Annotated in this window: 55 protein-coding genes (2 of these 55 running past the window's edge); 30 read left to right on the top strand and 25 right to left on the bottom strand. The window is 71.9% G+C overall.

What is annotated here, in order from left to right; all coding sequences use genetic code 11:
* The 4 genes in view from pcaB to AC0HI0_RS21255 are tightly spaced (at most 17 nt apart) and all read left to right on the top strand, a layout consistent with a single transcriptional unit that may run on beyond the window.
* Positions 1 to 791, top strand: partial view of a 3-carboxy-cis,cis-muconate cycloisomerase gene (pcaB, locus tag AC0HI0_RS21270; protein ID WP_480934127.1) — the 3' portion only. It extends 550 nt beyond the left edge of the window; the window shows 791 of its 1,341 coding nt (coding positions 551-1,341); its start codon lies beyond the left edge, outside the window; it ends in the stop codon at positions 789 to 791.
* Positions 788 to 1,543 carry a 3-oxoadipate enol-lactonase gene (pcaD, locus tag AC0HI0_RS21265; protein ID WP_480934126.1) on the top strand — a complete coding sequence of 252 codons (756 nt, stop codon included), beginning with the start codon at positions 788 to 790 and terminating at the stop codon, positions 1,541 to 1,543. The genes pcaB and pcaD overlap by 4 nt, the downstream gene beginning before the upstream one ends.
* Before the next feature lie 17 nt (positions 1,544 to 1,560).
* Entirely contained in the window at positions 1,561 to 1,965 is a 405-nt protein-coding gene (gene pcaC, locus AC0HI0_RS21260; RefSeq protein ID WP_480934352.1) for a 4-carboxymuconolactone decarboxylase, read from the top strand.
* Positions 1,962 to 2,693, top strand: a complete 732-nt coding sequence (locus AC0HI0_RS21255) for an SDR family NAD(P)-dependent oxidoreductase (protein WP_480934125.1) — start codon at positions 1,962 to 1,964, stop codon at positions 2,691 to 2,693. Before pcaC ends, AC0HI0_RS21255 begins: the two co-directional genes overlap by 4 nt.
* Before the next feature lie 331 nt (positions 2,694 to 3,024).
* On the opposite strand, the gene AC0HI0_RS21250 is transcribed toward AC0HI0_RS21255, so the two are convergent.
* A complete protein-coding gene (locus AC0HI0_RS21250; protein WP_480934124.1) occupies positions 3,025 to 4,020 on the bottom strand; it encodes a helix-turn-helix transcriptional regulator in 996 nt (331 codons plus the stop codon).
* 120 nt (positions 4,021 to 4,140) lie between these two features.
* Between AC0HI0_RS21250 and AC0HI0_RS21245 the strand changes: the two genes are divergently transcribed.
* Entirely contained in the window at positions 4,141 to 4,536 is a 396-nt protein-coding gene (locus AC0HI0_RS21245; protein ID WP_480934351.1) for a RidA family protein, read from the top strand.
* Between the two features lie 22 nt (positions 4,537 to 4,558).
* Here AC0HI0_RS21245 and AC0HI0_RS21240 read toward each other — a convergent pair whose 3' ends face one another.
* Both AC0HI0_RS21240 and AC0HI0_RS21235 read right to left on the bottom strand, forming a co-directional pair.
* Positions 4,559 to 5,278, bottom strand: a complete 720-nt coding sequence (locus AC0HI0_RS21240) for an SDR family NAD(P)-dependent oxidoreductase (RefSeq protein ID WP_480934123.1) — start codon at positions 5,276 to 5,278, stop codon at positions 4,559 to 4,561.
* A gap of 2 nt (positions 5,279 to 5,280) precedes the next feature.
* The gene (locus AC0HI0_RS21235; protein ID WP_480934122.1) at positions 5,281 to 5,646 is read right to left on the bottom strand and encodes an MOSC domain-containing protein; all 366 of its coding nucleotides are present in this window, start codon (positions 5,644 to 5,646) and stop codon (positions 5,281 to 5,283) included.
* 256 nt (positions 5,647 to 5,902) lie between these two features.
* On the opposite strand from AC0HI0_RS21235, the gene AC0HI0_RS21230 reads away from it, so the two are divergent.
* Positions 5,903 to 6,139 (top strand): hypothetical protein, encoded by a 237-nt coding sequence (locus tag AC0HI0_RS21230; protein ID WP_480934121.1) that lies wholly within the window; start codon positions 5,903 to 5,905, stop codon positions 6,137 to 6,139.
* A gap of 299 nt (positions 6,140 to 6,438) precedes the next feature.
* Here AC0HI0_RS21230 and AC0HI0_RS21225 read toward each other — a convergent pair whose 3' ends face one another.
* Positions 6,439 to 6,939 (bottom strand): FBP domain-containing protein, encoded by a 501-nt coding sequence (locus AC0HI0_RS21225; protein WP_480934120.1) that lies wholly within the window; start codon positions 6,937 to 6,939, stop codon positions 6,439 to 6,441.
* Between the two features lie 68 nt (positions 6,940 to 7,007).
* On the opposite strand from AC0HI0_RS21225, the gene AC0HI0_RS21220 reads away from it, so the two are divergent.
* The 11 genes from AC0HI0_RS21220 (at position 7,008) to AC0HI0_RS21170 (ending at position 18,280) form a co-directional block, all read left to right on the top strand.
* Positions 7,008 to 7,574, top strand: coding sequence for a TetR/AcrR family transcriptional regulator (locus tag AC0HI0_RS21220; RefSeq protein ID WP_480934119.1), 567 nt, complete (start codon positions 7,008 to 7,010; stop codon positions 7,572 to 7,574).
* Between the two features lie 20 nt (positions 7,575 to 7,594).
* The gene (locus tag AC0HI0_RS21215; RefSeq protein WP_480934118.1) at positions 7,595 to 8,173 is read left to right on the top strand and encodes a hypothetical protein; all 579 of its coding nucleotides are present in this window, start codon (positions 7,595 to 7,597) and stop codon (positions 8,171 to 8,173) included.
* A 392-nt stretch (positions 8,174 to 8,565) separates the two neighbouring features.
* Complete coding sequence (locus AC0HI0_RS21210) at positions 8,566 to 9,894, top strand: lysine N(6)-hydroxylase/L-ornithine N(5)-oxygenase family protein (RefSeq protein WP_480934117.1); 1,329 nt, start codon at positions 8,566 to 8,568, stop codon at positions 9,892 to 9,894.
* A gap of 79 nt (positions 9,895 to 9,973) precedes the next feature.
* Positions 9,974 to 10,978, top strand: coding sequence for an iron-siderophore ABC transporter substrate-binding protein (locus AC0HI0_RS21205; RefSeq protein WP_480934116.1), 1,005 nt, complete (start codon positions 9,974 to 9,976; stop codon positions 10,976 to 10,978).
* Positions 10,979 to 11,168: 190 nt separating this feature from the next.
* Positions 11,169 to 12,170 carry an iron chelate uptake ABC transporter family permease subunit gene (locus AC0HI0_RS21200; protein ID WP_480934115.1) on the top strand — a complete coding sequence of 334 codons (1,002 nt, stop codon included), beginning with the start codon at positions 11,169 to 11,171 and terminating at the stop codon, positions 12,168 to 12,170.
* Entirely contained in the window at positions 12,167 to 13,198 is a 1,032-nt protein-coding gene (locus AC0HI0_RS21195; protein ID WP_480934114.1) for a FecCD family ABC transporter permease, read from the top strand. The genes AC0HI0_RS21200 and AC0HI0_RS21195 overlap by 4 nt, the downstream gene beginning before the upstream one ends.
* Positions 13,195 to 14,001 carry an ABC transporter ATP-binding protein gene (locus AC0HI0_RS21190; RefSeq protein WP_480934113.1) on the top strand — a complete coding sequence of 269 codons (807 nt, stop codon included), beginning with the start codon at positions 13,195 to 13,197 and terminating at the stop codon, positions 13,999 to 14,001. Before AC0HI0_RS21195 ends, AC0HI0_RS21190 begins: the two co-directional genes overlap by 4 nt.
* 152 nt (positions 14,002 to 14,153) lie before the next feature.
* Positions 14,154 to 16,163, top strand: coding sequence for a UvrD-helicase domain-containing protein (locus AC0HI0_RS21185; RefSeq protein ID WP_480934112.1), 2,010 nt, complete (start codon positions 14,154 to 14,156; stop codon positions 16,161 to 16,163).
* 103 nt (positions 16,164 to 16,266) lie between these two features.
* Positions 16,267 to 16,554 (top strand): GNAT family N-acetyltransferase, encoded by a 288-nt coding sequence (locus AC0HI0_RS21180; protein ID WP_480934111.1) that lies wholly within the window; start codon positions 16,267 to 16,269, stop codon positions 16,552 to 16,554.
* 9 nt (positions 16,555 to 16,563) lie between these two features.
* Positions 16,564 to 17,559 (top strand): MBL fold metallo-hydrolase, encoded by a 996-nt coding sequence (locus AC0HI0_RS21175; RefSeq protein WP_480934110.1) that lies wholly within the window; start codon positions 16,564 to 16,566, stop codon positions 17,557 to 17,559.
* A 103-nt stretch (positions 17,560 to 17,662) separates the two neighbouring features.
* Positions 17,663 to 18,280, top strand: a complete 618-nt coding sequence (locus tag AC0HI0_RS21170) for a TetR/AcrR family transcriptional regulator (RefSeq protein ID WP_480934109.1) — start codon at positions 17,663 to 17,665, stop codon at positions 18,278 to 18,280.
* Here the strand turns inward: AC0HI0_RS21170 and AC0HI0_RS21165 are convergent.
* The 3 genes from AC0HI0_RS21165 to AC0HI0_RS21155 are packed head-to-tail and all read right to left on the bottom strand — an operon-like array spanning position 18,277 to position 21,390.
* Positions 18,277 to 18,714, bottom strand: coding sequence for a response regulator (locus tag AC0HI0_RS21165; RefSeq protein ID WP_480934108.1), 438 nt, complete (start codon positions 18,712 to 18,714; stop codon positions 18,277 to 18,279). The genes AC0HI0_RS21170 and AC0HI0_RS21165 overlap by 4 nt on opposite strands.
* Positions 18,707 to 20,197: a sensor histidine kinase gene (locus tag AC0HI0_RS21160; protein ID WP_480934107.1), complete on the bottom strand. Its 1,491-nt coding sequence runs from the start codon at positions 20,195 to 20,197 to the stop codon at positions 18,707 to 18,709. Before AC0HI0_RS21160 ends, AC0HI0_RS21165 begins: the two co-directional genes overlap by 8 nt.
* The gene (locus AC0HI0_RS21155) at positions 20,197 to 21,390 is read right to left on the bottom strand and encodes a PP2C family protein-serine/threonine phosphatase (protein ID WP_480934106.1); all 1,194 of its coding nucleotides are present in this window, start codon (positions 21,388 to 21,390) and stop codon (positions 20,197 to 20,199) included. Before AC0HI0_RS21155 ends, AC0HI0_RS21160 begins: the two co-directional genes overlap by 1 nt.
* A gap of 109 nt (positions 21,391 to 21,499) precedes the next feature.
* On the opposite strand from AC0HI0_RS21155, the gene AC0HI0_RS21150 reads away from it, so the two are divergent.
* Positions 21,500 to 22,201 carry a lysophospholipid acyltransferase family protein gene (locus AC0HI0_RS21150; RefSeq protein ID WP_480934350.1) on the top strand — a complete coding sequence of 234 codons (702 nt, stop codon included), beginning with the start codon at positions 21,500 to 21,502 and terminating at the stop codon, positions 22,199 to 22,201.
* Positions 22,202 to 22,381: 180 nt separating this feature from the next.
* The gene (locus tag AC0HI0_RS21145) at positions 22,382 to 23,455 is read left to right on the top strand and encodes a YeiH family protein (protein ID WP_480934105.1); all 1,074 of its coding nucleotides are present in this window, start codon (positions 22,382 to 22,384) and stop codon (positions 23,453 to 23,455) included.
* Here AC0HI0_RS21145 and AC0HI0_RS21140 read toward each other — a convergent pair.
* From AC0HI0_RS21140 to AC0HI0_RS21105, 8 genes are all read right to left on the bottom strand, one after another.
* Positions 23,429 to 23,881: a YkvA family protein gene (locus AC0HI0_RS21140; protein WP_480934104.1), complete on the bottom strand. Its 453-nt coding sequence runs from the start codon at positions 23,879 to 23,881 to the stop codon at positions 23,429 to 23,431. The two genes, AC0HI0_RS21145 and AC0HI0_RS21140, sit on opposite strands and share 27 nt — an antisense overlap.
* 27 nt (positions 23,882 to 23,908) lie before the next feature.
* Positions 23,909 to 24,634, bottom strand: a complete 726-nt coding sequence (locus AC0HI0_RS21135; RefSeq protein WP_480934103.1) for a D-Ala-D-Ala carboxypeptidase family metallohydrolase — start codon at positions 24,632 to 24,634, stop codon at positions 23,909 to 23,911.
* Between the two features lie 119 nt (positions 24,635 to 24,753).
* Positions 24,754 to 24,906 (bottom strand): hypothetical protein, encoded by a 153-nt coding sequence (locus tag AC0HI0_RS21130; protein WP_480934102.1) that lies wholly within the window; start codon positions 24,904 to 24,906, stop codon positions 24,754 to 24,756.
* Between the two features lie 76 nt (positions 24,907 to 24,982).
* A complete protein-coding gene (locus AC0HI0_RS21125) occupies positions 24,983 to 26,194 on the bottom strand; it encodes a glycosyltransferase family protein (protein WP_480934101.1) in 1,212 nt (403 codons plus the stop codon).
* Entirely contained in the window at positions 26,191 to 27,918 is a 1,728-nt protein-coding gene (locus AC0HI0_RS21120) for an NAD(P)/FAD-dependent oxidoreductase (RefSeq protein WP_480934100.1), read from the bottom strand. The genes AC0HI0_RS21125 and AC0HI0_RS21120 overlap by 4 nt, the downstream gene beginning before the upstream one ends.
* The gene (locus AC0HI0_RS21115) at positions 27,915 to 28,754 is read right to left on the bottom strand and encodes a ferric reductase-like transmembrane domain-containing protein (protein WP_480934099.1); all 840 of its coding nucleotides are present in this window, start codon (positions 28,752 to 28,754) and stop codon (positions 27,915 to 27,917) included. The genes AC0HI0_RS21120 and AC0HI0_RS21115 overlap by 4 nt, the downstream gene beginning before the upstream one ends.
* Positions 28,755 to 28,905: 151 nt before the next feature.
* Positions 28,906 to 29,670 carry a DUF4142 domain-containing protein gene (locus AC0HI0_RS21110; RefSeq protein ID WP_480934098.1) on the bottom strand — a complete coding sequence of 255 codons (765 nt, stop codon included), beginning with the start codon at positions 29,668 to 29,670 and terminating at the stop codon, positions 28,906 to 28,908.
* A gap of 10 nt (positions 29,671 to 29,680) precedes the next feature.
* Positions 29,681 to 30,223, bottom strand: a complete 543-nt coding sequence (locus tag AC0HI0_RS21105; protein ID WP_480934097.1) for a hypothetical protein — start codon at positions 30,221 to 30,223, stop codon at positions 29,681 to 29,683.
* A gap of 177 nt (positions 30,224 to 30,400) precedes the next feature.
* Between AC0HI0_RS21105 and AC0HI0_RS21100 the strand changes: the two genes are divergently transcribed.
* Together AC0HI0_RS21100 and AC0HI0_RS21095 are read left to right on the top strand one after the other, a co-directional pair.
* Positions 30,401 to 30,964, top strand: a complete 564-nt coding sequence (locus AC0HI0_RS21100) for a sigma-70 family RNA polymerase sigma factor (protein ID WP_480934096.1) — start codon at positions 30,401 to 30,403, stop codon at positions 30,962 to 30,964.
* Positions 30,965 to 30,995: 31 nt separating this feature from the next.
* A complete protein-coding gene (locus AC0HI0_RS21095) occupies positions 30,996 to 31,721 on the top strand; it encodes an anti-sigma factor family protein (RefSeq protein WP_480934095.1) in 726 nt (241 codons plus the stop codon).
* Between the two features lie 393 nt (positions 31,722 to 32,114).
* Here AC0HI0_RS21095 and AC0HI0_RS21090 read toward each other — a convergent pair whose 3' ends face one another.
* Positions 32,115 to 32,459: a DUF742 domain-containing protein gene (locus AC0HI0_RS21090; RefSeq protein ID WP_480934094.1), complete on the bottom strand. Its 345-nt coding sequence runs from the start codon at positions 32,457 to 32,459 to the stop codon at positions 32,115 to 32,117.
* Positions 32,460 to 33,277: 818 nt separating this feature from the next.
* On the opposite strand from AC0HI0_RS21090, the gene AC0HI0_RS21085 reads away from it, so the two are divergent.
* Entirely contained in the window at positions 33,278 to 34,033 is a 756-nt protein-coding gene (locus AC0HI0_RS21085; RefSeq protein ID WP_480934093.1) for an ABC transporter ATP-binding protein, read from the top strand.
* Positions 34,033 to 36,570 carry an ABC transporter permease gene (locus AC0HI0_RS21080; protein WP_480934092.1) on the top strand — a complete coding sequence of 846 codons (2,538 nt, stop codon included), beginning with the start codon at positions 34,033 to 34,035 and terminating at the stop codon, positions 36,568 to 36,570. The genes AC0HI0_RS21085 and AC0HI0_RS21080 overlap by 1 nt, the downstream gene beginning before the upstream one ends.
* A 148-nt stretch (positions 36,571 to 36,718) precedes the next feature.
* On the opposite strand, the gene ispG is transcribed toward AC0HI0_RS21080, so the two are convergent.
* The 6 genes from ispG to AC0HI0_RS21050 form a co-directional block, all read right to left on the bottom strand.
* Complete coding sequence (gene ispG, locus AC0HI0_RS21075; protein ID WP_480934091.1) at positions 36,719 to 37,819, bottom strand: flavodoxin-dependent (E)-4-hydroxy-3-methylbut-2-enyl-diphosphate synthase; 1,101 nt, start codon at positions 37,817 to 37,819, stop codon at positions 36,719 to 36,721.
* A complete protein-coding gene (locus tag AC0HI0_RS21070) occupies positions 37,816 to 39,552 on the bottom strand; it encodes a 1-deoxy-D-xylulose-5-phosphate synthase (RefSeq protein WP_480934090.1) in 1,737 nt (578 codons plus the stop codon). Before AC0HI0_RS21070 ends, ispG begins: the two co-directional genes overlap by 4 nt.
* Positions 39,549 to 40,475 carry a 4-hydroxy-3-methylbut-2-enyl diphosphate reductase gene (ispH, locus tag AC0HI0_RS21065; protein WP_480934089.1) on the bottom strand — a complete coding sequence of 309 codons (927 nt, stop codon included), beginning with the start codon at positions 40,473 to 40,475 and terminating at the stop codon, positions 39,549 to 39,551. Before ispH ends, AC0HI0_RS21070 begins: the two co-directional genes overlap by 4 nt.
* 212 nt (positions 40,476 to 40,687) lie before the next feature.
* Positions 40,688 to 41,728 (bottom strand): family 2 encapsulin nanocompartment cargo protein polyprenyl transferase, encoded by a 1,041-nt coding sequence (locus tag AC0HI0_RS21060; protein ID WP_480934088.1) that lies wholly within the window; start codon positions 41,726 to 41,728, stop codon positions 40,688 to 40,690.
* Between the two features lie 167 nt (positions 41,729 to 41,895).
* Positions 41,896 to 43,302: a family 2B encapsulin nanocompartment shell protein gene (locus AC0HI0_RS21055; RefSeq protein WP_480934087.1), complete on the bottom strand. Its 1,407-nt coding sequence runs from the start codon at positions 43,300 to 43,302 to the stop codon at positions 41,896 to 41,898.
* Between the two features lie 75 nt (positions 43,303 to 43,377).
* Complete coding sequence (locus tag AC0HI0_RS21050) at positions 43,378 to 44,784, bottom strand: family 2B encapsulin nanocompartment shell protein (protein ID WP_480934086.1); 1,407 nt, start codon at positions 44,782 to 44,784, stop codon at positions 43,378 to 43,380.
* A gap of 742 nt (positions 44,785 to 45,526) precedes the next feature.
* Here AC0HI0_RS21050 and AC0HI0_RS21045 point away from each other — a divergent pair.
* From AC0HI0_RS21045 to AC0HI0_RS21035, 3 genes are all read left to right on the top strand, one after another.
* Positions 45,527 to 45,943 (top strand): acyl-CoA thioesterase, encoded by a 417-nt coding sequence (locus AC0HI0_RS21045; RefSeq protein WP_480934085.1) that lies wholly within the window; start codon positions 45,527 to 45,529, stop codon positions 45,941 to 45,943.
* A complete protein-coding gene (locus AC0HI0_RS21040; RefSeq protein ID WP_480934084.1) occupies positions 45,940 to 47,064 on the top strand; it encodes a zinc-binding dehydrogenase in 1,125 nt (374 codons plus the stop codon). The genes AC0HI0_RS21045 and AC0HI0_RS21040 overlap by 4 nt, the downstream gene beginning before the upstream one ends.
* A gap of 108 nt (positions 47,065 to 47,172) precedes the next feature.
* Positions 47,173 to 48,021 carry a cyclase family protein gene (locus tag AC0HI0_RS21035; RefSeq protein WP_480934083.1) on the top strand — a complete coding sequence of 283 codons (849 nt, stop codon included), beginning with the start codon at positions 47,173 to 47,175 and terminating at the stop codon, positions 48,019 to 48,021.
* Positions 48,022 to 48,380: 359 nt separating this feature from the next.
* Here the strand turns inward: AC0HI0_RS21035 and AC0HI0_RS21030 are convergent, their stop codons facing one another.
* Positions 48,381 to 49,889 carry a diguanylate cyclase domain-containing protein gene (locus AC0HI0_RS21030; RefSeq protein WP_480934082.1) on the bottom strand — a complete coding sequence of 503 codons (1,509 nt, stop codon included), beginning with the start codon at positions 49,887 to 49,889 and terminating at the stop codon, positions 48,381 to 48,383.
* 59 nt (positions 49,890 to 49,948) lie between these two features.
* Between AC0HI0_RS21030 and AC0HI0_RS21025 the strand changes: the two genes are divergently transcribed.
* The 4 genes from AC0HI0_RS21025 to AC0HI0_RS21010 all read left to right on the top strand — a co-directional run bounded on the left by AC0HI0_RS21025 (position 49,949) and on the right by AC0HI0_RS21010 (position 53,423).
* Positions 49,949 to 50,467 carry a MarR family winged helix-turn-helix transcriptional regulator gene (locus tag AC0HI0_RS21025; protein WP_480934081.1) on the top strand — a complete coding sequence of 173 codons (519 nt, stop codon included), beginning with the start codon at positions 49,949 to 49,951 and terminating at the stop codon, positions 50,465 to 50,467.
* A 271-nt stretch (positions 50,468 to 50,738) separates the two neighbouring features.
* Entirely contained in the window at positions 50,739 to 51,362 is a 624-nt protein-coding gene (locus tag AC0HI0_RS21020) for a DUF4360 domain-containing protein (protein ID WP_480934080.1), read from the top strand.
* Positions 51,363 to 51,441: 79 nt separating this feature from the next.
* The gene (locus tag AC0HI0_RS21015) at positions 51,442 to 52,077 is read left to right on the top strand and encodes a DUF4360 domain-containing protein (protein WP_480934079.1); all 636 of its coding nucleotides are present in this window, start codon (positions 51,442 to 51,444) and stop codon (positions 52,075 to 52,077) included.
* 368 nt (positions 52,078 to 52,445) lie between these two features.
* Positions 52,446 to 53,423, top strand: coding sequence for a hypothetical protein (locus tag AC0HI0_RS21010; protein WP_480934078.1), 978 nt, complete (start codon positions 52,446 to 52,448; stop codon positions 53,421 to 53,423).
* A gap of 229 nt (positions 53,424 to 53,652) precedes the next feature.
* Here the strand turns inward: AC0HI0_RS21010 and AC0HI0_RS21005 are convergent, their stop codons facing one another.
* Both AC0HI0_RS21005 and gltB read right to left on the bottom strand, forming a co-directional pair.
* Positions 53,653 to 55,104, bottom strand: a complete 1,452-nt coding sequence (locus AC0HI0_RS21005) for a glutamate synthase subunit beta (RefSeq protein ID WP_480934077.1) — start codon at positions 55,102 to 55,104, stop codon at positions 53,653 to 53,655.
* Positions 55,097 to 55,963, bottom strand: the 3' portion of a protein-coding gene (gene gltB, locus AC0HI0_RS21000; RefSeq protein WP_480934349.1) for a glutamate synthase large subunit. 3,615 nt of this gene lie beyond the right edge of the window; the window shows 867 of its 4,482 coding nt (coding positions 3,616-4,482); the start codon falls outside the window, past its right edge; its stop codon occupies positions 55,097 to 55,099. Before gltB ends, AC0HI0_RS21005 begins: the two co-directional genes overlap by 8 nt.

Raw genomic sequence — 55,963 nt, 5'->3', positions numbered from 1 at the left:
GGGTGCGGGAACGGCGGCTGGCCGTCCAGTTCGGCGGTGCGGCGGGCACGTTGGCCGCCGTCGACGACCCGGACCTGGTCGACCAGCTCGCCACCCAGCTCGGGCTGGCCGCGCCGCTGATCCCGTGGCACACCGACCGGACCCGGGTGGCGGAGCTGGCGTGCGCGCTGGGCGGCGCGTCCGGGGTGCTGGGCAAGATCGCGCAGGACGTCGTGCTGCTGGCGCAGACCGAGGTCGCGGAGGTCGCCGAGGCCGAGGGCGGCACGTCGTCGGCCATGCCGCACAAGCACAACCCGGTGCGCGCGGTGCTGGTGACGGCGGGCACCCGGCGGGTGCCCGGCCTGGTGTCGACGGTGCTGTCCACGATGGCGCAGGAGCACGAGCGCGCGGCCGGTGCGTGGCACGCCGAGTGGCAGACCGTGACCGAGCTGCTGCGGCTGGTCGGCGGCGCGGTGCACGGGCTGCGCGAGCTGCTGTCCCGGCTGCGCGTCGACCCGGACCGGATGCGGCGCAACCTGGAGCTGACCGGCGGGCTGCTGATGGCGGAGAACGTCGCCGGGCGGCTGGCCGCCCGGATCGGCCGCACCGAGGCCCAGGAGTTGGTCGCCGAGGTGTGCCGGGCCGCCGTGCTCAACGACCGCTCGCTGCGCCAGGCGCTGCTGGCGGACCTGCGGATCGACCTGTCGGAGCGGGAGATCGACGAGGCGCTGGACCCGGCCGGGTACGTCGGCAGCGCGGGCGAGTTCGTGGACCGGGCGCTGGCCGCGCACCGGGGGAAGGCCGAGAGATGAAGCTGCACTACGAGCTGAGCGGACCCGAGGACGCGCCGGTCGTCGTGCTCGGCAACTCGCTGGGCACCACCACCGCGCTGTGGGAGCCGCAACTGCCGGAGCTGGCGCGCGACTTCCGGGTGCTGCGCTACGACCACCGCGGCCACGGCGGCAGCCCCGCCGCCACCGGCCCGTGCCGGATCGACGACCTGGCCGACGACGTGCTGGAGCTGTTGGACGCCTTGGGTTTCCAGCGGGTGTCCTACTGCGGCGTGTCGATGGGCGCGATGGTCGGGATGTGGCTGGCCGGGCACGCGCCGGAGCGGATCGACCGGCTGGTCCTGTGCTGCACCACCGCCACCTACGCCACCGCGCGGCCGTGGGAGCAACGCGCCGCCGCCGTCCGCGCGAACGGCACCGCCTCGATCGCCCCGGCGGTGGTGGCGCGCTGGTTCACCCCGGCGCTGGCCGCGCGCTCGCCGGAGACCGTGGCGCGCTTCGAGCACATGCTGTCCACTGTGGACGACGAGAGTTACGCCGGGTGCTGCGAAGCGTTGGGGGCGCTGGACCTGCGCTCGGTGCTGCCGGTGATCGAAGCGCCGACGGCGGTGATCGCCGGCGCGCGGGACGAGGCCACGCCGCCGGACTGCCTGCGCGCGATCGCCGACGCGATCCCCGGCGCGGAGCTGTCCGTCGTGGCGGACGCCGCCCACCTGGCCAACGTCGAGGCGGCGCGGGCCGTCACCGAGATCCTGCGGGAGCACCTGAAGTGAGCGAGCACGACGAGGGGATGCGGGTGCGCCGGGAGGTGCTCGGCGACGCGCACGTGGACCGCGCGGTCGAGCGCACCGACGAGTTCACCGCCGACTTCCAGGACCTGATCACCCGCTACGCGTGGGGCTCGATCTGGACCCGGCCGGGCCTGGACCGGCGGACCCGGTCCTGCCTCACGCTGGCGATGCTGGCCACCCTCGGGCACGATGCGGAGCTGGCCATGCACGTGCGCGCCGCGCTGCGCAACGGGCTGACCCGCGACGAGATCAAGGAAGTGCTGCTGCAGGTGGCGGTCTACGCGGGCGTGCCCGCCGCCAACCGGGCGTTCGCCATCGCCCAGCCCATCCTCGCCGAACCCGCCCCCGGCGAACCCTCTCCCACCGCACCCTCCACCACCGAGAACCCGGAGCCGCAGCCGTGATCGATTTATCGGGCAAGATCTGCGTCGTCACCGGCGCGGCGAGCGGGATCGGCCGGGCCACCGCCGGGCTGTTCGCCCGGCTGGGCGCCACCGTCGTGGCGACCGACGTCGACGCGGCCGGGCTCGACCGGCTCGCGGCCGAGGTGGACGTCCACCCGGTGCTCGGCGACGTGTCCAAGGACGCCGACGCGCGGGCCATGGTCCAGGCCGCGGTCGACCTCGGCCGGATCGACGTGCTGGTGGCCAACGCGGGCGTGATCCCGCTGCTCGACATCACCGAGGCCACCGAGCGGGACTGGGACGAGGTGATGGCGGTCGACGGCAAGGGCATGTTCCTGACCTGCAAGTACGCCATCGAGGCCGGGGTGCGCTCGATCGTCTGCGTGTCCTCGATCTCCGGGCTGGCCGGGCAGGCCAGGCAGGCCACCTACGGCCCGGCGAAGTTCGTCGCCTCCGGTCTGACCATGCACCTGGCCGTCGAGTGGGCGCACCGGGGCATCCGGGTCAACGCGGTCGCCCCCGGCACCATCCGCACCGGACGGGTGCTGGCGCTGCGCGACGAACCCGGCGGCCCGGAGTACCTCGACGAGATCGCCCAGGCCCACCCGCTGGGCCGGCTGGGCGAGCCGGACGAGGTGGCCAACGCCATCGCGTTCCTCGCCTCCGACCAGGCGTCCTTCATCACCGGGGCGATCCTGCCGGTGGACGGCGGCTACCTGGCCCGCTAACGCGTGTCTCAGATGTGGCGTCCGCCCGGTGCTGTGTGAGCAGGTCGATGCCGCACTCGACTCGGCGGCGTGGGCTGCTTGTGGATCTCCCTGTCGATCGCCGGTGGGCTGGTCGACGGTCGTCTTGATCCGGTGGTGGCGCAGGCAGGCGCGGTTGGCCTGGGAGCTGTGGGCGTTGTCCGCCGGGACCCGGTCCGGCCGTGGAGACCGAAACCTGGAACCGTTCCGCCGCACGCCGCAACGGCCACCGGTCGTCCACGACGGACCGGGCCGGGCGCAGCCTGCCGGTCGGGGTCGGTGGTGCGTCGGCGTGCCTCCCAAGGCCGTGCAGCTAGCCGTCGTCGGGCGGCTCGTCGGGCGCGGTCGCGTAGCGGGCGGCGAGCGCGGCGGCGCGGTTGCGCAGGGCGGTGCGCAACGACTGCGGCGCAAGGGCTTCCGCGTTCGTGGAGAGCTGCCACAGGGCCCACTCGGCGTGCCGGGCGTCCTGGAAGGTCACCTCCATCCGCAGCCGGCCGTCCGGGTCGGTCGCCTCGGCGAGGACGGCCAGCGCGGTGCCCACCAGGTCCTCGCGCCGCGCCGGGTGCACCCGCACCAGCACGGCGACCTGGTCGCCGCCGGCCCGGAACCGGGTGCTGCGCTCCTGCCAGGCCCGGTCCAGGTCGACCCGGTCCGCCCGCTGCGCCGGTTCGGCCAGTTCCTCGGCGGCCAGCACCCGGGACAGCCGGTAGGTGCGGTCCGCGCCGGACCTGGTGGCCAGCAGGTAACCCTGGTCCCGGACGGTGACCAGGCCGATCGGGTCCACCGTGCGCCACCGCGCCTCCTGGCCCGCCGCCGCGTAGTGGATGCGCAGCTTGTGCCCGGCGAACACCGCGCGCCGCACCTCGGCCACGACCCGGTCGGGCACCTCCTCGGCGACCACGCGGCGGGAGAGCAGGTCGGTCTCCGGGTCGATGAGCAGCCGCTCGGCCACGCCGGCCGCGGTCTCGCGGTGCCGCTCGGGCAGCGCGTCGACCACCTTGAGCATGGCGGAGGCGAGCGCCGAGCCGAGCCCGAACGCCTGCGCGCCGCGCCGTGCCCCGGCGATCAGCAGGGCCAGCGCCTCGTCGTGGTTCAGCCCGGTGAGTTCGGTCTGGAAGCCCGGCAGCAGCGCGAACCCGCCGTGCCTGCCGCGTTCGGCGTAGACCGGGACGCCGGCCGCGGACAACGCCTCGATGTCGCGCAGCACGGTGCGGGTGGACACCTCCAGCTCGCGGGCGAGCGTGGCGGCGGACAGTCGGCCGTGCCTGCGCAGCAGCAGCACCAGCGAGACCAACCGGTCGGCGCGCACGGCAGAACTCTACTGGAATACACGACACAGGATGTCGTGATTGCTTGCGAGGCTTCTCCCACGACGGCGGAGGCGATCGGCGCACGTGCCGTCGGTGGATCGAATGGAGCTGAAGTGGCAGTGGAACGCACGGCGGTCAACCCGTGGCAGTGGTCGAAGGAGCTGGGGTACAACCAGGGGGAGATCGTCTCCGAGGCCACCCGGACGCTGTACTGCTCCGGGCAGACCGCGATGAACGGCGACGGCGAGCCGCAGCACGCCGGTGACATGGCGGCGCAACTGGCGCTGAGCCTGGACAACCTGGAGGCGGTGCTCGGCGAGGCGGGCATGTCCCTGGCCGACCTGGTCCGGCTCAACGTCTACACCACCGACGTCGACGTCCTCTTCCAGCACTACGGCGTGCTGGCGGCGCGGTTGGGCGCGGCGGGGGTGGCACCGACGACCACCATGCTCGGGGTGACCCGGCTGGCGATCCCCACCCTGTTGGTGGAGGTCGAGGGGACGGCCGTCGCCTGACGCGACCTCGGCGCGCGCCCGGTCACCACGTCGGGCGCGCGCCGATCCCGCCGTCCACCACCAGGTCGTGGCCGGTGATCCAGGACGCGTACGGCGACGCCAGGAACACGCACGCGTCGCCGACGTCCTCGGGCGTGCCCAACCTCCCCAGCGGCGCGGCGGCCCGCCACCGCTCGACGCCCGCCGGCCAGTCGTCGGCCAGGCCGGGCCGGTCGACCAGGCCCGGCGACACGGTGTTCACCCGCACGCCGAACCGGCCGTACTCCAGCGCCGCCGAGCGGGCGTGCATGATCAACGCCGCCTTCGAGGCGCTGTAGTGGGCGTGCCCGTGCGCCGGGTGCCTGCCCTCGATCGACGCGATGTGCGTGATCGAGCCGCCGGTCCCGCGCATCACCTCGACGGCGGCCTGCGTGCAGGCGAACGCGCTGGTCACGTTCGTGTCCACGACGGCGCGCCACTCGTCGGCGGTCATCGCGTCCAGTTCGCGCACCGGCTGCACCCCGGCGCAGTTCACCACCGCGTCCAGCCGCCCCCGCCAGGCCGCAGCCGCGCGCACCAGCCGCGTGCACTCCGCCGGCGAGGACAGGTCCGCCCGCACGGCCGGCGCACCCTCCACCGACACCTCGCCCCGGTGGTGGTGCGCGACCACGGCCGCGCCCGCCCGCGCGAACCTCCGGGCGATGCCCGCCCCGACGTGCCCGCTCGCGCCGGTCACCAGCACCACCGCGCCGCCCAGGTCCACGGCTAGACCGGGAGCAGCGGGGTGTGCGCGCCCGAGGGCAGTTCCACCAGGACCGGGTCGCCCGGCCGGACCTCGCCGCCGACCAGCACCACGGACATGATCCCGGCCTTGCGCACCACGTTGCCGTCCTCGTCGCGGCCCACCACGTGCTTGAGCAGCCCTTCCCGGAACGCCTCGATCTGCGGGCACGGGTTGCGCAGCCCGGTCACCTCGACCACCGCGTCCGCGCCGAGCCGCAGCCGGGCGCCGGTCGGCAGGCCGAGCAGGTCCACGCCCCGGGTGGTGATGTTCTCGCCCAGCTGACCTGCGGCGACGTCGAATCCGAGGGCGTTGAGCGCGTCGTGCAGCTCGGCGTGCATCAGGTGCACTTGGCGCAGGTTTGGTTGCTCAGGGTCACGAAGAACCCGGGAACGGTGCTTCACCCGCTCGCCGGCGTGGACGTCGCCGTCGATCCCGAGACCGGCCACCAGCCGCACGCCGTCCCGGTTGGGTTTTGTGAATGTGTACTCCGCGCTACGACTCACGGCTACGACTGATCCCATGCAGCCGACCATAATCGGTAAGACTTCGGGCCGTCGCGGCGATAACCGGAGTGTAAAACCCTGCGGACAACGGTGAAAGATCATGGACGACGAATTGACCCATCGGGCGCGCGCGATGCTGCGCGCCATCGCGGCCGGGCGCGCCGAGGTTACCCACAGTCAGGAACCCGACCTTCGGGTGGACGGGTTGCTGTGCTCCGACCAGGCCACGGCCCGCCAACTGGCGCACGCCGGATTGGTCCGACCAGTCGAACTGGACGGTCACGGACAGTGGTCGCCGGCGGAGCTGACTCCGGAAGGCCGAGCGCTGCTCGCGTGACCGGACCTTGACGCTGCGTGCGGCGGGCGGTTGACTGCGTGCCCGGAATCGGTTCGGACCGGTTCCGGACGGCCGCGGTCCGCCGAGCGTCGCCCGGTGCGGGCCGCCCTCGCCGAAGCCGCCCACAGCGCCCGGGTGAGCGAGGCGGCGGTGTCCCGCGTGCTCGCCGGCGAGCCGACGTGGACGCGGCCACCGCGGCGCGGGTGCGGCAGGTCGTCGCCGACGTCGGGTACGTACCCAGCGCGCGTGCCGTCGGTCCGGCCGGGGCCGCGCCCGCACCGTCGGCACGCGCCGGCGGCCTACTCCTGGGCGGTGACCCGGTCGAGGAACGCGGCCAGGTTGGCCGCGGTGCGCTCGATCAGCCGCTCCAGCGGGAGCGACTCGTGGAAGCGCCCGCCCGGACCGGCGTCCTTCTTGCCGCGCAGGTACAGCGAGCACGCCAGGTCGGCGCAGAAGTACGCGCCCACCGAGTTGCCCTGCTGGCCCTGCTTGCCCGCCTTGCGCGCGGTCATCAGGGCGACGCCGTCGCCCAGGTGCGTGGTCAGGCACAGCGAGCACATGCTGCGCCGGACCTGCCCGGCGCGCGGCGCGGCCCGGCGCAGCGCGATGCCCACGAACCCGTCGCCGGACTCGGTGACGAGGTAGTTGCGCTCGGCGGAGGCCGGGTCCTGCCAGCCCAGGAAGTCGAGGTCGTCCCACGGCCGCGCGTCGAGGTCCCGGGGCACGGCCAGGCGCTTGGCCTCGCCCTTGGTGCAGTTGACGAACGACGCGCGGAGGTCGCGTTCGGTGGCCGGTTTCATGACGGGCACGCTAACTTCGGCTAGAGTCCCTAGGCAAATGATTAACACTCCTAGGTAGCGGGGGCCGGATGGCACGCGCGGGGATCACCCCCGAACGCCTGACCCGGGCGGCGGTGGAGCTGGCCGACGAGGTCGGCTTCGCGAACGTCACCGTGTCGGCGCTGGCCCGCCGGTTCGGCGTCAAGGACGCGAGCCTGTACTCGCACATCCGCAGCGCCCACGAACTGCGCTCGCGGGTGGCCGTGCTCGCCCTCGCCGAACTCGCCGACCGCGCGGCCGAGGCGCTGGCCGGCCGGTCGGGCAAGGACGCGCTGGTGGCGTTCGCCGACGCCTACCGCGACTACGCCCGGCAGTACCCCGGCCGGTACGCCGCCGCGCAGTACCGGCTGGACCCCGACGTCGCCGAGGCCAGTGCCGCCCGGCGGCACTCCGACCTGACCCGGGCGGTCCTGCGCGGCTACCGGCTGCCCGAACCCGACCAGACCGACGCCGTGCGGCTGCTGCACAGCACGTTCCACGGGTACGTCGGGCTGGAGGCGGCGGGCGGGTTCGACCACCACCCGCGCGGCGCGGACCTGTCGTGGTCGCGGGCGCTGGACGCGCTGGACGCCGTGCTGAGGAACTGGCCGGCCTGACCGCCTGGCATCCTGCGGGGGTGCCCTACCCCGGTTCCCGCTCCCAGTCGACCGACCTGTGGCTGCTGCCCGAGGACGAAGCGCTCCTCGGCCGCCGGGTCGGCGAGGCCCTACCCGCTGCGGGCTGGCTGTGCAGCCACCCCGGCCCGCCCGGTCTGCACCAGGTGCACCTGCACGCCGAGGCGCGGGAGGCGACCGAGTGCGGCGGGGTCCAGGCGCACCTGCTGCTGCCCGCCGGGGCCGCCCCGCCGGACGGGGTCGAGGTGACCGGCGACCTGGCCACCGACCCGGGACTGCGCCACGCGGCGATCGTGCAGCTGCTGCGCTCCAGCGTCCGCAACGAGGTCTTCGAGTGCGGCCGGCTCGCGGTGCGCTGGTCGGAACCGGACGTGGGACCCGAGGTGCACCAGGTGCTCGTCGAGCAGCGGGCCGCGGTGTGGCGGGCGCTGCGCGCGGCGACCCGGCCCGCCGTCCTGGAGGCCGAGGACGGGCGCACCCTGTCCGGCACGCGGATGGGCGAGGCGGCGCGGGAACTGGTCCTGCGCACCGGAATCCCGTTGACCCGCTACGGCGGCCCGCACTGGCGCCTCGCGCGCTGACTTCCGGTCCACTCAGGACTCCGGCACCAATCTGTCCACAGTGGACTGTGAGTGTCGTCCGCCGTGCCGCCCGGGTCGAGCGGGCGCGACCCGATGCGCCGTTCGGGGGTGTCCGTGACGTGCGTGGTCGTCGCCGCTGCGGGAACCCGGAGCGGGTGTGATCGGGTCGGCGCGGCCGAGGGTCCGCGCGGGTCGCGAAGGGGCTGGGCCACTCGGCGGATCGCGCCCTTGGTTCCCGGTGGGTGCATTCACCCGCGCGACAGCCTTCCGCCGGCCGACAGGTGAGGCTACCCTAACCGTTGGAGAGGTCCGGATCACTCCCACGTGTGCAGGACTTAGGTTAGGGTAACCGAAGTTCGATCACTCCCTGTTGTCGCACCGATGGGACGGTCATGCCACAGCCACCTGTCTTCGACGTCCTCGGCGTCGGCTTCGGGCCGTCGAACCTGGCGCTCGCGATCGCCGTCACCGAGTACAACGCCACCGCGCGCCCCGAAGACGTGGTCACCGCCCACTTCCTGGAGCGCCAGCCCCGGTTCGGCTGGCACCGCGGCATGCTGATCGACGACGCGACCATGCAGGTGTCCTTCCTCAAGGACCTGGTGACGTTGCGCAACCCGAGCAGCTCCTTCAGCTTCCTGAACTACCTGCACGGACAGGGCAGGCTGGTCGACTTCATCAACCACAAGAACCTCTTCCCGCTGCGCGTGGAGTTCCACGACTACTTCGAGTGGGCCGCCGGCAAGGTCGACGACCTGGTGTCCTACGACCACGACGTGGTCTCCGTCGCGCCCGTGGCCGAGGGCGGCGTGGTCACCCACTTCGACGTCACCTCGCGCACCCCCGGCGGCGAGGTGGAGCTGCGGCGCGCCCGCAACCTCGTGCTGGCAACGGGTTTGCGCGCCTGCCTGCCCGAGGGCGTCACCCAGTCCGAGCGGATCTGGCACAACCGCGACTTCCTGCACCGGGTCGAGGCGCTGGCGGACCCGCGCCGGCTGGTCGTGGTGGGCGCGGGGCAGAGCGGCGCGGAGGTGACCGCGTTCCTGCACGAGAAGTTCCGCGACGCCGAGGTGTGCGCGGTGTTCGCCCGCTACGGCTACAGCCCGGCCGACGACAGCCCGTTCGCGAACCGGATCTTCGACCCGGCGGCCGTGGACGACTTCTACACCGCGCCCGAGGACGTCAAGCGGCGCCTGATGGACTACCACGGCAACACGAACTACGCGGTGGTCGACCACGACCTGATCGCCGAGCTGTACCGGCGGGTGTACCGGGAGAAGGTGCTGGGCGCGCAGCGCCTGCGGCTGCTGAACCTGTCCCGGGTCGCGGACCTCGACGAGCACCCCGGCGGGGTGCGGGTGACGGTCGAGTCGCTGAGCGACGGGACGCGCGCCACGATCGACGCGGACGCCGTCGTCTACGCCACCGGCTACCGCGAGGCCGACCCGACGGGCCTGCTGGGCGACCTGGCCGCCCGCTGCCGGCACGACGAGCGCGACCGCCTGCGGGTGGGCCGCGACTACCGCCTGGAGACCGACGCCGACGTGCTCGGCGGCATCTACCTGCAGGGCGGCACGGAGCACACGCACGGCATCTCGTCGTCGCTGCTGTCCAACACGTCGGTGCGGGTGGGGGAGATCCTCCAGTCCGTGCTCGACCGCCGCGAGCCCGCCGTCCCGGCGCAGCCCGCGTACGCCGTCAGCGCGTCCCGGCACGCCTGAGTCCTCCGGGCTCCCGCCCGGCTTTCGGCGCGGTCCGCCGCGCCACCACCACGCACGTCGCTCAAGGGGTAGAACTCGCATGTCCACGAAGTCCAGGCTGTTCGCGGCCGCGGTGGTCGCCGCACTGGCGCTGTCCGCCTGCGCGAGCGGCGACGGCGGCAAGGCCGACGCCGACGCCGCACCCGCCGCCGGCGGCGCGTTCCCGGTGACCGTCGAGCACAAGTACGGCCGCACCGAGGTCAAGGCCGCGCCGGCCAAGGTGGTCACGCTCGGCCTGTCCGACCAGGATCCGGTGCTGGCGCTGGGCGTCAAGCCGGTCGGCGTCGTGGACTGGTTCAAGGAGCGCCCGTACGGCAACTGGCCGTGGACCAAGGACCTGTGGGGCGGCACGCAGCCGGAGATCGTCGGCGAGCGCGACGAGTACAACGTCGAGGCGGTCGCGAAGCTCAAGCCGGACCTGATCGTCGCGGTCTACTCGGGGATGAAGCAGGAGCAGTACGACGTCCTGTCCAAGATCGCCCCGGTGGTCGCCCAGCCCAAGGGCTTCGTCGACTACGGCGCGCCGTGGCAGGAGCAGACCCTGCACATCGGGCGGGCGCTCGGGCAGGAGGCCAAGGCGCGGGAGCTGGTCGACGGGGTCGCCGAGCGGTACGCCGGGCAGAAGGCCGAACACCCCGAGTGGGCCGGCCAGAAGCTCGTCGCGGCCGACAGCTTCAAGCCCGGCCAGTACTCCGCGTTCGCGCCGCACGACCCGAAGTCCATCTTCTTCAAGGAGTTGGGGTTCGACCTGGTGCCCGAGATCGGCCGGCAGGCCGGTGAGCGCAACGTCGCGGAGTTCAGCGAGGAGCGGCTCGACCTGCTCGAAGCCGACCGCCTGGTGTGGCTGATGTTCGACAAGGCGGCGTGGGACCGGGTCAAGGCGGTGCCCGCCTACCAGCGGCTCAAGGTCGTGGCGGACAAGCACGACCTGTTCCTCACCTACCTGGACCCGCCGATCGGCGCGGCGATCTCGTTCAACACCGTGCTGAGCGTGCCCTACGGCATCGACCAGGTCGTGCCGCTGCTCGGCGCGGTCAAGGGCTAGTCCACTGTGGACTCCGCCACGTCGTGCGCCCGGCGGTCGCACGACGTGGCGGTCGGCGTGGGAACCGGTGCGCACGCCCGTCACCCGACGATCCCTCACGTCGCCCCGGCCGCCCGGGGGCGTCGCCAGGTCCGCCTCCACTTTCGACGGGCATTCGGTTAGCCTTGCCTAAACACCAGGGAGGTGGGGGGTGAGCCGGGACGGCGCGCGGGCGACCGCGCTCATCGTGCTGGTCTGGGTGCTGGGACTGGTCTTCCTGCTCAGCCTGTGGATCGGCACCAAGAGCATCCCCTTCGGCGACACCTGGTCCCTGCTCCTGCGCGACGACGGCTCGGCCGACGCCGCCGTCGTCCGCGACTCCCGGCTGCCGCGCGCCGTGCTCGGCGTCCTGGTCGGCCTCGCGCTCGGCCTGGCCGGCGCGCTCATGCAGGCGCTGACCCGCAACCCCCTGGCCGACCCGGGCCTGCTCGGCGTCAACCTCGGCGCGGCGGCGGCGATCGTGACCGCCATCGCGTTCTTCGGCATCACCGCGCCCGCCGGGTACGTGTGGTTCGCGCTCGCCGGAGCCGCCGGCGCGGCCACGGTCGTCTACCTGCTCGGCGCGACCGGCCGGGCCGCCGCCACACCGGACCGGCTGGTGCTCGGCGGCGCGGCGCTCACCGCCGTGCTGTTCGCCTACGTGACCGCGGTCCTGCTGCTCGACGCGCACACCTTCGACTCGTTCCGGCACTGGAACGTCGGCTCGCTGGCCGGCCGCACCGCCGAGATCAACTGGCAGATCTCGCTGCTCGTGGTGCCCGGCGCGCTGATCGCGGGCTCGCTCGCGCGCGGCCTCAACGTGCTGGCGCTCGGCGACCACGCGGGCCGCGCGCTCGGCGCGAGCGTCAACCGCATCCGGGGCTTCGCCATCCTCGCCATCACGGTGCTCGCGGGCTCGGCCACCGCCGCCGCCGGGCCCATCGGGTTCGTCGGCCTCGCCGTGCCGCACGCCGCCCGCGCCCTCGGCGGCACCGACCAGCGCTGGGTGCTGTCCTTCGCCGCCGTCCTCGCGCCGATCGCGCTGCTCGGCGCGGACGTCGTCGGCCGGGTCGTCATCGCCCCGGAGGAGCTGGAGGTCGGCATCGTCACCGCGTTCCTCGGCGCGCCGGTGTTCATCGCGCTGTGCCGGCGCCGGAAGCCGGCGCTGCGGTGATCACCTTCCGACCGCACGGCTCGGTGAGCGTCCGGGTCGGCGAGCGCGGCCTGGTCGCCGGGCTCGGCCTGGTCGCGCTGCTCGCCGCCGCCACCGTCGCCACGATGGTCGGCGGCGAGTTCCCGCTCACCGTCGGCGAGGTGGTCGCCACCCTGGTCGGGCAGGGCGACCGGCTGTCCGAGTTCGTCGTGTTCGACCTGCGGATGCCCCGGCTGCTGACCGGCCTGCTGGTCGGCGCGGGCCTGGCGCTCGCCGGCGCGATCCTGCAGAGCCTGTCCCGCAACCCGTTGGCCAGCCCCGACATCATCGGGTTCACCCAGGGCGCGTCGACCGGCGCGATCGCGGTCATCGTGCTGTTCCAGGGCGGCCTGGCGGCCATCGCCGCGGGCGCGACCGTCGCCGGCGTGCTGACCTCCGCCGCGGTCTACCTGCTGGCCTTTCGCCAAGGCGTGCAGGGGTTCCGGCTGGTGCTGGTCGGCATCGGGGTCAGCGCCCTGATGCTGGCCGCCAACTCCTACCTGATCACCCGGGCCACCCTGGAGGGCGCGCTGGCCGCGCAGGGGTGGCTGGTCGGCAACCTCAACAACCGGGGCTGGGACCACGTCCAGGTCGTCGCCGCCGTGCTCGCCGTGCTGCTGCCCGCGTCGCTGTGGCTGTCCCGGCGGCTGGCGCTGCTGGAGATGGGCGACAGCGCCGCCACCGGCCTGGGCGTCGACGTGGAGCGGACCCGGCTCGCGCTGATCGCGCTGAGCGTCGGGCTGGCCGCCGTCGCGACCGCCGCGGCGGGCCCCATCACGTTCGTGGCGCTGGCCGCGCCGCAACTCGCCCGGCGGCTCACCCGCTCGCCCGGCCCGGGACTGGTGGCCTCGGCGCTCACCGGCGGGCTGCTGCTGGTGGCGAGCGACCTCGCCGTGCAACGGCTGTTCCCGACGACACCGCTCCCGGTCGGCATCGCCACCGGGGCGATCGGCGGTCTGTACCTGATGTGGCTGCTGGCCCATGAGTGGCGAAAGGGGAACGGGCGATGACGACCCGCCTGCACGCGGAGAACCTCACACTGGCCTACGACGAGCGGCTGGTCGCCTCCGCGCTCGACGTGGCGATCCCGGACGGGTCGTTCACCGTCATCGTCGGACCCAACGCGTGCGGCAAGTCCACCGTGCTCAAGGCGTTGGCGCGGATGCTCAAGCCGCGCGCCGGCACCGTCTACCTGGACGGGCAGGCGATCTCCGCCTACCGCTCCAAGGAGGTCGCGCGGCGGCTCGGCCTGCTGCCGCAGACCTCCATCGCACCCGGCGGGATCACCGTCGGCGAGCTGGTCGCGCGCGGCCGGTACCCGCACCAGCGGCTGCTGCGCCAGTGGTCGGTGGAGGACGAGGAGACCACCTCGCGGGCCATGCGGCTGACCGGTGTGCAGGACTTGGCCGACCGGCTGGTGGACGAGCTGTCCGGCGGGCAGCGGCAGCGGGTGTGGCTGGCCATGGTGCTGGCGCAGGAGACCTCGATCCTGCTGCTCGACGAGCCGACCACGTTCCTGGACATCGCGCACCAGGTCGAGGTGCTGGACCTGTGCGCGGACCTGCACGAGGACGGCGGGCACACGCTGGTCGCCGTGCTGCACGACCTGAACCAGGCGTGCCGCTACGCCACCCACCTGATCGCGATGAAGCCCGGCGAGGGCGTCGTCGCGCAGGGCCGGCCCGCCGACATCGTGACCGCGGAGCTGGTGGAGGACGTGTTCGGGCTGCCCTGCCGGGTGATAGCGGACCCGGAGACCGGCACCCCGCTGATCGTGCCGCTGCGCCGCCAGCGGGTCCCGGTGGCCGGCTGAAACCGCGGCGCGCGCACCTGTTCGCCGATTGCCGAAAAAAGGTGGTCGAGCGAATGGGGTCGCGCGCTCGGACGCCCTTGTGATACAAATAGGGGTTACCTCACCCGAAATGGGTGGCAGCGATATAACCCAGTGTATCACAGGGGGCAAGCGTGGCAACAGGGGAATTGTCCACGGAACAAGAAAGAATCTCTTCGCTATACGATCGACTCGATCTGGAACGGGCCGCCGCGAAAGCCGAGCTGGACGCCGCCCTGCTCGACCCGGACGAGCAGCGGTGGCACCGCGAGGTGGCCGTCCGCACGCTGTCCGACCAGGTCAGCCGCCTGAGCGTGGCCGATCGCGGGCTGTGCTTCGGGCGCACCGACCACGCCGACGGGCAGCGCACCTACATCGGCCGGGTCGGTCTGCTCGACCCCGCCGACGACTACCGGCCGCTGCTCACCGACTGGCGCGCGCCGATCGCCCGACCGTTCTACACGGCCACCGGCGCGCACCCGGAAGGACTCGTCCGGAGGCGGCATTTCCGCACCGCCGGGCGAGTGCTGGAAAGCTTCCACGACGACGAACTCCGGTTCGACGGCACGACCCTGCTGGCCGCGTTGAACGCACCCCGCTCGGACACCATGCGGGACATCGTGGCGACCATCCAGGCCGAGCAGGACGAGGTGATCCGGCTCGACCACCGGGGCGTGCTGGTGATCGAGGGCGGCCCCGGCACCGGCAAGACCGCCGTCGCCCTGCACCGCGTCGCCTACCTGCTCTACACCCAGCGGGAACGGCTGTCCCGGCAGGGCGTGCTGGTGGTCGGGCCCAACCCGGGGTTCCTGCGCTACGTCGGCGACGTGCTGCCCTCGCTCGGCGAGACCGACGTGGTGTTCGCCGCGCCGGGCGAGCTGTTCCCCGGCGTGCGGACCACCCGCGAGGACACCCCGGAGCTGCAAGGGCTCAAGGGCGGGCGGTCGGCGGTCCGGCTGGTGGCCGAGGCGGTGGCGGACCGGCAGGAGCTGCCCGACGAGCCGGTGCCGGTCGAGCTGGAGGACGTGACCGTGCTGGTGGACGCGGCGGTGGCGGCCGTCGCGCGCGAGCGGGCGCGCACCGCCGGGCTGCGGCACAACGAGGCCCGCCGGGTGTTCCACGACGCGCTGGCCGACGCGCTGGTCGTGCCCGCGCTGACGCTGATCGGGGAGAGCTGGCCGGAACTCGCCGTCGACGTGCGGCGGGAGCTGGCGGCCAGCGCCGACCTGGCCAAGGTGGTGGACGCCCTGTGGCCGCCGCTGACCCCGCGCACCCTGCTGGCCGACCTGTACGAGGGCCGCTGCTTCGCGCTGGGCTACCCGGAGCTGTACCGCGCCGACGGCCGCGCGTGGACGGTGTCCGACGTGCCGCTGCTGGACGAGGCGGCCGAACTGCTCGGCACGTCGGGCGAGGCGGAGCGGGTCGCCGCGCGGGAACGCGCCCGCGAGGTCGAGTACGCCAGGGGGGTGCTGGAGGTGATCGACACCGACGCGGCCATGCACGAGGAGGAGCTGCGGGCCGTCGACCTGGTCGACGCCGAGTGGCTGGCCGACCGGCACGAGGCGCGCGACCACCGGACGGTCGCCGAGCGCGCCGAGGCGGACCGCGAGTGGACCTACGGCCACGTCGTGGTGGACGAGGCGCAGGAACTGTCCGAAATGGACTGGCGGGTGCTGATGCGGCGCAGCCCCAACCGGTCCATGACCATCGTCGGCGACCTGGCGCAGCGGCAGGCCGAGGCCGGGGCGCGGTCCTGGGACGCGCTGCTCGCGCCCCACGTCCACACCCGGTGGGTGTACCGGCGGCTGACCGTCAACTACCGGACCCCGGCGGCGATCATGCGCTACGCCGCCGAGGCGCTGGCCGAGGTCGACCCGGCGGCCGAGCTGCCGACGTCCGTGCGGCGCGGCGAGCCGCCGGTGGAGATGCTGGTCGACGACCTGGCGGTGGTGTCCCGGCTGGGCGCGGACGCCGGCACGTTCGCGGTGATCTCGGTCGACGGGCCGCTCACGCCGAGGGCGGCCAAGGGGCTGGAGTTCGACACGGTCGTGGTGGTCGAGCCCGAGCGGATGACGGCGGCGGAGCGGTACGTCGCGCTGACCCGGGCCACGCAGCACCTGATCGTGGTGCGCCGCCGGTCCTGACCGACCCGCCCGGCGGCCCGGAGTTCCCGCGCGGAATTCCGGGCCGCCCGGCGGGCGTTGACCACCAGGAGAGCCATCGCGCAGCCTGAAGGGAATCCCGAGAGTGGAATCCGACGTGGACGTGACCGTGTCCGACAACACCGCCGAATCGCGCTTCGAGGTCTTCCTCGACGGCGAGCTGGGCGGGTTCGCCGAGTACGTCCTGGAGCCCGGCCGCATCACCTTCACCCACACGGAGGTGGCGATCGAGGGCAAGGGGCTGGCGAGCAAGCTGGTGAAGCAGGCGCTGCTGGACGTCCGCGAGCGCGGCCTGGCGGTCGTCCCGCAGTGCCCGTTCGTGCGCGGCTACCTGGACAAGCACCCGGAACTCGCCGAGGCTACCGAGAAGTAGTATCCGGGCATGGAGTGGACCGAACCCGGAGTCTTCGAGGTCGCGCCCGGTGTGCACCGGATCCCGCTGCCGCTGCCGAACGACGGACTGCGCAGCGTCAACGTCTACGCGGTCGAAGACGGCTCCGGGCTCGTCCTGGTCGACTCCGGCTGGGCGCTGGCCGAGGCCGAGGCCGCGCTGGAGACCGCCCTGGCCGCGCTCGGCCGCGATTTCGGCGACATCCGGCGGTTCCTGGTCACCCACGTCCACCGCGACCACTACACGATGGCGGTGAGCCTGCGCCGCCGGTTCGGCACCAAGGTCGCGCTCGGCCTCGGCGAGCAGCCGTCGTTGACCAGGGTGCTCGCCCGCTCCCGGGACGAGCGGTTCGCGGACCTCGTCTCCTGGGGCGCGGCCGACCTCGTGCCGCCGTGGCGGGAGGCGTGGGCGGCGGTGCGGGACGAGGAGTTGGACTACGAGGAGCCCGACGAGTGGCTCACCGAGTCCGACCTGGCGCTGGAGAAGCGCGTCCTGCGCGTCCTGCCGACGCCCGGCCACACCAGGGGGCACGTGGTGTTCGTGGACGTGGAGTCGTCGCTGCTGTTCGCGGGCGACCACGTGCTGCCGCACATCACGCCGTCCATCGGGTTCGAACCGGCCCGGCCGCAGCTCCCGCTGGGCGACTACCTGGACTCGCTGCGCCTGGTCCGCTCCTACCCGGACCTGCGCCTGCTGCCCGCGCACGGCCCGGTGACCGACTCCAGCCACGCCCGGGTGGACGAACTCCTCGCCCACCACGAGGACCGCCTGGCCGCGACCTTCGCGGCGGTCGGCTCGGGCACCCGCACCGCCCACGAGACCGCGCGCGGGATCGGCTGGACCCGCCGACAGCGCCGGTTCGACGACCTCGACCTGTTCAACCGGGTGCTGGCGACCGGCGAGACGGCCGCCCACCTGGACGTCCTGGTCCGCCGAGGACTGCTGACCGCGGCGAAGCACGACGGGGTGCTGCACTACTCGGCCTGACCGGACCGCTCGGCCCGCGCCGTCCGGGCGCGAACGTCCCGACTCGAAACTGGACGGTGCAGTACTGGGACTGGTACTGGTCCGTCCAGTACTGTGCCGCCCCATGGAGGAGACGAGATCGGCTCGCAAGCGCCGGGCGATCCTGGACGCCGCCCGCGCGGTCTTCCTGCGCAACGGCTACCAGGGCACCACCATGGACGAGATCGCGGCGCTCGCCGAAGTCTCCAAGCAGACCGTCTACAAGCACTTCGCGGACAAGGAACGGCTGTTCACCGAGATCATCACGGCCGACATCCGGGCCGGCGAGCAGCGGTCGGACGCCGTGCTCGACCGGCTGCCGGAGAGCACCGACCCCGAGGCGGACCTGCGCGAGATCGCCCACCGGCTGGTCACCGTGGTCACCCGGCCGCACCTGGTGCGGATGCGCCGGGTGGTGATCGGCGAGGCCGACCGGTTCCCCGACCTGGCCCGCGCCTGGTACACCTCCGGCCCGGAACGCGGCTACGAGCGCCTGGCGCACCGCTTCGCCCAGCTCGCCGACCAGGGCCGGCTGACCGCCCCGGACCCGCTGCTGGCCGCGCAGCAGTTCGTCTGGCTGGCGCTCGCCGTGCCGCTCAACCGGGCCATGTTCGACCCGGACCCGTTCACCGCCGACGAACTGCACCGGTTCGCCGACGAGGCCGTGCGCACGTTCCTGGCCGCGTTCGGCCCGGACCGCTAGCGGGGCAGCTTCACCACCGTCACGAAGAAGTCGTCGATCTGCCGCACGACCTCGATGAACCGGTCGAAGTCCACCGGCTTGGTGACGTAGGCGTTGGCGTGCAGGTTGTAGCTGCGCAGGATGTCCTCCTCCGCCTCCGAGGTGGTCAGCACCACCACCGGGATGGTCCGCAGGTCCGCGTCCGCCTTCACCTCGGCGAGCACCTCCCGGCCGTCCATCTTCGGCAGGTTGAGGTCGAGCAGGATCAGCCCCGGCCGGGGCGCGTCCGCGTGGACCCCCTCGCGGCGCAGGAACTCCAGTGCCTCGACGCCGTCGCGCACCACGTGCAGCTGGTTGCGGATCTTGTGGTGCTCGAACGCCTCCTGGGTCATCAGCGCGTCGCCCGGGTCGTCCTCGACGAGCAGCACGTCGACCACGTTCAGCGAGTCATTCATCGGAGTCCTCTACTACCGGCAGGGTGAACTTGAAGGTGGTGCCGGCGTCCTGACCGGTGTCCAGCCAAATGGTGCCGCCGTGGTACTCGATGATCTTCCGGCACATGGCCAGGCCGATCCCCGTGCCGGGGTAGTCGTCCTTGTGGTGCAGGCGCTGGAAGATCACGAAGATCCGCTCAGCGTACTCGGGCTCGATCCCGATGCCGTTGTCGCTGATCGTGAACGTCCAGAGGTCGCCGGTCCGCTCCACCGCGATCCGCACCTCGGGCGGCTGCTCGCCGTGGAACTTCAGCGCGTTGCCGATCAGGTTCCCGAACACCCCGCCCAGCAGCGACGCCTCGCCGCGCACGGTCGGCAGCTCGGGCGTCACGACGGTCGCGCCGGTCCGCTCGATCACCTCGGAGTAGCTGTCCAGCACCTGGGCGACGGTCTCGTCCAGGTCGACCGGCACGTGCTCGCGGATCATCCGGCCGACCCGGGAGAACGCCAGCAGGTCGTTGATCAGCACCTGCATCCGCTTCGCGCCGTCCACCGCGAACCGCAGGTACTGCTCGCCCCGCTCGTCGAGCTGCCCCGAGTAGCGGCGCTCCAGCAGCTGGCAGAAGCTCGCCACCTTGCGCAGCGGCTCCTGCAGGTCGTGCGAGGCGACGTAGGCGAACTGCTCCAGCTCCGAGTTGGACCGGCGCAGTTCCTCGACGTCGTTGACGATGCGGGCCCGCATCACGTCCACGTCCTGGCCCAGCATGACGGTCTCGCGCGGCCCGCCGGTCTCCACCTCGTGCGCGAAGTCGCCCGAGGACACCTGCCGCACCTGCGCGGCCAGCGCGGTCAGCGGCCGGATCAGGATGCGGTGCAGCACCGCGGCCACCCCGGCGATGATCACCACCAGCAGCACGCCCAGCGCGATCACCAGGTACAGCACCTGGTCGGCGACCGCGTCGAGGTCGGCGCGGGCCTTGGCGGACTCCTCGTTGAGCACCCGCTGGAGTTCGCCGACCGCCTGGCGCACGGTGTCGAACAGCTCCTTGCCGCGCGCCGCGTCGACCTGGTCGGCCCGGGGCTCGCCCGCCGAGCGGACCTCGGCGATGACCGCCTCGGCCCAGCCGACCCGCCAGCCCACCGCGAGGCTGCCGATCCGGTCCACCTGCGCGGCCAGGTCCGGCCGCACGGTCCCGATCGCGTTGCGCGCGTTGCGCAGCGCGTCCTGCTCGGCCCGCAGGCCGTTCTGGTAGGGGTGCAGGAACTCCTCGCTGGCGGTCAGCGCGAACCCGCGCACGCCGTTCTCCTGGTCGATCAGGGCGGTGTCCAGCTCCAGCGCGTGCCGCCGGGCCGGGCCGACCTGGTCCAGCAGCAGCACGCGGGCGTCGGTGAGGCCGGCCAGCGCGACCGCGACCCCGCCGATCGCGCCCGCGCAGACGATGATCAGCAGGGTGACCGACGCGATCAGCAGCCGGCTCGCGGGCCACCGCGTGCGGTAGTCCATCAGCCCTCGTCCGAGATCAGCAGCACGGCCATGTCGTCGTCCAACTCCCCGCCGTTGAGTTCCTTCACCCGCGAGATCAGCTCGTCCAGCAACCCCTCGGGGTGGCTGCGCCAGTCCGGTCTGGTGCGGGTGACCCGGCCGATCAGCTCGATCAGCCGCTCCGAGCCGAGCCGCTCGGTGTCGCCCGCGACCCGGCCCTCCACCAGCCCGTCGGTGTAGAGCAGCAGCGACCAGCCGGCGGGCAGCGGCACGTCCAGGCCGCTCCACGTGCTGTCCGGCAGCACGCCCAGCGGCAGGCCCGCGCGGTCCCGGGGCAGCTCCACCACCCGGTCGCCGACCAGCAGCATCGGCTCCGGGTGGCCGGCCAGGTAGATCCGCGCCCAGCGCCGGTCGGGCGACACGGTGACCATGCACGCGGTGGTGAACAGGCCCGGCTGGTGCCGCTCGTGCTCCAGGATCTCGTGCAGCGTGCGCAGCACCCGGGACGGCTCCTGGTCGGCCAGCACCAGCGCCCGCCAGGCGATGCGCAGGAACACGCCCAGCGCGGCCTCGTCCGGGCCGTGCCCGCACACGTCGCCCACGATCGCCTGGAGCGTGCCGTCCGGCGTGCGCACGACGTCGAAGAAGTCGCCGCCGAGCAGCATCCGGCTGCCGCCGGGCTGGTAGCGGAAGTCCAGGCCCAGGCCCTGGCCGCGCTCCAGGATCGGCGAGGGCAGCAGGCCGCGCTCCAGGCGGGTCTTCTCCGACGCCAGCAGCTGCTCGTCGCGCAGCTGCCGCTGGGTCTCCTCGGCGTGCTTGCGGCCGACCGCGTAGCGGATCCCGCGCAGCAGCGCCGAGCCGTCCACCTGGCCCTTGACCAGGAAGTCCTCCGCGCCCGCGGCGACCGAGCGCTCGCCCTGGCGCTCGTCGTCCAGTCCGGTCAGGACGATGATCGCGGCGGGGGAGGACAGCGCGAGCAGCCGGTCGAGGCCGTCCAGCCCGGTGGTGTCGGGCAGGCCGAGGTCGAGCAGCACGCAGTCCGCCCTGGGCACCAGGGGCACCGCTTCGCGCAGCGTCCGCACGCGACGCAGGTCGACGTTCGCGCGGGCTTCCTCCAGCAGTGCCTCGACCAGCACCGCGTCGCCCTCGTCGTCCTCGACGAGCAGCACGGTGATGCGGCCGTCCGCCGCACGAGTTCCGATGGACCCGGTCACGGGAAGGGACCCTAGCCGAACGGCGATCACGGTCGTCCGCACCGGTTCGGTGGGCCGCTGGAACCGGCCGGTGCCGATGACCGAAGATCCTGGTGTGAGCTTCACGCGGATGGTGGCGTTGACCCCGAGGTTGCCCAGGCGGGGCAGGGGGTTCTGGTACTCGGTGGCGATCGACCTGCTGTGGCCGCTGGTCGTGGTGTTCGTCCGGGTGCGGATGGCGGGCGGGGAGCACGTGCCGCGCGAGGGGAAGGTGCTGCTCGCGTCCAACCACCTGTCCTTCGCCGACCCGGTGACGCTGACCGCGTTCACGCTGGCCTCCGGCCGGGTGCCGCGCTACCTGGCCAAGGCGAGCCTGTGGAAGGTGCCGGTGCTCGGGTGGGTGATGTCGGGCGGCAAGCACATCCCGGTGGACCGGGGCACGGTGCGCGCCGGCCGGGCGGTGGACGCCATGCGCGACTCGCTGGAGGACGGCCAGTGCGTGATCGTCTACCCCGAGGGCACGTTCACCAGCGACCCGGACGGCTGGCCGATGCGCGGCAAGAACGGGGTGGCGCGGATCGCGCTGGAGTCCCGCACGCCGGTCGTGCCGGTGGCCCAGTGGGGCACGCAGCGGCTGCTGCCGCCGGGCAGGTTCGTGCCGCGGCCGTGGCGGAAGGTGCACGTCGTGGCGGGCGCGCCGGTCGACCTGTCCGACCTGTACGGGCTGGAACCCACCAAACAGGTGCTGGACGAGGCGACCGGACGGATCATGGCGGCCGTCACGACGTTGCTGGTCGGCGTTCGCGAACTCCCACATCCTGGGAGCCGGTGACGCTTCCCGTTGCCCTCGCTAGCGTTCGGGGCTCTCTGCTGTCCCGCATCGTGGAGCGTGAGCGATGGGCGAACAACCTGCGCGCAAGGGCCTGAGCGAGGACTGGCTGGCGGTGGTCGTCGGGCTGGCGCTGTTCGCGCTCGCCCTGGCGGGCGTCATCACCCCGGGGCTGGTGCCGTGATGACGACCTCGGAGCAGACCCGCAAACCGCTGCTGCACGCCGCTCTGGGCGTGCTCGTGGTGCTCGTGCTGTCGTGGGCGGCGCGCTACCTGTCCGGGGCGGTGCCCAGGTTGACCAAGGGCACCGGCCTGGAGGGGGTCGGCGCGTCGGTCGAGTTCCCGATCTACGCGATCCTGCTGGGGCTGCTGGGCAACGCGGTGCTCAGCGCGACCGGCGTCCGGGAGAGGCTGTCCGGCGGCTTCCGCACCGAGTTCTTCATCAAGACCGGTCTGGTGCTGCTCGGCGCGTCGATCAACCTGGGCGTGATCGCCTCCGCCGCCGGCCCGGCGATCATCCAGTCGGTGATCCTGATCAGCGTCGTGTTCGGGTTCTCCTGGTGGCTGGGCGGCCGGCTCGGCCTGGACGACAAGCTGCGCGCCCTGCTGTCGGCGGCGGTGGCGATCTGCGGGGTGAGCGCGGCCATCGCGGCGGCGGGGGCGGTGCAGGCGAGGAAGGAGCAGCTCGCCTACAGCGCGTCGCTGGTGATCGTCTTCGCGCTGCCGTCGATCTTCGTCCTGCCGCTGGCCGCGACCGCGCTCGGGCTCGACCCGCGCGTCACCGGCGCCTGGATCGGCGGAAACATCGACACGACCGCTGCCGTGACGGCGGCGGGCACGCTGGCGGGCGAGGAGTCGTTGCAGATCGCCACCATCGTCAAGGTCACCCAGAACGCGCTGCTCGGCGTGGTCGCGGTGGCGCTGACGGCGTACTTCGCGCTGAAGGTTGAGCGCAAGCCGGTGGGCGTGTCGGCCGGCCGGCAGCTGTGGGACCGGTTCCCCAAGTTCGTGCTCGGGTTCCTGGCCACCTCGGTCCTCGCGACCGTCTACCTGGCCAACGTGCCGTCCGGCAAGGCCGCCATCGGCGTGGTGAACGACCTGCGGACGTGGTTCCTGATCCTGGCGTTCGTCAGCATCGGCCTGGAGTTCCGCGCGGGCGCGCTCAAGCAGGCCGGGTGGCGCCCGGTGGGCGTGTTCGCCGCCTCGACCGGGGTGAACGTGCTGGCCGCGCTAGGGCTGGCGGTGCTGCTGTTTTGACCGCTCCCAGCTCAGGTACTGGCCGGCGGCGGTGGACAGGCTGGTGAGCAGCCACACCGCCACGCCCGCGTCGTCGGTGATGCCGATCAGCGGCAGGAACTCCGGCAGGACGTCGATCGGCGACACCAGGTAGACGATCGCGAAGCCCCACTGGGCCAGCCGGGTCGTGGGCAGCCCGTAGGCCTTGCGGGCCCGCAGCAGCCGGGGCAGCGCCTTGGCGCGGTCGATCACCGAGCCGACCGGCTCGGGCTCGCCCCGGGCGATCCGGCGGCGCTTGCGCCGGGTCACGCCCATCGTGATGGAGCCGGCGGCCAGGATGAGCAGCGCGATGCCGACCGCGACCGGCGGCAGACCGATCAGGTCGGCATCGCGCCAGATCAGGGTCGACACCCCGATCGCGGCGAGCATGATGCCGAGGAAGATCACGCGCTCATGGTATCGAGTTTCGCGTGCTCAGATACCGCAGGAAGAGGCAGACCAGAACCGGCCGGCCCGGTGGTCGACGTGCGTGTGGTCGCCGTGACCGGGGTAACCCGGGCCCAGGATGCCGTTGAACCCGTGGTCGCGGGCCTGCTGGGCGAGCTTGCACAGCGAGTGCGGACCCGCGCCGAGGTCGACCGCGTCGCCGTAGAGGTGGCGTGAATCCGACGCGCCGCCGACCGCGTTGTTGCAGGCCACGCTGCGGAACCCGCTGGTGACCCGGATCGACTGGTCGCCCAGGGCGTGCCGCAGGGCCTGGAGCTTCCACATCGAGACCAGCGCGTTGGACCGGGCCGCCGACGCGGAGACCTTGCCGCCCGACCAGTCGGAGTTGCAGCCGTTGAGTTCGGCGTAGGAGAAGTTCACCGGCGTGCAGTCGTCGTCCTGGAGGGCGTAGAGCTTGGTGAACGTGCCGTTGCCCGCGACGCCGTCGGCCGCCAGGCCGTACGCCTGCTGGAAGCGGACCAGCGCGGACTTCGTCGCGGGACCGAACGACCCGTCGAGGCCGAGCACCGCGCCGTAGCCGGGGTAGCCGGAGAGCCGGATCTGGAGCTGCCGCACGTCCTCGCCGGTCGCGCCTTGCGACAGGGTGCGGTTCCAGGTGTAGCAGCCGTCCGCCTGAGCAGGGGCGGAGCCGAGCACGAGGGAGACGAGCACGAGCGATAACGCGGTGACCAACGAGCCGATGCGTCGGAGCACAGGGACCTCCAGACCACGAGGGAACGGACCTCGGAGCCTGGCGGAACCGGTCAGGAATCGTCAATCTGTCTCATATGTCCGAAGATTTCACACCTCGGGAACAGTACGTGAACGGCCGGTCACCGCCGGCGCTCGACCACCGCCGCGTACCAGAGCCCGGCCGACGCCGCCGCGCACCCGGCCGCCGTCGCGCCCCGCCACACCGCCGCCTCGGTGGCCGCCAGCACCCCGTTCCACACCGCCACCGCCAGGAAGACGGCGGCCAGCGCCACCAAAGGTCTCGACCAAACCGGACGCCGGGTGCCGCGCGATCTCATGCCCTGAACAGCGCTCCTGAGCAGCGCGGTGTTACCTGGCGGCTACGGGTTCGCCGTTGAACCCGGCCCAGTGCCGCACGTCGAACCCCGCCGGCCCGGTCGCCCCGCCCAGCACCACACCCCGCTCCCGCACGGCCCGCGCGGTCGCCGCCGCCTGCCGGTCCAGCAGCCGGTCGACCTCGCCGCCGGCCAGCCCGTCGATCTCCTCCCAGAACGTGAGGACCCGGTTCACGTACAGCGCCACCAGGTGGTCCCGCGCGGGCTCGAACAGCCCGGCGGCCACGGCGGCGAGCGCGTCGGCCAGCACGTGCGGCCAGTCCTCCGAGGTCACCCGCAGCCCCCACGGCGAGGTGCGGACGCCCGCCACCGAGGGGAACAGCCGCCACACGTCCTCGCGGTAGACCTCCAGGTACCGCGCCACCGACGCCGACACCCGCGCCACCACCGCCGGGTCCTGCCGCACCGACGTGCCGTCCACCGCCGCCCGGACCCGGGAGCCGCCCGAGGCCGGCCGCACCCGATCGGTGCGCAGCACGACGTGGAACAGCGAGTCCAGCACCTGCTGCGGCAGCCGCAGGATCTTCGGGAACGGCGAGTTGTGCAGCTTGCGCCCCAACGGCACCTCGACCACCCGGATGCGCTCGCGCAGCGCGTTCGCGGTCAGCCACACGTCGATGCCGTACAGGGAGGCGCTCGCCGGCCGAGGCCACCCGAGCGACCGCTCCAGCAACGCCCGGTTGAACGCGAACTCGCCCCCGATCGGCTGCTGCACGTGCACCCCGTACACCGCCGCCAGCAGCGGGCTGGCCAGGTGGTTCGTGGTGTTCGCCTCGTACCGGTCACGCCGGTAGGCGGGCACCGCGAGCACCGGCTCGTCGCCCGCCACCGCGTCCGCCAGCCGCCCGACCCACGCCGGCTCGGCCGAGCGCACGTCGGCGTCGAGCAGCAGCACCCGGTCCGCGCCCAGCTCCGACGCCCGGTCCATCACCGCGAACACGTTCGTGCCCTTGCCGGTGCCCGGACCGGGCGAACTGGCCACCACCTTGCCCGCCCGCAGCGGCGTCGCGGCGAACCGCTCGACCGTCCCGTCCGTGCTGCCGTTCTCGGCCAGCACGACCACGTTCGTCCCGTCCGGGAACGCGCGGTGCAGCCCGGCGTCGGCGGCCGAGGCCACCGCGCCGACCGTGCGCTCCTCGTCCCGCGCGGGGATGCCGACGACGGTGACCCGGCCGCGGTTCGTCATGGGTCCGAATGCTCGGTGCACCGGGTTACCGAAACACGACGCCCCGGTAACGGCTCACCGGGGTCTGGCCCTCGGTCCGGTGCGGGCCAGCGGACGGGACTGCGCCCGCGTCCGCACCACGGGCGCGTGCGGCGGCGGAACGGGCAACGGCTGCGACTCCTGCTGCTGCCGGGGCACCTCGTACCGCTCCCGCTCGGCCCGCGCCCGGGCCTCGAACCGCAGCCGGTACTCCTCGAACTGGGCCACCGCCTGCGCCCGGGGCACCTCGAACCGCCCGGACGGCCCGTCCACCCGGTCCGCCGGCGGCAACCCGGCCCGCGCCCCGACCCACCCGACGTCCCCGCCCGCGTCCGGCGCACCCCCGCGCACCCCTCGACCGCCCCCTGCGGGCTCGTTCCCCCGGCCTCGAACCGGACGGGCGGGGCCTCGTAAGGCACCGGCACGGGCTCCCGCTTCGGCTCGGCCAACCGCTCCGGCGGCGCGAGGTGCTGCGGCCGCCGACGATCCACCCCAGCACCTCCGGCCCCCGCACCTCCGGCCTCCACCCGGTTCTGCCGCCACAACTCCGTCGACAGCTTGATCATCGCGGTCGGCGCGTCCAACCCGACCATCCCCACCAGCCGACCGTCGTCCACGAACCCGGTGATCGTCCGGTGGTCCTTCTGCGACCCGGCCAGGGTCGTCGTGTCCTTGCCCATCGAGGGCAGCCCCGACCCCTGGATGCGCATCCCGTACTGCTCGGTCCAGAACCTCGGGACGGGGGTGAACGGCCGCGAATTCTCCCTGCCCGCCAACAGGTTCTCCGCGGCCGCCCGCCCCATCTCCACCGCGTTGAGCCAGTGCTCGACCCGCCGCGGCCGTCCTCCGAAGCGGAGGTTGGGCCACTGCGCCACGTCACCCGCGGCCACGATGTCGGTCCCGCCGACCACGTGGCACGTGGGGTCGCACCGCACCCCGTCCTCCAGCACCAGCCCGGACCCGCGCAGCCAGGCCACCGACGGCGACGCCCCCACCGCGATCACCACGACCGCGGCGAAGAACACCTGCCCGTCCGAGAGGTGGATCGCCACCCCGCCCGCCTGCGGCATCCAGTGCCGGATCTTCACGCCCATCGCCATCCGCACGCCCCGCGCCCGGTGCGCCTCGGTGACGGTGTCCGCGATGTTCTTGCCGACCGCGCTGCCCAGCAGCGTCGAGGACCGGCTGACGATCGCCACGTCCCGGCCCATCGACTTCACCGACGCCGCCATCTCGCAGCCGATCAGGCCGCCGCCGATCACCACCACCAGCCCCTGCGTGGAGTTGATGGCCCGCTTGATCGCGATCGCGTCGTCCACCGTGCGCAGCACGTGGATCCGCTGGTCCTGGCGCGGCGCGCCCTGGAGGTGCCGGGGCTCCACGCCGGTCGCGATGACCAGCCCGTCGTAGCCCAGCTCCTCGCCGCCGGGCAGCCCGACGACCCGCCGGTCCGGCTCCAGGTGCGTCGCGGCCGTGCCCAGCCGCCAGATCGCGTTCAGCTCGCGGCTGATGGTCAACCGCAGGTCCGACGCGTGCAGCTCGCCGTTGATGGCCTCCTTGGACAGCGCGGGCCGGTGGTAGGGCAGGTGCCGCTCGGCGCTCACGATCACGATCTCGCCGCGGAAACCCAGCTCGCGCAACCGTTCCCCGGCCCGCAGCCCGGCCAGCCCGCCGCCCGCGATGACCACCCGTTCCTCGTTCCTCACCGGACACGCTCCCGCAGTTCGATCGCGCGCATCGGGCACGCCCGCGCGGCGGCGCGGGCCTTCGCGAACAGCTCGGGTGGCGGCCGGCGCTCGTAGCGCAGCCGTTCGTCGTCGACGAGTTGGAACAGACCGGGCGCCTCGGCCTGGCAGATGCCGTAACGGTGGCAGCGCTCGTTGTCCACGCTGATGTCCAGCGCGCTGCCGCCCGCACCGTCCGGTTCGGGCTCGAATCCCGGTTCGGGTTCCAGCATGCCCAGCCGCACCAGCACGTGCGGCGGCAGGAAGCGGGCCAGGGCGATCGTCGCGGTGGGGATCAGGATCGTCAGACCGGCCAGCCACAGCGTGGCCAGGTTGCCGTTGGCGATCGCGCCGAACCACGAGTGCACGACGGTCAGCGTCACCGCCGCGTACGCGACCTGGTGCAGCCGCAACCACTTGCGGTAGTAGATCTTCTTGCGCAGGCCCGCGGTGAACGCGACGACCAGCATGAGTTCCAGACCCACGATGCCCAGCGCGTGCCGCAGCAGGCCGCCGTTGAACAGCGGCACCGAGATCCGGGTGAACGGGAAGGGGGCGAGCTGGAGCAGGGTGAACGCGAACGCGTGCAGGCAGCCGAACGCCAGGGCCAGCGTCGCCAGCACCATGTGGCTGTTGCGCAACCCCTGTCTTCCGGTGATCTTGTTCGCCCAGCCCGTGGCGATCATGACGCCCCAGCACAGGGTGGCGCACATGAACGCGTAGGCCAGGCGTGCCGAGATCTGCGCCACGTGGCGCACTCCGGCGTCGTGGTCGCCGCCGGTCGCCTGCGCGATCAGCAGCGGAACCTGGGAGAGCACGGTGGGACCTCCGAGATGGCGGGAGAGAACTCGCAGGTGGTGGTAGGGACGACCCGCCCGGCGGGCCGCGCAGGAGTGGTCACGGCCACGCCGGGCGGGTGAGGTGGGAACAGTCGCTGCAACAGCCGGAACGAGTCGGCTCAACCTCCTTTCACTTGACGTTCGCCTTGGGCCGCAACAGGCGCAGGACCGCGAGGGTCACCACCGCGCCCGCCAGGCACAGGAGCAGGACGATCAGGGCGGACGGCCCGTCCGAACCGGTCACCTGCGACGCGGCGCGCACCGGCGCGGCATCCACCGCGCCCTGCGCCGGCACCGGCTTGGACAGCCCCGCGTCGGTGACCATGTTGGTGCTCTCCAACAAGGTCATGTGCTTGAGCACGATCTGGTTGCACACCTGGGCGAACTGGCGGACGGCCTCGTTGCGGGTGTTCGCGCGCACCGTGGACACCACGGGGAAGATCGCCCCGTGCGCGGCCCGCAACCGGTTCGCGAACGAGTCGTCGAAAGCCGCTCCGGTCCGGGACCTCATCTCCGCCATCCACGACTGCTGGTCGGCGTTGGGCTCGTCGGGCAGGGTCACGCCCATCTGCCCCGCCAGCCGCACCACCCGTTCGTCCAGGAACGCGTGGTCGCTCATGAGCTGCGCGCCGACGTCCTTGACCCGCTGACTGCCGGCCCGCGTCCCCGCCTCCTCGCCCATGGGCATCTCCCACAGGCCCGCGAGCCGCACCTTGACCAGGAGTTCCTTGTCCAGCGCGGTGATCGGCCCGAGCGGGGTCTGCTCCACCGCCCCGGACGCCGGCGGCTCGTCGCCCCACGCCGTGCCGGCCAGGGTCGGCCAGAACAGCAGCACCAGGGCCACCGCGAACGCCAGGCACCGCCGGACGGCGCTCACCACGACACTTCCGGCCACGGCGGCGACCTCAGTTGCCGCCGGCCGCGTCCGCCTGGGCCTTCTTGCCCTCCGGCGTGACCGCGAACCACGTGCCGCCCTTGCCCTGCCCGACCAGGTCGCCCGCCTTCTTGTCGCCGGTGTACCGGTACAGCGGCCAGCCGGCGAGCGTGACCTGCTTCTTGCCGTCCGGCCGGTCCACCGACCCGACCAGCGTCGGATCGACACCGGAGGTCATGGTGTGCTCGCCGACCAACACCGGCGGCCAGGACTTGAGGCACTCGGCGTCGCAATTGGACTTGGGCGGTTTCGCGGTGTCCTTGTCGTTGCGGTACAGCGCGAAGCCGCCCGCGTCCGCGACGAACCAGCCGACCTGCTTCGACTCGGTGGCCGAGAGCATCTGGTGCGGCTCCTTGCCGAATTCCGGCTGCTGCTGGACAGTCGTCGTGCCGGGGTCGGCTCCACCCGCACCGCCCGCGTTGTCACCGGTTGCCGCGCCGCACGCGCTGACCAGCAGCAACGCCGTGGCAGCGGTACCGGCGAACAACACCTTCCGGGGACGTCGACCGTGCATCGTTGGTCCTCTCTCCTGCTGGCGGGATCCGCCGAAGGGACTAGCGACCGGGGGTTCCGGTCCGGCCGAACCGGCGGATACCGGGAAGTACGGACACGATGCGGTGACGGTTCACAAACAAATCGGGGACTTTTTCTCCCCGGAAACCCTCGACTTCTCACCCGTTCGCGCGCTTGGATGCACGGCGTGGCGCGGCACAGACGCAGCACTCAACCCCAGAGAGATCACGCGTGGCCGGAACTCAGTCTGGAAGACGAGCTGATCCGCAGGCTCTACCAGGAGTTCGGCAGTGCGCTGCTCGGACATGCCATGCGACTAACGGGCAGTGACCGGCAGTGGGCGGAAGACATCGTGCAGGAGACGCTTGTGCGGGCGTGGCGCAACGCCGAGAAGCTGGAGCGGGACCCGGTCCTGCTGCGTTCTTGGCTGTTCACGGTAGCCCGCCGCCTGGTCATCGACGACCGGCGCAAACGCAGCGTAAGACCGCAGGAGTCGGAGTTGACCCCGTCCGATGAGGCCCCGGTGCGGGACGAAGCGGACCGCACCCTCGCGGCGATAGTGGTCGCCGAGGCGATGAACGGACTGACGGAGGAACACCGGGAGGCTATTCTCGAAACGTATTTACGGGATCGGACCGTCGGGGAAGCCGCAGCGGTGCTCGGGGTGCCGCCGGGCACGGTGAAGTCCAGGGTGTACTACGCACTTCGCGCCCTGCGGCGGGCATTGCAGGATCGGGGCTGACAGGGTGACATCGCGGCCGGACCACGTCGACGTGGCGGCGTACGTCCTCGGGATCCTCGACGAGGACGAGGTGGACGCCTTCGAGAACCACCTCGCCCAGTGCCGTCGCTGCGCGTTGGACCTGCGCGATTTCGCCGTACTGCCAGACCTCTTGGACGAAGCCGACGCCAACGGAATGCTGCGCGCGAACGCGGGGGAGCGCCCCGACGGGCGTTCGGTCCGCGCGATGCTGGACACCGTCACCGAAGACCGAGCCCGACGACGCCGCAACACGCTGCTCCTGTCCGCTGCCGCGGCCGTGCTGCTGATCGTGCTGACCGTCGTGACGACGATCGGCTTGTCGCCCCGTCAAGGAGACGACAGGGCAACCGGTGACACCGACAGCACCACCACTTCCTCGACGGTGCCGGGGCCGGCAGCGGTGGCGAAGAACGCCCCCGACGGCTCCGGCACCGTCACCAGATCGGACCAGGCAACGGGAGTCTGGGCGAAGCTCAACGCCACCCCGGAACCTTGGGGAACGTCAATCTCGCTGGAAGTAAAGGGAGCCAAGGCCCCCAACCGCTGCGAACTGGTGGCCAAGGCCAAAACGGGCGAAACCATGGTCGTGGCCTCCTGGCTGGCCGGAACGTCCACAACGGACAAAGACCCGGTGCGCATCAACTCCTCGGTGGGCCTGAGGTGGCACGAGATCACCGAGTTCACCGTGAGGGACACCAAGGAAGGCACAACCTTGGTCCGCCTACCCACTACTTAGCCCCACCCCTCAGCCCCCACCGCAGCGCTCCACCGCCAAGCCCCCCACCGCCAAGCCCCCAACCACCCGACCCCCCACCATCCACACAGGACCCTCGCAAACTCCCTCTCACACACCGCAAGACCACTCCGCACACCGCAGCCAACACCCCAACCGGCGCAGCCCCCACCACTCCACCCGCGTCGTGTCATCCCCGTATGGCCTGCGCGCCAGCGAACCGCGCTTGAGTAGGTAGTGCAAGCACGCCTTTCGCTTGCACTACCTACTCAAGGGTGGTTGTCTACGACCAGGCCATACGGGGATGACACGACGCCCGCCCGTTCTTTCAGTCATCCTTGGCGGCCAGCCCGTCCGGCGAGGACGCCCCAGAACTCGCCAACAGCTCAGATCAGCTCAGATCCGCTGCAACCCCGCCAACACCCGCTCCATCAACGCGATCGAGGGCCGTCCATCCCCGCCACCCTCGCCGTCCCCGTGCACGTTGATCAACGACATGTCGGACATGTCGGCAAGCAACACCCGAACCACGCCCAACGGCAACCGTAACCGCGCCGCCACCTCCGCCACCGAATGCGGATGTCGACACAGATCGCTGATGATCCGGTGCTCCGCCGTGGACGTGAGCGCGTCCCGCGCCGCCCGCTCGTTCGTCGTCACGATGGTCTCGATGGCGAGGGTCGTGTTGGAGCGGGTCCTCCCGCCTGTCCTGGTGTAGGGACGCACCCGGAAGGTCGACACCACCAGCTCCTCAAGCGGTCGGGATGATCTTCTCGGCCGTGTGGGCGGGCCGGCCGACACTGTGGTCCGGGTCACCGCCGACGCCAGACCCTACGGCCGACACGGCCTCCTGTCTCGCTTTTCCCGGAATTTGGGAGAGATCGAACGCGACCAAACACACACCGTGTCGCACCGATTCCCATGGGTGTCCAAACCCGCCGCCATCCATCGGATGATCATCAGACCCGACGCCTCCGACGAGTCCGCTCTCCGCCCCCGACGACTCCGCTCTCCGCCCCCCTGACGACTCCCCGACGTCAGGACCGGCGGCCTGGAGGGCGGTGTAAACGCCTCCAGGCGGCCGATGTCCGGATCACCCGATGGGTGTGGGATTCACCTTCACCGAAAACCTCGCACAACTCCCGACCGGGAACTGTTCCCCGACCGGTGCTCGGTAGAGCCATCCACCAAGGTAGAGCCCAGGGGAGCGCTCTCACAACTCCCGGCACCCAAGGTTGGACCTTTCGAGACAAGCCCGACACCCCAACCCCGCGCCATGATCAACCACCGACCCCACGCACAGATGAACGGTGACCCATCCACACATTTCCACTGGGCAAACGCGACCCTCCCTCACTCCCTCGACTCACTCCCTCACTCCCTCCCCCCACCCCCTAAACCCCCCAAAACCCCCACCCCCACCCCAAAATCCCTCGAACCGGGGAATTTCCCTGAGACCGGATCAGGGTTGATACCGGACGCGTTCTCAGCTCCCCTCGAGGAGCATTACCCCCTGGAGACGGCATCTGCCGTCATCAAGGGCGCACTGGAGGATCCAGGTGACGGGCAAGAAAGAGTCCGCGGCGAGAGCCGTGGACGTGAGGAAGTCCTACGGGACGGGAGAGGCCGCGGTGGTCGCGCTCGACGGCGTGACCGTCGAGTTCGAACGCGGCCGCTTCACCGCGATCATGGGCCCGTCCGGGTCGGGCAAGTCGACCCTGATGCACTGCCTGGCCGGCCTGGACACCATCGACTCCGGCGAGGTGTGGATCGGCGACACCAAGGTGAACGGCCTGCGCGACAAGGGTCTCACCGACCTGCGCCGCGACAAGGTGGGCTTCATCTTCCAGCAGTTCAACCTGCTGCCGACGCTCACCGCCGAGGAGAACATCACGCTCCCCCTGTCGATCGGCGGCAAGAAGGTCGACCGCAAGTGGTTCGACACCGTGGTGGAGACGGTCGGCCTCCAGGACCGCCTGACCCACCGCCCCACCCAACTCTCCGGCGGCCAGCAGCAACGGGTGGCGTGCGCCCGCGCCCTGGTGGCCAGACCGGACGTCGTCTTCGCCGACGAACCGACCGGCAACCTCGACTCCCGCTCCGGCGCGGAGGTGCTGGGCTTCCTCCAGCGCTCGGCCGCCGAGTTCGGCCAGACCGTCGTGATGGTCACCCACGACCCGAACGCCGCGTCCTACGCGGACCGGGTCATCTTCCTGGCCGACGGCCGGATCGTGCGGGAACTGCTGCGCCCCACGGCGGACGCCGTGCTGGAGACCATGAAGCACCTCGACGGTGACGAACTGGTCGTGGTCTGATGTTGAAGGCGACCCTCAAGAGCGTGCTGTCGCGCAAGCTCCGGCTGGTCCTGTCCGGACTGTCCGTGGTGCTCGGCGTGATGTTCGTGTCCGGCTCGTTCGTCCTGACCGACACGCTCGACCGCTCGTTCAAGGACCTGTTCGCCAACGTCTACTCCGACGTCGACGTCCAGGTCGCGCTCAAGCCGAAGGTCGAGTCCGAGGGCGGTCCGGACGGTGGCGGCGGCACGCTCACCGCCGCCGACCTCGCCGCCGTCCGCTCGGTGGAGGGCGTCAAGTCCGCCGCCGGCGACGTGGCCGGCTCGGCCCGGCCGATCGGCGAGAACGGCAAGGTGCTCACCACGTCCGGCGCACCGCGCATGGGCACGGCGTGGCGGGACGGCGAGCGGGCGCAGATCCGCGAGGGCCACGCGCCGCAGCGCGACGACGAGGTCGCCATCAGCGCCTACCTGGCCACGACCGGCGGGTTCCAGGTCGGCGAGCAGATGTCCGTGCTCACCCTGGAACCGAAGAAGACCTTCACCGTCACCGGCATCTTCGGCTACCCGGGCAACCGCGACTCGCTCGGCGGCGAACTGCTCACCGCGTTCACCGAGCCGGTCGCGCAGCAACTGCTGCTCGGGCAACCCGGCGCGTACAGCGGGATCACCGTGCGCGGGGCCGAGGGCGTCGCCGACGACGTGCTGCGCCAGCGCGTCCAGCAGAAGCTCGGGGACGACTTCCAGGTCAAGACCGGCGAGCAGCTCGCCAAGGAGCAGAGCGACGCGATCGCCGAGGGCCTGTCGTTCTTCAACTACGTGCTGCTCGGGTTCGCCGGCATCGCCCTGTTCGTCGGCGTCTTCATCATCCTCAACACCTTCTCCATCATCGTCGCCCAGCGCACCAGGGAGCTGGCGCTGCTGCGCGCGATGGGGGCCAGCCGCAAGCAGATGGTCGGCTCGGTGGTGATCGAGGCCGTCGTGATCGGTCTGATCGCGTCCGTGGTCGGGCTCGGCGCGGGCATCGGCGTGGGGGCGCTGCTGGCCAACATCTTCAGCTCGATCGGCGGCGGCAGCCTGCGGCTCGCGGGCATCGGCGTGCCGGCCAGTGCCGTCATCTCCGCGTTCGCGGTGGGCATCGTCGTCACCGTGCTCGCCGCCGTGCTGCCCGCGCTGCGCGCCTCGCGCATCGCACCGGTGGCGGCGATGCGCGAAGCCGCCACCCCGGACCGCCCGCTGACCAAGCCGACCATCGCGGGCGCGGCGGTGGCCGCGGTCGGCGGCGGGCTGCTCTGGTACGGGTTCTCCGCCGCCTCCCTCTGGCCCATCATGGCCGGTCTGCTGCTCGCGTTCGTCGGGGTCGCGCTGCTGACCCCGCTGATCAGCAGGCCGGTGGTGTCGGTGATCGGCAAGCTGCTGGCGTGGTCGATGCCGGGCACGCTCGGCCGGCGCAACTCGGCGCGCAACCCGCGTCGCACCGCCATCACCGCCGCCGCCCTGATGGTCGGGATCGCCCTGATCACCGGGGTGAGCGTCATCCTCACCTCGGCCACGACCAGCATCACCAAGGTCGCCGAGAGCCAGGTGAAGTCCGACCTGATCATCTCCGGCGAGGCGCAGGGACCGGGCGGCGACGCGACGTTCGCGCCGCAGCGGCTGGACGAGGTGTCGAAGCTCCCCGGCGTCGAGTCGGCGTTCGGCTGGTACTCCGACCGGATCCTGGTCGGCGGGCAGCGCAAGTTCGCGATCGCCGCCACCGACCTGCCCGCGCTCCAGCGGCAGTTCGGCCTCACCGCGAAGTCCGGCGGGTTCGCCGACCTCCAGGCGGGGCAGATCGGCGTGGACGAGGACAACGCGAACACGCTCAACCTCAAGCAGGGCTCCACGGTGACGGTGCAGACCGCCAAGGGCGAGGCCGCCACGTACACGGTGGCCATGGTGTACGCCAAGAGCAGCGTGCTGGCGAACGTCTTCATGCTGCCCGAGGCGGTGGCCAAGGACTTCCGCATCGAGCAGATCTCCAACGCGTTCGTCCAGGTGGCCCCGGGCACGAACGTCGCGGACGTCCAGAAGCGGGTCGAGCCGATGTTCGCGGACAACCCGGAGATCACCGTCCAGGACCGCAGCGGGTTCGTGCAGCAGCAGGCGTCACAGCTGGACACCGTGCTGATGATGATCCAGATCCTGCTCGCGCTGGCGATCCTCATCGCGGTGCTCGGCGTGATCAACACGCTCGCGCTCTCGGTGATCGAGCGGACGCGGGAGCTGGGCCTGCTCCGGGCGATCGGGATGCGCCGGGCCCAGGTGATGAGGATGATCACCGTCGAGTCCGTCGTGATCTCCGTGTTCGGCGCGCTCCTCGGCCTCGTGGTGGGCACCGCGCTCGGCGTGGCCGCCGTCAAGGCCCTCAAGGACGAGGGCTTCAGCGAACTCGGCATCCCGTGGGCGCAACTCGGCAGCTACCTCCTGATCGCCGCCGCGATCGGCGTGGTGGCCGCGATCCTGCCCGCGATCCGGGCCGCGCGGCTGAACGTGCTGCAGGCGATCTCCTACGAGTAAAGCCACCCACCGACCCGACCTGACCTGCGCCGACCGCGCAGATCAGGTCGGGTCGACCGGCCGATCCACGCACACCCACACCCACACCCACACCCACACCCACACCCACACCCACACCCACGCGTCGCGCACGTGCGCGATCGCTTCGTCAGAGGGCCGGTTCGACGTCCAGCTTCATCGCCTCTTCCAGCAACGCCTCCACGATCTGCGACTCGGGCACCGTCCGCACGACCTCGCCGCGCACGAAGATCTGACCCTTGCCGTTCCCGGACGACACCCCGAGGTCGGCCTCCCGGGCCTCGCCGGGCCCGTTGACCACGCACCCCATCACCGCCACCCGCAACGGCACCGGGAAGTCCTCGAACGCCGCCGTGACCTGCTCGGCCAGCTTGTACACGTCGACCTGCGCCCGCCCGCACGACGGGCACGACACGATCTCCAGCCGACGCGGCCGCAACCCCAGCGACGCGAGGATCTGCGCGCCGACCTTGACCTCCTCCACCGGGGGCGCGGACAGCGACACCCGGATCGTGTCGCCGATCCCCTCCGACAGCAGCACGCCGAACGCCACCGACGACTTGACCGTCCCCTGCACCAGCGGCCCGGCCTCGGTCACCCCCAGGTGCAGCGGGTAGTCGCAGGCCCGCGCCAGCTGCCGGTACGCCTCGACCACGGTCAGCGGGTCGTGGTGCTTCACCGAGATCTTCAGGTCCGTGAAACCGTGCTCCTCGAACAGCGAGCACTCCCACAGCGCCGACTCGACCAGCGCCTCCGGCGTCGCCTTCCCGTACTTCCGGTACAGCCGCTGGTCCAGCGAGCCCGCGTTGACGCCGATCCGGATCGGCACGCCCGCGCCGCCCGCCGCCCGCGCGATCTCCGCGACCTTGTCGTCGAACTGCCGGATGTTGCCGGGGTTGACCCGGACGGCGGCGCAGCCCGCGTCGATCGCCGCGAACACGTACCGGGGCTGGAAGTGGATGTCGGCCACGACCGGGATCGGCGACTTGCGGGCGATGGCGGGCAGGGCGTCCGCGTCGTCCTGGGACGGCACCGCGACCCGGACGATCTCGCACCCGGCGGCGGTGAGTTCGGCGATCTGGCGCAGCGTCGCCTCGACGTCCGAGGTCGGCGTGGTGGTCATCGACTGCACGGTGACCGGGGCGTCGCCGCCGACCTCCACGCCGCCCACCGACAGCTTCCGGGACGGCCTGCGCCGCCGTGCGGGCGGGGCCAGTCGCAGAGGGGTCAACTGTGCTCCTTGAGTCGCTTGAGGACGGTGGTGGTGATGCCGGCCGCGTCCAGGCCGTGCGCGCGGAGGATCTCGGCCCGCGTCCCGTGCGGCAGGAAGCTCGCGGGCAGCGCGAACGTGCCCACCCGGGTCGGCGCGCCGAGCACCGCGAGCGCTTGCGCGAGCCGTCCGCCGAGCGCGCCGGTGACCGTGGTGTCCTCCACGGCGAGCACGAACCGGTGCGCGGCGGCGAGCTTGACCAGCGCCGGGTCCAGCGGCGCGATCCAGCGCGGGTCGACCACGTCGACCGGGACGCCGTGCCCGGCGAGTTCGTCGGCGGCTTCCAGGCACGCCTTCGCCATCGGCCCGACGGCGACCAGCAGGCCGACCGGGTCGGGTTCCTCGCGCAGCACGTCGCACCAGCCGATCCGGCGCACGGCCGGCAGGTCGGCACCGGCCGCCGCCTTCGGGTAGCGCAGCGCGGTCGGGCCGTCGGTCACCGCGACCGCCTCGCGCAGGAGTTCGCGCAGCCGGGCCGGGTCGCGCGGCGCGCCCAGCCGCAACCCGGGCACGACCGGCAGTACCGAGGCGTCCCACATGCCGTGGTGGCTGGGGCCGTCCGGCCCGGTGACGCCCGCCCGGTCGAGCACGAACGTCACCGGCAGCCGGTGCAGCGCCACGTCCATCAGCACCTGGTCGAACGCCCGGCTGAGGAAGGTCGCGTACACCGCCACCACCGGGTGCATCCCGGCCATCGCCAGCCCCGCCGCGGACGTCACCGCGTGCTGCTCGGCGATGCCGACGTCGAACAGCCGCTCCGGGAACCTGCGGGCGAACGCGTCCAGCCCGGTCGGCCCCTGCATGGCGGCGGTCAGGCACACCACGTCGGACCGGTCGTCCCCGATGTCGGCGATCTCCGCGCCGAACACGTCGGTCCACGTCCGGCCGCCGTTCGACCCGGTCGCGGACACCGCGTGCAGGTGGTCTGCCTGGTCCTGCTCGGCGGGCGGGTAGCCCATGCCCTTGCGGGTCACGCAGTGCACCACCACCGGGCGGCCCAGCGCCGCGGCCTCGGTGAGCGCGCACTCCAGGTCGGCCGGGTCGTGCCCGTCGACCGGTCCCACGTAGGCCAGCCCCAGGTCCTGGAACAGGTTCCCCGGTTCGGCCCGTCCCGAGCGCAGCGACCCGAGGTGCGCGCCGAGGCCGCCGACGGTCGGCGCGTAGGAGCGGCCGTTGTCGTTGAGGACGACGACCACCGGGTGCTCGGTGCCGGCCAGGTTGTTCAGCGCCTCCCACGCCATCCCGCCGGTCAGCGCGCCGTCCCCGACGATCGCCACCACCCTGCGCGCGGATCCCTTGAGCCGCAACGCCTTCGCCACTCCGTCCGCGTAGGACAGCGCGGTCGACGCGTGCGAGTTCTCGATCACGTCGTGCGGCGACTCGGCCGCCGACGGGTACCCGGACAGCCCGCCCGCGCGGCGCAGCGTCTCGAACTCGGCGGCCCGCCCGGTGAGCACCTTGTGCACGTACGACTGGTGCCCGGTGTCGAACAGCAGCACGTCGTGCGGCGAGTCGAACACCCGGTGCACCGCGATGGTCAGCTCCACCGCGCCCAGGTTCGGCCCGAGGTGCCCGCCCGCGCGCGACACCCGTTCGATCAGGAACCGCCGGATCTCGCCCGCGAGCACCGGCAGCGCCGACGACGGCAGCGCGCGCACGTCGCCCGGCCCGGTGATGGCGTCCAGGAGGGTCATCGCGGCCGCACCGCCGCCGGCAGGGTGAACGTGATGGTCTCCCGCGACGTCTCGCGGACCTGCACGTCCCACGCGCCCAACTCGGTGATCACCTCGTCCACCAGCTCCGGCGGCGCGGACGCCCCGGCGCTCAGGCCGATCACCCGCACCCCGTCGAGCCACTCCGGCCGGATCTCCGACACGTCGTCGATCAAGTGCGCGGGCGTGCCCTGCCGGCGCGCGAGTTCCACCAGCCGCACCGAGTTGGACGAGTTCGCCGACCCGACCACGAGCACCAGGTCCGCGTCCCGGGCCACCTCGCGCACCGCCTCCTGCCGGTTGGTGGTGGCGTAGCAGATGTCGTCGGACGCGGGCCCCTTCAACGCGGGGAACTTCGCCCGCAGCGCGGCGACGACCTCCGTGGTCTCGTCCACCGCGAGGGTGGTCTGCGTCAGGTACGACACCCGCGTCGGGTCCGGCACCTCCAGCCGCGCCACGTCCTCGACCGTCGCCACCAGCACGATCCGGTCGGGGGCCTCGCCGAGCGTGCCCTCCACCTCCTCGTGCCCCTCGTGCCCGATCAGCACCACCGTGTCGCCGCGCGCGACGAACCGGCGGGCCTCCGCGTGCACCTTGGTCACCAGCGGGCAGGTCGCGTCGACCACGTCCAGACCGCGCCGCACGGCCTCGGCGCGCACCGCGGGGGAGACCCCGTGCGCGGAGAACACCACCGTCGAACCGTCCGGCACCTCGTCCAACTCGTCCACGAACACCGCGCCGCGCGCCTCCAGACCGGCCACCACGTGGGTGTTGTGCACGATCTGCTTGCGCACGTGGATCGGCCCGCCGCGCTGTTCGAGCAGGTGTTCCACGATCTCCACAGCCCGCTCGACCCCGGCGCAGAACGACCGGGGCGAGGCGAGCAGCACAACGGGAAGGGCCATGCCTGGCTCCTGACTCAGCGGGTTCTGTTGAGAGGTAGGACTGCGTGCCGTGCGGCGTCGACGTGCGGCGTCGACGCGCTGCGGCACGACGCCACCGCCTGACACCACGACACGACCCCGCGCCGCGACCTGCCGCGTCGGCACGGCGCGACGTGCGGTGTCGACGCGACGTGTCGACGCGCCTCGACGTGACGTGCGGCGAGCGGTTGCCGTCAGCGGTCCCGGTGCGTGGCGAGCGCGGCCAGCGCGGCCAGCTCCCGCGCCGCCTGGTCGACGGGTTCGGCCGCGCGCAGGTGCACCCCGGCCTGCGTCAGCAGGTCCTCCGCCCGGCCCAGGCTCCACTCGCGCGCCCCGGACGCCTCGATCAGCTCGGCCGCGCGCGCCAACTCCGCGCCGCTGAGCTGGCCTTCGGTGTGGTACAGCTCGTCGAGTTCGCGCGCGGCGGTGGTGTCGGAGTTCAGCGCCGCCACGACGGGCAGCGACTTCTTGCGGTTGTGCAGGTCGGAGTACACCGGCTTGCCGGTCGCCGCCGGGTCGCCCCAGATGCCCAGCAGGTCGTCGGCGAACTGGAACGCCAGGCCCACGTGCTCGCCGAACAGCCGCAGCTGCTCGACCTGGTCGGCCGTGCCGCCGCCGAACAGCGCGCCCAGCGCGCACGACGCGCCGATCAGCCCGGCCGTCTTGTTCTGCGCCATCCGCACGCACTCGTTCAGCTGCACGTCGCCGCGCTCCTCGAACGCGAGGTCGGCGGCCTGGCCCTCGTTGAGCCGCTGGGTCGCGGCGGACAGCACCCGGATGCCGTGCGCGGCGGCCGGGTGCCCGCTGCCCGCGAGCACGTCCAGCGCCAGGGTGAGCAGCGCGTCGCCGGCCAGGATCGCGGCGTTCACGCCGAACACGGTCCACGCGGTCGGCCGGTGCCGGCGGGTCGCGTCGCCGTCCATCACGTCGTCGTGCAGCAGCGAGAAGTTGTGCACCAGTTCCACCGCGACGGCGGCGGGCAGCGCGGACGCGGCGGTGCCGCCGGCGGCCTGCGCGCCGAGCAGCGCCAGCGCGGGGCGCACCGCCTTGCCCGGGTCCGCGCGGGCCGGGTGGCCGTGCTCGTCCCACCACCCGAGGTGGTAGCCCGAGATGACGCGCATCGATTCGGGCAGCCGGTCCACCGCCGCGCGCAGCGCCGGGTCCACGCCGGCGCGGCTCCAGCTCAGCACCTCGCGCGCGGACCGGTGCGCGGTGGTGACGTCCAGATCGGTCATCGGCGGAACTCCTGTTCGGGGGGAAAGCGCCCGGCTGGTGGGGGATGCGCGCGGCCGACGCGGTGCGGGACGGCCGCGCGGGGGTGCGCGGGGTCGTGAGAGGTGCCGGTCGTGCGAGGGGTCCTGGGAAGTGCGGGGGCGGCCGGGCCCGGCCGCCCCCGCGCCCGTCAGTAGCGGCCGATCTCCACGTGCTCCAGCACGCCCAGGGCGTCCGGGACGAGGACGGCCACCGAGTAGTAGGCGCTCACCAGGTAGGAGATGATCGCCTTGTCGTCGATGCCCATGAACCGCACGTTCAACCCGGGCTGGACCTCGTCCGGGATGCCGGTCTGGTGCAGCCCGATCACGCCGCCGTCCTGCTCGCCCACGCGCATCGCGAGGATCGAGCTGGTGCCCTGGTCGCTGATCGGGATCTTGTTCGACGGCAGGATCGGCACCCCGCGCCACGTCGTGACGTGCGTGCCGTCCACGTCGGCCGTGCCGGGGTACAGGCCGCGCTTGGACGCCTCGCGGCCGAACGCGGCGATCGCCTTGGGGTGGGCGAGGAAGAACGCCGTCTTGCGCCGCCGGCTGAGCAGGTCGTCCATGTCGTCCGGGGTCGGCGGGCCGCTGCGGGTGTGGATGCGCTGCTTGAGGTCGGCGTTGTGCAGCAGGCCGATCTCGCGGTTGTTGATCATCTCGTACTCCTGGCGTTCGCGCAGGGCCTCGACGGTCAACCGCAACTGCTGCTCGGTCTGGTTCATCGGCTGGTTGTAGAGGTCCGCGACGCGGGAGTGCACCCGCAGCACGGTCTGCGCGACGCTGAGTTCGTACTCGCGCGGGGCGAGTTCGTAGTCCACGAACGTGGTCGGCAGGTCCGGCTCGCCGTCGTGGCCGGAGGCGATGTCGATCGCCGCCTCGCCGTGCTTGTTCTGCGGCTTGCCCTGGTTGCGCGCCACCTCTTCGAGGTGCGCGCGCAGCGCGTCGGCCTGGCCGTTGAGCTGCTGCACCGAGCGCCACGGCAGCACCAGCACGATCACCGGCGTCACCGCCTTGACGGTGAAGTCCCAGTCGATCTCCTGGCCGGTGAGCACCTCGTCGCCGAAGTGGTCGCCGTCGGCCAGGGTGTCCAGCACGGTCTGGTCGCCGTACTCGCCCTGGCCGATCTGGTTGACCTTGCCGTGCGCGATCAGGAAGACCTCTTCGGCCCGCCCGCCGGCCTCGACCACGACGTCGCCGGGTGCGTACTCGCGCTGCTCGAACCGGTCGGCCAAGGCGGTGAGCACCTCGTCGTCCGGGAAGTCCCGCAGCACCGGCAGCTCCCGCAGCTCCTGCGGGATGACGCGGATCTCCGCGCCGGTGCTGGTGAAGGTCACCCGGCCGTCGCCCACCGCGTAGGTGAGCCGCCGGTTGACCCGGTAGGTGCCGGCCTGGGTCTGCACCCAGGGGAGTTTGCGCAGCAGCCACCGGGGGGAGATGCCCTGCATCTGCGGAGCGGACTTGGTCGTGGTCGCCAGGTTCCGCGCGCCCGCTGTGCTCAGGCTCTGCCGCTGCTCGGCCTCTTCCGCGATGGGGCCGGGGTCCGTCACGGTCACGTCAGGTTCCCTATCTCGTTGTGGGGACTGATCTTCGCGGGGTGGCGTGTCATCTCAAGCGGGGGATGGCGGGGTTCAGTCTTCGCGGCCGATTTCGACGTGTTCGAGCACGCCGAGCGCGTCGGGCACCAGGATCGCGGCCGAGTAGTACGCGCTGACCAGGTAGGAGATGATCGCCTTGTCGTCGATGCCCATGAACCGCACGCTCAGGCCCGGCTGGTACTCGTCGGGCAGGCCCGTCTGGTGCAGGCCGATGACGCCCTGGTTCTGCTCGCCGGCGCGGAGCAGCATGATCGAGCTGGTGCGGGTCTTGCTGACGCCGATCTTGCTGCACGGCAGGATCGGGACGCCGCGCCACGCGGGCACCTGGTGGCCGTTGAGGTCCACACTGGACGGGTAGAGGCCGCGCTTGTTGAACTCCCGGCCGATGGCCGCGATCACCCTGGGGTGGGCGAGGAACGCGGTCGGCTCCTTCCACACCACGCCGAGCAGCTCGTCCAGGTCGTCCGGGGTGGGCGGGCCGGACCGGGTGTGGATGCGGTGCTTGAGGTCGGCGTTGTGCAGCAGGCCGAACTCGCGGTTGTTCACCATCTCGTACTCCTGGCGTTCGCGCAGGGCCTCGATGGTGAGCCGCAACTGCTGCTCGACCTGGTCCATCGGCTGGTTGTAGAGGTCGGCGACGCGGCTGTGCACCTTGAGCACGGTCTGCGCCACGCTGAGCTCGAACTCGCGCGGGGCGAGTTCGTAGTCCACGAACGTGCCGGGCAGCGCGGGCTCGCCGTCGTGGCCGGACGCGATGTCGATCTCGGCCTCGCCGTGCGCGTTCTGGCGCTGCGCGCCGCCCGCGAGCTGGTGCTGGATGTGCGCGCGCAGACCGCCCGCGTTGCCGTTGAGGGCCTCGAAGTCCGGCCAGCTCAGGGCGAGCACGATGACCGGCGTGACGGCCTTGACGGTGAAGTCCCACTCGCCCTGCGGCCCGGCCAGCACCTGGTCGCCGAAGTAGTCGCCGTTGGCCAGCACGCCGAGCACGGTCTGGTCGCCGTACTCGCCCTGGCCGACCTTGTTGACCTTGCCGTGGGCGATCAGGAACACCTCGTCCTGGGCGCCGCCCGCCTCGACGATGACGTCGCCGGGGCCGAACTCGCGCTGCCGGAACCGGCCCGCCAGCGCGGCCAGCGCGTCCACGTCCTCGTAGCCGCGCAGCAGCGGGAGTTCGGTCAGCTCCTGCGGGATGACCTGCACCTCGGAGCCGGTGTTGGTGAACGTCAGCCGGCCGTCGCCGACCGCGTAGCTGAGCCGGCGGTTGACGCGGTAGGCGCCACCGGCGGCCTGCACCCAGGGCAGCACCTTGAGCAGCCAGCGCGAGGTGATGCCCTGCATCTGCGGGACGGACTTGGTCGTCGTGGCCAGGTTCCGCGCCGCCGCTGTGCCGAGGCTCAGCCGGGGCTGATCGGTGTCCACGCCCGAATCGGTCACAGTCACCACATACACCGCCAATCGGATTCGTTCATTGGGCCGGATTGACGGTAGTGACGCCGAATGCGCAGCGGGAAGCGGCCAACACGGCGACCTCCCATAGGGCTATCCGGAAGGCATTCGTGTACTCGGCGTGCAGGTCGTGGCCGATGCAAGCAATTCCGGGTGATTTTGTGCGGCGTTAGGGGTTGTATGCGAGTCGCAGTGGAATAGGTAGCCCTAGTGGGCTAGCGGACTTCACTCGAAAGAGGTGTTGACGGTGGTCGATCATGTCGTGCCTGTCGGTATCCCGCCGATGTGCGGCTTGAAGATCATCCATCGGGACGAAGGCTTTCGCGGCAATGCGGTGAGCGGCCTGGCCGAGTAGTCGTCCTGGTGGTGGTCGGTGGCGCGGGGGTCGGTGCGCAGGGTGGGGGCGTTGCTCCGTCCGATCACGCAGCGGTAGTCAGGTGGGGGTGTGGGGCGAGTGGCTGCGGAGTGTGATGTCGATCAACTTGGGGCAGGTCGCTTCGTGGGACCGCACGATCGGGTGGTGTGAATTCGGGGGAGACGGGTACTTGCGCGGGTCGTCAGGTGGTATGGGCGGCCGGCCGGCCGGCCGGTCGGGCGGGGCGGGGCGGGGCGGGGCGGGGCGTGGCGGGGGCGGAGCGGGGGAGGGGTCGGTCGGGGAACTGTGAAAACTAACGGTGGTAGATGACTTTGGGCGGAGGGCTTCCGGCGGGGTGCGGCGGGTGGCGAGACTGGGGTGGTGCGCGACGACTACCGGCATTGGCAGCGGATCCCCACCAGGTGGGCCGACAACGACGTCTACGGGCACGTGAACAACGTCGTCCACTACGCGTTCATGGACACGGTGATCAACACCTGGCTGATCTCGGAGGCCGGGCTGGACATCCACGGCGGCGCGGCCATCGGGCTGTGCGTGGAGTCCCACTGCAACTACCGCGCGCCGATCTCGTTCCCGGAGGCGGTCGACGCCGGGCTCCGGGTGGGCCGGCTCGGGCGCTCCAGCGTCCGGTACGAGGTCGGGTTCTACCCGCAGGACCGCGACGACGTGGTGGCCGAAGGGCACTTCGTGCACGTCTTCGTGGACCGGACCACCCGGAAGCCGGTGGAGGTGCCGGCCGCGTTGCGGGCGGCGATGGAGGGGTTGGTGGTCCGGTGATCGTGCGCGCCGCGGTGCTCGACGCGGTCGGCGGGCCGCTGGAGGTCCGGCGGTTGCGGCTCGACCCGCCGGCGGCGGGGGAGCTGCTGATCCGGATCGGTGCCACCGGCTTGTGCCACTCGGACCTGTCGGTGATCGACGGGTCGCGGGTGCGGCCGTTGCCGATGGTGCTGGGGCACGAGGCCGCGGGCGAGGTGGTGGAGGTCGGCGGTGGTTCGGGGGGCGCGGAGTCCGCCGGTGGTGCGGAGTTCGCCGTGGGGGATCGGGTGGTGCTGTCGTTCGTGCCCGCTTGCGGGTCCTGCCGCAGGTGCGCCTCCGGGCGTCAGGCGCTGTGCGAGCCGGGGGCGGTGGCGAACCGCGAGGGCACGTTGCTCGGCGGCGGGCGGCGGTGGCTCGCCGAGGACGGGACGCGGCCCAACCACCACCTGGGGGTGTCCGGGTTCGCGGAGTACGCCGTGGTGTCGGCGAAGTCGGCCACCCGCGTCCCGGACGACCTGCCGTTCGACGTGGCCGCGTTGTTCGGGTGCGCGGTGCTGACCGGGGTCGGGGCGGCGTTCCACAGCGCCGGCGTGGTGCCGGGCGACCGGGTGGCGGTGTTCGGGCTCGGGGGCGTCGGCCTGGCCGCGCTGCTCGGCGCGCGGGCCGCCGGGGCGGCGTCGATCGTCGCGGTGGACGTGGTCGGGGCGAAGCTCCGGTTGGCCGCTCGGCTCGGTGCGACGGCGGTCGTCCGGGGAGGGCCGGGCGCGGTGGCCGAGGTCCGGGAGTCCACCGGCGGCGGGGCGGACAAGGTCATCGACACGACCGGGGTGCCCGAGGTGCTGGAGCAGGCGTACCTGGCTACCGGGGCGGGCGGGGTGACGGTGGCGGTCGGGTTGCCGCACCCCGATCGGACGGTGTCGCTGCCGGCGCTGGGCCTGGTGGCGGAGGAGCGGACGGTGAAGGGGAGCTACCTGGGGTCGTGCGTGCCGAGGCGGGACGTGCCGAGGTTCGTGGCGATGTACCGGGCGGGGTTGCTGCCCGTGCACGAGTTGTTGACGGGGCGTTTGGAGTTGGCGGCGGTGAACGAGGGGTTCGCCCGTTTGGCCTCGGGGGAAGCCGTCCGGCAGGTCATCGTTATGTGATCGGCCAGCCGTTATGGTTGCCCGGATCGGGTGAACAGCTAGGCGGAGGAGTGGCCGACAGTGCGCAGGCGGTCGATGCTCGCGGGCGTTGTTTCTACAGTGGGCGGCATGGTTGCCGGAGCTGGGGTTGCTGCTGGTTCGCCGTCGGGTTCGGCTTCTGGGGAAGCCGCGGGCGCGACGGCGGGTGGGGCGTCCGAAGAGGCGTCGAAAGAAGCGTCGAAAGAGGCGTTCAGCGGGGCTTCGCCGTTGCGCGGGTACCGGTTGGTGAACCTGTCGCACGTCAACGACCCGCAGCGGACGAACGTCTACCCGGGGGACCCGGAGTTCACCGTGAAGACGGTGACGACCGTGCCCGAGGACGGGTTCTACCTCCAGTACGTGCAGCAGGGCGAGCACACCGGGACGCACTGGGGTGCGCCGGCGCACTTCAACGAAGGCCAGCCCTACGCGGACGAACTGGACCCCGAGGACCTGTTCCTGCCCGCGGTGAAGATCGACATCCGGGACGAGGCGCGGCGGAACCCGGACTACGAGGTGAGCGTCGCCGACCTCCAGCGCTGGGAGCGGCGGCACGGGCGGATCCCGCAGGAAGCCGCGGTGGTGCTGTGGACCGGGTGGGAGGACCGCTGGGGGACGCCGGCGTTCTTCAACTACGACGCGGCCGGGCAGATGCACCAGCCGGGGTTCTCGTTGGAAGCGGCGCGGTGGCTGGTGCGCACCGGGCGGCTGGGCCGTCGAGGCGCGCTCGGGACCGACACGTTCAGCGTCGAGTCGGCGTTGGACAGTTCCTACGCGGTGTCGAAGCTGCTCTACCGGGAGCACCGGATCAGTCTGGAGATCCTGGCGAACCTGGGGCGGTTGCCGGAGACCGGGGCGTTCGTGATGGTCGGCGGCACGGTGAACCGACGTGGGTCGGGGTCGCCGGCGAGCATCTACGCGTTCGTGCCCCGGCGCTGAATGTGTGGCGCTGAAACTGTGGCGCTGTGTGTGGGCTGAATGTGTGGCGCTGTGTGTGGGTCGAATGTGTGGCGCTGTGTGGGTCGAATGTGTGGGGTGAACGTGCGGTGCGGAGGGTGAGGCTGAAAAGCGTCCTCGCCGGACGGGCAGGCCGCCGAGGATGACGGAAAAGCGTGTGTGGGCGTCGTGTCATCCCCGTACGGCCTGGTCTGAGACAACCACGCTTGAGTAGGTAGTGCAAGCGAAAAGCGTGCTTGCACTACCTACTCAAGCGTGGTTCGCTGCGCGCAGGCCATACGGGGATGACACGACTCGGTTTCTGGGTGGATCGGACTGGGTGAAGGTCGGGCCGGTGTGTTTCAGGGGTGGATCACCAGGCCACGGCCGCCGTCGCGTTTTGCTTCGTACATGGCCTTGTCGGCACGTTTCAGAACGGATTGCGCGGTGTCTTCCGGGTCCGGGTCGGCGCAGACCACGACGCCCACGCTGGCGCTGATGTCGGCACCCAGTGCGTCTAGGATGCGGAAGGCCACTTTTTCCGGTTCTTCGACGCCTTTGACCAGGATGCCGAATTCGTCGCCGCCCAGCCGGGCCACCACGTCGGTGTCCCGGATGCACTCGCGCAGGCGTTGGGCGACCAGTTCCAGCACCGCGTCTCCCCGAGCGTGGCCGGAGAGGTCGTTGACCGATTTGAAGTCGTCCAGGTCCACGAACAGCAGGCCGAACGGCGTGCCGTCTTCGTGGTGGGCCGCCATCGCGTTTTCCAGGCGTTTTTCGAACAGCGCGCGATTGGCCAGCCCGGTGAGCGGGTCGTGGTGCGCCTGGTGCGCGAGGGTGTGTTCGGATTCCCGCAGCAGGGCGGCGAGCGTGGTGTTGTCCACGATCGTCGTCAGCTGCCGGAGGATGACCGCGACGAAAACCGTGAAGCCGCAGGCGATCTCGACGCCGTCCAGCGGGGCGAGGTCGCCGATCGCGGTCCGGCGCAGCACCAGGACGCTGCTGACCAGCAGGGGAACGTAGGGCATCAGCAGGTAGACCCACTGCCGGCTCTTGGCCGTCCGGGTGGGCGCGGTGTGCTGGGCGGACGGGACGAGGGCCGCCAGGGCGATCAGGGCCGGGCCGATGACGAAGCCGGCGTTGGCCAGCGGCGGGACCTCGGGGGCCTGGACGCTGACCAGGTAGGCGAACGCGCTGTCGGACGCGGCCAGGCCCACCAGGCCCAGCCCGAGCAGGCGCAGCTGGGGGCGCAGCACGACCTTCCGGTCGGCGCTCAGCACCACGACGATGACCAGCAGGACCAGGTCGGTCAGCGGGTAGGCGATGGCCACCAGGAACGCCGCCGTGCTGGGGTTTCCGGCCTGCACCAGGCCGCCCAGCGACGTCGTCCAGGTGAGCAGGAACAGGGAGCCGACGACGATCAGGCCGTCGAGGAGCAGCACCAGGCGGGCGCTGCGCGACCTGCGGTCCAGGAGGGCGTCCGGGTGCTCGGAGCGGCGGTGGCTGCCGATGACCAGCAGCGCCACGAAGGCGAACGGGACGATGCTCAGGTAGCCCGCGTCCGCCGGCGACGGTGACGGGACGGCGCGCTGCTCGACGAGCTGGTACCACGTCCACAGGGTCTGGCCGACGGACCAGCCGAGCATGCCGAAGCCCATGACCACCCGCCACGCCCGGTCCGGGCCGCGGGTTTTCCGCGCGCTCCACCAGCAGGCGGCGGTGGCGAACAGGCCGGTGGCCAGCTGGGCCAGGTCGTCCAGGGCCACGGCGGCGTCGCCGGTGACCACGTCGAAACTGGCCGCCACCGACGCGGCGGTGGCCAGTGCGAGCACCAGCGCCGCCGTGACGCCGAACCGCCTCGTCCCCAGCACGCCGGTCAGTGTGCCCCATTCGCGTTCCACTGACCGGGTTGCCCTGCGAGGATGCGCGGGTGGCAGAGCAGGAGGTTCCCCTCGCCGAGGATGTGGCGACGGAGCAGGATTACGAACGGTTCGCGCGGTATCGGATCGCGGAGAGCGGCGGTGACGCGGAGGCATTCGGGCTTTCGTACAACGTGCTGCACCTCGCGTACATGATGATCACGGACTACGAAGCGCTGGTGCACCGCGAACAGGGGTGGACCATGCCCGGGTTCCGGCTGATGTTCAAGCTGTGGATCCTCGGGCCGACCCAGCCCGCCCGGCTGGCCGACCTCTCCGGCACCACCCGGTCGGCCATGTCCAACCTGATCAACACGCTGGAACGCGCCGGTCTGGTCGAGCGGACGCGGGACGACCAGGACCGCCGGGTCGTGTTCGTCGCGCTGACCGAAGAGGGCCGCACTGCGGTCTCCGGGGTGTTCCCCCGGCAGAACGGGCGCGAGGCGCGGTGGTTCGAGGTGCTGGACTCCGGTGAGCGGGCCCAGATGGTGGAATTGATACGGCGCGTGGTGGCGGCCCGGCCGGATTGATCGGGTTGTGCGGGGTGTCGGCCGGTTTCGGCGACGCGTCGATTCCCGGGTGCGCCGGGTCCGAAAGGGAGAGACAGTATTGCTTTAAAAGTGTTGTTGTGGGTTTGACGGTTTCCACGGGGTGTGGTCATCCGACCTTGTGGGGAATTTTCGCCGGCGGCCGGGAGACGTTTGAAAGAAGGTCGCCACCCGGTTGGCGGAACGTGCGCCATGATTCCTGCGCTACATTTCCACCGCGCCGCCGCGTCACCACGCAGCAGAAAGGCCCTTCATGCTGACCACATTGGCAGCGGCCGCCCTCGCATTGACCGCGATCGTGCCCACCGGCGGCGCTGTGCAGACGGAGGCCCCTCCCGACTACGTGACCATCGACCTGGTCACGGTCAACGGTTCCGGTTGCCCGGCGGGCACCACGGCGGTCGCCGCAGCGCCCGACCGCACGTCGTTCACGGTCACCTACAGCTCCTACCTGGCCCAGGCCGGCACGGACACCGAGCCGACCGACTTCCGGAAGAACTGCCAGCTGGCGATCAGGGTGAACTACCCGCAGGGCTTCACCTACGGGGTGGCCCAGGCGGACTACCGGGGATTCGCACACCTCCAGTCCGGCGCGAGCGCGCTGGAGCAGGCCGGCTACTACTTCCAGGGCCAGACCGGGACCGCGCGCAAGAGCCACACGTTCCGGGGCCCGCAGAGCGACAACTGGCAGGCCACCGACAGCACCGAGTGGGGCTCGATCGTGTTCGCCCCGTGCGGCGAGCGCAAGATCCTCAACGTGAACACCGAACTGCGGGTCAACGTGGGCAATTCGCGCGGGACGAGCTTCATCGTGATGGACTCCACCGACGGCAACGCCAGCACCCGCTACCACTTCTCCTGGAAGCGCTGCAACTAGCCCTTTCCGGACAGGCCGCCGCCGCGAGCTAAGCGTCAATTTTGCCGCCGCCGCGCGGAACTAGTCGGAAGGTGCATTCATGCTCAACTTCGTGGCTGCGGCCGCCCTGGCTTCGACAGCGATCATCTTTCCCCCCGGAGGTGCGCCCAGTGACGATGCGCCGCCTCCCGGCGTGATCTACGTGAAGCTGCTGACGGTGAACGGTTCGGGCTGCAAGCCCGGTTCCGCCGCCGTCGCGGTCTCCGATGACCGCCAGTCGTTCACCGTGACCTACAGCGAGTACCTGGCGAAGGTCGGGCCGGGTGCGGCACCGTCGGACTTCCGGAAGAACTGCCAGCTCAACCTGGAGGTCCACGTACCGCAGGGCTTCACCTACGGCATCGCCCAGGCCGATTACCGGGGCTACGGCAAGCTGGAACGCGGAGCCTCCGGTACGGAGAAGGCGAACTACTACTTCCAGGGCATGTCGGAGACGACGTACAAGACGCACACCTGGAACGGGCCGCTCGACGACAACTGGGAAGCCAACGACGAGGTCCCGATCGGCTCGGTCGCCTACGCGCCGTGTGGTGAGAAGCGGAACTTCAACATCAACACCGAGTTGAGAGTCAACGCCGGCACGTCCGGTACCAAGGCGACCAGCTTCATGGCGATGGACTCGACCGACACGACTCTCCGGACGACCTACCACTTCGCCTGGAAGACCTGCCCGTAGGTGGAGGTCCGCCGTAGGTGAGTTCGCCGGCAGGTGGGTCCACCGGTGGACGGGTTCGCCTGTGGGTGGGTCGCCGGTAGGTGGGTTCGCCTGTGGGTGGGTCGCCGGTAGGTGGGTTCGCCTGTGGGTGGGTCGCCGGTAGGTGGGTTCGCCTGTGGGTGGGTCGCCGGTAGGTGGGTTCGCCTGTGGGTGAGGGCGAGTCGTACGGGAGTGGTGAGCGTGGACGGGTCGGGCAGGCGCGCGGCTGCCCGACCTGTTCTTCCCACGTCCGAGTGGTTTCCGGGCGTGTGGTCCAGCCGGACGGAAAGCCGGTGTGCACGCTTGTGGGGCCGGGTCGGCGGGCGTTGCGTGACAGGGGGTGGGGCGCGATGAGCACTTCCCGTGACCGGGCGGGACGCGTCCCTCGGCCCCTGAGGTCGGAGTTGTACGGCAACCCGGGGCACGAGCCGGTCTTCGAGTCCTATGCGGAGCGGAGCGGGCTGTACGGGCAACCTTGGGGGGAGCCGTATCGGGACTCGTACCGGGACTCGTACGGGGACTGGTGTCGGGACTCGTACGGGGAGCGGCGTCGTGAGCCTCGGCGGGCGCAGGCTCGGCGGACCGGGCCGCCGCCTCGGCGGCGCGGGCGGTTCCTGACGCCGGGGCGGGTGGTGCTGTGCCTGGTGGTCGTGCTGGTCGTGACGGCTGTGGTGAAGGTGGTCGAGCCGACCATGACGCCGTGGATGACGGCGGGGCTCGCGGTCGCGTTGGGCGCGGTGCCGCTGATCGTGCACCTGGTGCGGGAACTGCCGGAGGTCCGGGCGCGGGGTACCGGGCCTTGGCCGGTGGTGCGGGCGGCGTTCGTGCTGCTGGTGGTCGGGGGAGCGGTCGCGTACCTGATCGCGGCGATGATCGACCGGGTCACCGCGCACGAGTCCGTGGTGGCCGAGCGGTTGCTCGCGCCCGTGTCGGGGCAGGTGGGGCCGTTGGAGGCCACCGTGGAACGGGTCGAGGTGACGGACAACTTCACCAAGGTGACGTTGTCGGCGGTCAACCGGAGCGGGTTGGCGGCGAAGGTGAGCGTGGTCGACTCGTGCCGGCTGGTCGGCGCGGACGGTGTGGACCTGAGGTTGGACGGTTTCTTCGAGGTGGTCCGGGAGCGCTTCTTCCTGGACGTGCCCGCCGGCGGGGCGGTGGTGCGGGCGACGTTGGCGTTCCCCGGCACGCCTTCCGGCCGCGAGACCGTGGTGGCGCTCGGGTGCGGGTCGGTGTCGTGGAGCGGGTCCGATCCGCGGTGGACCGGGGGAGAGCTGGCCGGTCGGCCGTTGCGGGTGGCGGAGATCAGGCTCGGCGCTGTGCGGGGGTGAGGCGCTGCGCGGGGGCGACCGGAGTGGAGTGACCGGGGTGGAGTGACCGGGGTGGAGTGACCGGGGTGGGTGCGGGTCGACGGGGGACCCGTGGCCGTCCGGGCGAGGGCTCGTGATCACGCGGGGCGTGGCTGGTGGCGGCGGAACTCTGCCGCGGCCCGTGTGGTGGGAAGCCCCCGGTGGGCGGACGACGTTGTCCGTCCCACCGGGGGCCGTTCTCGGGCCGGCGCTAGACGAGCGGGCGGTCGGTGGGTTCGATCGGGCGGGGCAGCACCTGGCGTCCCGTCAGGTACCGGTCCACGCCGGCGGCGGCGGACCGGCCCTCGGCGATCGCCCACACGATCAGGGACTGGCCTCGGCCCATGTCGCCGGCCACGAAGACGCCGGGGGTCGAGGTCTCGAAGTCCTGGTCGCGGGCCACGTTGCCGCGCGGGTCCAGGTCGACGCCCAGGGCGTCGAGGAGCCCCTGCCGTTCCGGGCCGACGAAACCCATGGCCAGGGTGACCAGCTGGGCGGGGAGTTCGCGCTCCGTGCCGGGTACCGGTTCGAAGCGGCCGTTGGAGGCTTGGACTTCCACCAGCTTGATGGCGCTCACGGCACCGTCGGCGTCGCCCGCGAACTCCACCGTGGACACCGAGTAGAGGCGCTCGCCGCCCTCCTCGTGGGCCGAGGTGACCCGGTAGAGCATCGGGTAGGTCGGCCACGGGTTGGCTTCGGCCCGCTGCTCCGGCGGGCGCGGCATGATCTCCAGCTGGGTCACCGACAGGGCACCCTGGCGGTGGGCGGTGCCCACGCAGTCCGCGCCGGTGTCGCCGCCGCCGATCACCACGACGTGCTTGCCCTCGGCGGTGATCGGGGGTGCGGCCAGGTCGCCCCGGGCCACCCGGTTCGCACCCGGCAGGTACTCCATCGCCTGGTGCACCCCGGACAGCTCACGCCCCGGCACGGGCAGATCGCGCCACGCGGTCGCGCCGCCCGCCAGCACCACGGCGTCGTAGGACGCGCGCAGCTGCTCGACCGTGACGTCCACGCCGACGTTCACGTTCGTCCGGAACCGCGTGCCCTCGGCCCGCATCTGGTCCAGCCGGCGGTCCAGCCGCCACTTCTCCATCTTGAACTCGGGGATGCCGTAGCGCAGCAGGCCGCCGATGGCGTCCGCCCGCTCCAGCACCTCGACGTCGTGGCCCGCGCGGGTGAGCTGCTGCGCGGCGGCCAGGCCCGCCGGCCCCGAACCCACCACGGCGACGCGCTTGCCGGTGCGGGTCCGGGGTTCCTGCGGCGTGACCCAGCCCTCGTCCCAGGCGCGGTCGACGATGGAGATCTCGACCCGCTTGATGGTGACCGGGTCGCCGTTGATCCCGACCACGCACGCGGCCTCGCACGGGGCGGGGCACAGCGTCCCGGTGAACTCCGGGAAGTTGTTGGTGGCGTGCAGGCGTTCCGACGCGTCGCGCCAGTCCTGCTTCCACACCAGGTTGTTCCACTCCGGGATGAGGTTGCCCAGCGGGCAGCCCTGGTGGCAGAACGGGATGCCGCAGTCCATGCAGCGCCCGGCCTGCTTCTCCAGCCGGGGCCGCTCGAACTCCTCGTACACCTCGCGCCAGTCCCGCAGCCGCAGGAACACCGGCCGGCTGCGCGGGGTCTCGCGCTCCGTGGTCAGAAAACCGCGCGGGTCAGCCATGTGCGGCCTCCATGATCGCCTCGTCGACGTCGCGGCCTTCCAGCTCGGCCCGCGCCTGTGCCGCCAACACCCGCTTGTAGTCCTTGGGCATGACCTTCGCGAACCGGTCGACCGCGAGGTCCCAGTCCGCCAGGAGCCCGTGCGCCACGGCGGAATCGGTTTCGGTGTAGTGCTTCTCCACGGCGGACCGGAGGAACTCGCGGTCCGCGTCGTCCAGCGGGTCGAGGTCGACCATCTCCGGGTTGACCCGCTGCTCGACCGCGTCGAGCAGGTAGGCGATGCCGCCGGACATGCCCGCCGCGAAGTTGCGCCCGGTCTGCCCGAGCACGACCACCCGGCCGCCGGTCATGTACTCGCAGCCGTGGTCGCCCACGCCCTCCACGACGGCCAGCGCGCCCGAGTTGCGCACGCAGAACCGCTCGCCGACCTTGCCGCGCAGGAAGATCTCGCCGCCGGTCGCGCCGTAGCCGATCACGTTGCCGGCGATCACGTGCTGCTCGGCGGCGAACCGCGCGTCGGGCACCGGCCGGACGGTGATCCGCCCGCCGGACAGGCCCTTGCCCACGTAGTCGTTGCCGTCGCCGATCAGCCGCAGGGTGATGCCGCGCGGCAGGAACGCGCCGAACGACTGCCCGGCGGTGCCGGTGAACGTGATGTCGATGGTGTCGTCGGGCAGCCCGGCGCCGCCCCACCGCTTGGTGACCGCGGACCCGAGCATGGTGCCGACCGTCCGGTTGACGTTGCGCACCGGCAGTTCCAGCCGCACCCGGTCGCCGGAGGCGATCGCGCCCTCGGCGAGCTGGATCAGCGTGTTGTCCAACGCCTTCTCCAGCCCGTGCTCCTGGGTCGTGGTCTGGTG

The organism is Saccharothrix sp. NBAS 001, from assembly GCF_056640475.1.
Note: the sequence above shows the minus strand (reverse complement) of the source record. Positions and strands in the feature narration are given on the sequence as shown.

What these genes read in the sequence shown, in the direction of transcription:
- pcaD (WP_480934126.1), top strand. Translation starts at nt 788, where the DNA reads ATGAAGCTGCACTACGAGCTGAGCGGACCCGAGGACGCGCCGGTCGTC.
- pcaC (WP_480934352.1), top strand. Translation starts at nt 1,561, where the DNA reads ATGCGGGTGCGCCGGGAGGTGCTCGGCGACGCGCACGTGGACCGCGCG.
- AC0HI0_RS21230 (WP_480934121.1), top strand. Translation starts at nt 5,903, where the DNA reads ATGGACGACGAATTGACCCATCGGGCGCGCGCGATGCTGCGCGCCATC.
- AC0HI0_RS21225 (WP_480934120.1), bottom strand. Translation starts at nt 6,939, where the DNA reads ATGAAACCGGCCACCGAACGCGACCTCCGCGCGTCGTTCGTCAACTGC.
- AC0HI0_RS21220 (WP_480934119.1), top strand. Translation starts at nt 7,008, where the DNA reads ATGGCACGCGCGGGGATCACCCCCGAACGCCTGACCCGGGCGGCGGTG.
- AC0HI0_RS21210 (WP_480934117.1), top strand. Translation starts at nt 8,566, where the DNA reads ATGCCACAGCCACCTGTCTTCGACGTCCTCGGCGTCGGCTTCGGGCCG.
- AC0HI0_RS21205 (WP_480934116.1), top strand. Translation starts at nt 9,974, where the DNA reads ATGTCCACGAAGTCCAGGCTGTTCGCGGCCGCGGTGGTCGCCGCACTG.
- AC0HI0_RS21190 (WP_480934113.1), top strand. Translation starts at nt 13,195, where the DNA reads ATGACGACCCGCCTGCACGCGGAGAACCTCACACTGGCCTACGACGAG.
- AC0HI0_RS21175 (WP_480934110.1), top strand. Translation starts at nt 16,564, where the DNA reads ATGGAGTGGACCGAACCCGGAGTCTTCGAGGTCGCGCCCGGTGTGCAC.
- AC0HI0_RS21170 (WP_480934109.1), top strand. Translation starts at nt 17,663, where the DNA reads ATGGAGGAGACGAGATCGGCTCGCAAGCGCCGGGCGATCCTGGACGCC.
- AC0HI0_RS21165 (WP_480934108.1), bottom strand. Translation starts at nt 18,714, where the DNA reads ATGAATGACTCGCTGAACGTGGTCGACGTGCTGCTCGTCGAGGACGAC.
- AC0HI0_RS21160 (WP_480934107.1), bottom strand. Translation starts at nt 20,197, where the DNA reads ATGGACTACCGCACGCGGTGGCCCGCGAGCCGGCTGCTGATCGCGTCG.
- AC0HI0_RS21150 (WP_480934350.1), top strand. Translation starts at nt 21,500, where the DNA reads ATGGTGGCGTTGACCCCGAGGTTGCCCAGGCGGGGCAGGGGGTTCTGG.
- AC0HI0_RS21145 (WP_480934105.1), top strand. Translation starts at nt 22,382, where the DNA reads ATGACGACCTCGGAGCAGACCCGCAAACCGCTGCTGCACGCCGCTCTG.
- AC0HI0_RS21125 (WP_480934101.1), bottom strand. Translation starts at nt 26,194, where the DNA reads ATGACGAACCGCGGCCGGGTCACCGTCGTCGGCATCCCCGCGCGGGAC.
- AC0HI0_RS21105 (WP_480934097.1), bottom strand. Translation starts at nt 30,223, where the DNA reads ATGCACGGTCGACGTCCCCGGAAGGTGTTGTTCGCCGGTACCGCTGCC.
- AC0HI0_RS21100 (WP_480934096.1), top strand. Translation starts at nt 30,401, where the DNA reads ATGCACGGCGTGGCGCGGCACAGACGCAGCACTCAACCCCAGAGAGAT.
- AC0HI0_RS21080 (WP_480934092.1), top strand. Translation starts at nt 34,033, where the DNA reads ATGTTGAAGGCGACCCTCAAGAGCGTGCTGTCGCGCAAGCTCCGGCTG.
- AC0HI0_RS21070 (WP_480934090.1), bottom strand. Translation starts at nt 39,552, where the DNA reads ATGACCCTCCTGGACGCCATCACCGGGCCGGGCGACGTGCGCGCGCTG.
- ispH (WP_480934089.1), bottom strand. Translation starts at nt 40,475, where the DNA reads ATGGCCCTTCCCGTTGTGCTGCTCGCCTCGCCCCGGTCGTTCTGCGCC.
- AC0HI0_RS21060 (WP_480934088.1), bottom strand. Translation starts at nt 41,728, where the DNA reads ATGACCGATCTGGACGTCACCACCGCGCACCGGTCCGCGCGCGAGGTG.
- AC0HI0_RS21035 (WP_480934083.1), top strand. Translation starts at nt 47,173, where the DNA reads ATGGTTGCCGGAGCTGGGGTTGCTGCTGGTTCGCCGTCGGGTTCGGCT.
- AC0HI0_RS21020 (WP_480934080.1), top strand. Translation starts at nt 50,739, where the DNA reads ATGCTGACCACATTGGCAGCGGCCGCCCTCGCATTGACCGCGATCGTG.
- AC0HI0_RS21015 (WP_480934079.1), top strand. Translation starts at nt 51,442, where the DNA reads ATGCTCAACTTCGTGGCTGCGGCCGCCCTGGCTTCGACAGCGATCATC.
- AC0HI0_RS21010 (WP_480934078.1), top strand. Translation starts at nt 52,446, where the DNA reads ATGAGCACTTCCCGTGACCGGGCGGGACGCGTCCCTCGGCCCCTGAGG.
- AC0HI0_RS21005 (WP_480934077.1), bottom strand. Translation starts at nt 55,104, where the DNA reads ATGGCTGACCCGCGCGGTTTTCTGACCACGGAGCGCGAGACCCCGCGC.